We start from the raw sequence: 57,671 nt of genomic DNA, 5'->3' as shown, positions 1-57,671 counted from the left end.
ACGGTAACGCGCGCCAGGAACTGGCATATCAACGGTAAACACCAGCGTTGTTACGCCCGCAGCTTTTGCACGCTCAAGCACGTTCTTCATAAAGCCACGGTCTTTAAGCACGTAAAGCTGGAACCACATTGGACGTTCAATTGCAGGTGCGACTTCTTCAATCGGACAAACCGAAACAGTCGACATAGTAAACGGGATGCCTTTTTTCTCGGCTGCTTTTGCTGCTTGCACTTCGCCTCGGCGCGCGTACATACCAGTTAGACCAACAGGAGCTAGCGCGATTGGCATTGCCAGTTTCTCACCGAAGATCTCGGTTTCTAGGCTCAAATCTGTCATATCGCGTAGGACGCGTTGGCGAAGGGCGACATCACCTAAATCGTCAGTATTACGCTTCAGCGTGCGTTCGTCGTAAGAGCCGCCATCAATATAATGGAATAGAAACGGGGGAAGCTTGGCTTTCGCGGCAGCGCGGTAGTCAGTAGAAGCTGAGATAATCATAATGGTGTCCTAGCGGTTATTCTAAGCAAAGTTGTGGAGCAATTTGCTCTTTCGTTGAGCCTTCATCGCAAAGCAGTGAAGGCATCAAAATGAGTATAGTTATCTATGGTTCACTTACTTTTGAACTGCTGATGTTGGTAACTCATTTACATAATTGATTGAAAAATTTTGTTAAATCACTCAATCAGTTATACAAATTGGAAGGATGACACAGCTGCCGGGGGGATTGATGTAGCAAGCTAAATCAACATGTCGGGGTAGTAGTGCTGACAGCTGTATCAAATTTGGCAGGGCTACAAACCCTGCGTTTCGCGTTACTTCATCAAGACATCCGTCATTTGGAGGCCGTAAATCAACACCAAACCAATAATGCCCGTCATTACAATGTAGTAGAACGTAGGGATAATCGTCTTACGCAATGTTGCGCCTTCACGACCAAGTAAACCTACGGTGGCTGATGCGGCAACAACGTTGTGAATCGCAATCATGTTACCTGCGGCAGCGCCAACGGCTTGAAGCGACACAACAATCACACTCGAAATAGACAGTGTTTGTGCCACTTCGAATTGGAACTGGCTGAACATCATGTTTGAAACCGTATTTGAGCCAGCGATGAACGCACCCAGCGCACCAACGGTGGCACTCAGTGCTGGGAACGCAGAACCGACAAGGTCAGAGGCAAAGTTAGCTGTTGTAACCGGCATACTTGCTAGGTCAGCGCCGTTAATACCAGAGTTGATGAAGATACGAACCATCGGGATGGTAAATACCAAGACAAACCCCGCGCCAATCAGTGTTTTGCTTGACTCGCCAAACGCTTCACGCAATGGTTTTACGCTGCCACTTTGTAACATTGCGGCAAGCAGTGCGACAAACACCAGAATGCCGCCTGGCAGGTACAACGGCTGAATAGCGGCACTCACACCAGTCTCACCAAGAATATTGCTGAATGACAAACTTACGCTTTGTACAAAGCCTTTCAGTTCCGGACTTACGCGGCTTGCGACGAGAATTACCGCCAGCATTACATATGGTACCCAAGCTTTTACGATGCTCATTGGCTTGCCTGGATTGTCGTTTAGATCGACTTTTAGCGAGCCCAGCCATTCAGCAGGCCATTTGTCTTCGCTTTCGAAATCCCACTTAGTCTTTGGTACTAAGAAGCCTTTTTTCGCTGCGGTAACAACAATAGAAAGACCAACCAAACCACCGATTAGTGAAGGGAATTCTGCACCCAAGAACACACCAGTTAATGCGTATGGCACAGTGAAAGAGACACCTGCGAATAAAGCAAATGGTAGAATATCCAGACCTTCACTCCAGCTTCTGTTCTTGCCGAAGAAACGTGTTAACATCATCGCCATTAATACAGGGATCATCGTACCTACAACAGCGTGAATCACAGCAACGTGCGCGGTGATATCTTGCAGGTACATTTCCCATGTTGCGCCTTGTGCAGCCAAAGACTCACTGATGTTATGGGTGTCTAAACCTTTGTTTACACCCACGATGATTGGCGTACCCACCGCACCGAATGAAACTGGCGTTGACTGAATCATCATGCCCATTAGGACAGCGGCTAGCGCAGGGAAGCCGATTGCAACCAGTAATGGCGCAGCAATTGCTGCCGGGGTACCGAACCCTGATGCGCCTTCAATGAATGAGCCAAAACACCAAGCAATGATGATGGCTTGCACACGGCGGTCAGCTGAAATATCGGTAAATCCATTACGGATAGTGGTGATCGCTCCAGTGTGTTTTAAAGTGTTGAGCAAGAAGATGGCACCAAACACGATCCATAGAACAGAGACAGTAATGCCTAGCCCTTGGAATACAGAAGCCAGTACGCGATTGGCTGACATATCCCAAAACATTAGGGCAATAGCGACGGTTAAACCGAACGCAACAGGCATGGCTTTTTTAGCAGGCCAGTTGAGACCAACCAATAAGATGGCGGCAACAACAATTGGCGAAAATGCCACTAGGGCAAGTAGGGTTTCACTCATTTGTACATCCTTCGTACGCTGACTTCTCGAACGGTGTCAATCCGCTGTAGAGGTGACTTTTTGTTGTAATGGTTTTGTTAATTTGGCGTGAATTTACTCCTTTATTTTTTGTTGATATAGGGAAATAATGAAAATAATTAATTCCAAAAGTGACATAATCGTATGAGAGCAGACGACTTAATCCTATTTTCTCAAGTAATCGAACTGGGCAGTTTTAGTAAGGTTGCAGAAGCAAATAACCTTACAAATTCGGTAGTTAGCAAAAGAATGGCAAGGTTGGAGGAAGAGATAGGGGCGCAGCTATTATATCGAACAACGCGTAAATTGACCTTAACCGAAGCAGGTAAGGTGTTACTCCACAGTGCTAAAAATGTGAAGCAGGCCACTCAGGAGGCTATGGACGCTGTTGCAGGCTTTGGAGAGAATGTGAGCGGTCACATAAAAATGTCCGTGCCTTGTATCTCTGGAGATTTGATACTTGCTGATGCCGTTGCGGAATTTTGTAACCTTCATCCGGGTCTGACCGTGGACATGTCATTGGATAACCGCTTTGTCGATTTGGTGGCTGATGGTTACGATTTAGTCATTCGAACTGGCTACCTAGCCGATTCCAGTTTGATCGCACGACATATTCTCGATTCCCAATGGGTGGTATGCGCGTCCCCTTCATATATCGCTAAAAATGGGAAGCCGATCGAGCCGATTGATCTCACCACGCACAATTGTCTGCAATACGCTTACCAAACCACAGGTGCAACAGACTGGGAGTTTAAAGGCGAAGATGGTAATTACATCGTCAAAGTATCGGGCTGCTTTTCTACTGATAACGCGACCGCATTACGTAAAGCCGCTCTGGGCGGCCATGGTATAGCTTACGTCCCGCGATGCTTGGTGTATCACGATATTCGCAATGGTCAACTGGTGGATATTTTTCCTGAACTAGTGGGTAAAAAGTTGGGTATCTATGCGGTGTACCCGTTTACTCGTCAACCACCGAATAAAGTGAAACTGCTTATTGAGCACATTCGTGATCGTTACTTAACGATATCTCATTATTTCTAGTTCCTTCATAGATTTAAAACAATGTCGTTGAAATCAATATTGGGTGCTCTAAGGTAATCACCGCAATAAAACGATATGAAAATAAACAACTTAATAAAAACAACGGAGTAACACGGACGTTATGCATTACCCAAAAACACGTAAAGATTCTGTCGTGGACACTTACTTTGGTCACGACATTGCCGACCCTTATCGCTGGTTAGAAAATGATCGCAGCGAAGAAACCGCACAATGGGTTTCGGGTCAAAACTCAGTGACCTTCGATTTTCTTGGTCAGGTCCCGTACCGCCAACAAATCCGTGACTTGGTCGCGAACAGCCAAAACTACGAAAAATATTCCCAGCCATTTGTACGTGGTGACTACACCTATTTCTACAAAAACGACGGTTTGCAAAACCAAAGCGTATTGTATCGCCGTAAAGGCGAGGGAGAAGCCGAAGTCTTCCTTGACCCAAATACGTTCTCTGAAGAGGGCACGACCTCTCTTGGCGAAGTCAGCTTCTCGAAAGATTATCGTTTGGTCGCGTATTCCATCTCGGAAGGGGGCAGTGACTGGCGCAAGATCTTTGTTATTGATGCGGAAACCAAAGAACAGTTAGAGCCTGAGATTGTGGATGCGAAGTTTACGTCGATTTCTTGGCTGGGCAGCAAAGGCTTCTATTACTCAAGCTATGATAAGCCGCAAGGCAGTGAGTTATCTGCGCGAACTGAACATCACAAGCTTTATTATCATGAACTTGGTACACCTCAGTCTGAAGATAAAGTGATTTTCGGTGAGTTGGATACGCAGGTTCACCGTTATGTGTCTGGTACCACGACGACGGACGATCGCTTCCTCATTATTTCTGGCGCAGAATCCACATCGGGTAATCGTCTGTTTTATATCGATTTACAGTCTGAGTCCCAAGCGATTGTGACCCTTCGTGATACAACGCAAGGCGACACCTACTTGATTGATAGCCAAGACGAAACCTTGCTGCTTTACACCAACCTAGATGCGCCGAATGGCAAAGTTGTCAGCTACAACACCCGAACAGCGCAATGGATGGATGTGATTGCTGAACAAGAACAGCCGTTAGAAATCAGCAAAGGTGGCGGTTATCTGTTTGCGACTTATATGGTGGATGTACTTTCTAAAGTGCAGCAGTTTAACTACCAAGGTGAATGGATTCGAGATGTTGAACTGCCGGGAGAGGGTACGGCTTATGGTCTAGCGGGTAAAAAAGAAGAAACCACGCTGTATTACACCTTTACTAACTACGTGACGCCACCGACGATCTTCTCATTTGATGTTGAGTCTGGTGAATCGACGCTGTTTCAAGAAGCAAAAGCGCCATTCGATCGCAGTGAGTATGAATCAAAACAGGTGTTCTACACCTCAAAAGATGGCACGCAAGTTCCGATGATCATCTCATACAAGAAGGGCATCGCGCTTGATGGCAGTGCGCCAACCATGCTGTATGGTTACGGCGGTTTTAACATCAGCCTCACTCCGATGTTTTCTGGCAATGTGGCCAACTGGCTGGAATTGGGTGGTATTTACGCTGTAGCCAACATGCGAGGCGGCGGTGAGTACGGTAAAGCTTGGCACAACGCAGGCACTCAGCAGCAAAAGCAAAACGTATTTGATGACTTTATTGCGGCGGCGGAATACCTGATTGAAAACGACTACACTAGCTCCGAGCGCCTAGCGATTCGTGGTGGTTCAAATGGCGGCTTGTTGGTTGGTGCGTGTATGACGCAACGTCCTGAGTTATTTAAGGTGGCGCTGCCAGCCGTAGGTGTGCTTGATATGCTCCGTTACCACACGTTTACGTCTGGAGAAGGCTGGAAGTATGACTATGGCACGTCTGAGCAAAGCGAAGCGATGTTCCAATACTTGCTTGGCTACTCTCCTGTTCACAATGTAAAAGAAGGCGTGCAGTATCCTGCGACATTGGTGACAACCGCCGATCAAGACGACCGAGTTGTGCCAGCACATTCGTACAAGTTTATTGCGGAGCTGCAAGACAAGCAGCAAGGTGCTAATCCAGTATTGATACGCATTGATGTCAATGCTGGTCATGGTGCAGGGATGCCGCTGAGTAAGCAAATTGACCTCACCACAGACGTGTATGCATTTACGTTACATAATATGGGTATTGAGTCGATTTAATGCTTTAGTTGCTCGAAGCTTCTGAGAATAAAAAATGCCGCGACACTGTCGCGGCATTTTTCATGGTTGGGGGAACTCAATTCATACTGTTTGCTTGTATGTGAGCCAGGTTGACTAAGTCTGACTCTTGAACCAACCAGTCTCGGCGGCCAAACCGAAAGGCAGCTACGCCATTCTTAAGACAAGATGAAATCATCACCTTTTCTTAATCCTAGTTTATGAATATGAAACTGTGATGAACCTAAGCCGCATTGTGCTGATTTTCACTGTTTTCAAGATCAAATGAGGCATCTATCAGTTTTTTCGTGTAGTCATTTTTAGGGTTTTGGAAAATATTTTCGGCCGTACCTTGTTCCATGACCTCGCCCTTTTGCATGACTAGAACACGGTCAGAGAGTGCTTTAACTACTGATAGATCGTGGCTAATAAACAAGTAGCCAATATTATGCTTTTTCTGCAAATCTTTCAGAAGGTCAATCACAGTCAGTTGAACTGAGCGGTCCAATGCAGAGGTCGGCTCATCAAGCAAAATAAACGAAGGTTCAAGGATCAGTGCTCGCGCGATAGCAACACGCTGACGCTGGCCTCCTGAAAACTCGTGCGGATAACGGTTGATGGACGCGGGATCTAAGCGAACCTCTCGAAGCACGTCGCGTGCTTTCTGCATACGTTCTTTTTTACTCAACGTTGGCTGGTGGGCAGTTAATCCTTCAGTGATGATCTCGCCGATAGTCATACGAGGAGAAAGCGAACCATAAGGGTCTTGGAACACCATCTGAACGTCTTTTTTCAGCTCAAAACGTTCTTTGTTTGTTAGCAAAGCCATATCTTGGCCTTTGTATTCGATTTTACCTGTGGATGGCAAGAGGCCTATCAATGCGCGGCCGAGGGTAGACTTGCCTGAACCGGATTCCCCAACAATCCCGAGTGTTTCCCCTTGTTTAAGCTCAAGAGAAATGCCTTTTACCGCTTCGAAGTACTCATTTTTACTGGCAATAAAATGCGACTTTATCAAGAATTCGACTCGTATATCGTCAGCTTTTAATAGTTGTGTAGCACTCTCGCTAATAGGGTCCTTACTGCCTTTTGGAATAGAGTTGATCAGCATACGTGTGTATTCGTGCTTTGGGTCTTCGAAGAGTGTTTGCGTTTCGCCTTCTTCGACGACTTCCCCTTTACACATCACAATGACACGGTCGGCAAAGTGTTTTACAACGCCTAAATCATGAGTAATAAAAAGTATCGCCATGCCCATCTGAGCCTGAATTTCTTTAATCAGGTGCAGCACTTCTGCTTGAACCGTGACATCCAACGCCGTTGTTGGTTCGTCGGCGATCAAAATATCGGGCTCGTTAATCAGTGCCATCGCAATCATGATGCGTTGCAACTGACCGCCAGAAAACTCGTGCGGATATTTGCTGTACGCTTTCTCTGGCTCTGGCATGTGAACCAGTTCAAACAGCTCTAACACTCTCGCTTTGGCTTTCCATCTATCCACTGGACGGTGGCACATGATGGCCTCAGCGACTTGGATTCCCACCCGCATGTATGGATTCAATGAGGTCATCGGCTCCTGAAAAATCATACCGATACGATCACCGCGAACGCTTTGCATTTCACGCTCCGTTTTATCCAAGATGGAGCTACCCTCAAACATGATGGATGAGTTCGTATGCAAAATAGCGTTGTCTGGCAATAGTTTCATCAGTGCATTGGTTGATACTGACTTGCCAGACCCAGACTCGCCAACGATGGAAAGCGTCTCGCCTGCTTTTAAATCGAAGCTAACATTCTTTACTGCATCGACGATCCCATCGTTTGTCGTAAAGCTGACCGATAGGTTATTCACCGAAAGAATGGTTTTAGAAGACATCACAGATCCTTGTGGTTGATAAAGCAAATGATACTCAAGCAATGGACAGCACAAACCTAGCTGGCCTCAATGCTTGGGCTTTAGATTAATTATAAAGGTGAGAAGGCGAAGACTTTGCCGAACTCATCGCTTGTAAATGCAAAAACTGCTCATGTGCTCGCGTCACATGGTCTAGCTCAATCATCCATTGAGCATTGCGTTGAGCAGAGCAAAATGCCGCCATATGAGCTAACAAGTCTTCACTTTGTTGACCAAGTAAATGACCCACACGCTCAATAAGTTCATGATTCTCTAATTGCAAGAATTGAAATAGTGCGTACGTTTGATTGAGTGTTGAAAAAGCATCGCGCTGTAATCCGAGTTTGTTGAGAATCTCCGATTGTGCAACGCACGCATCTCTCAGCCCGGTGATGAGACAGACAAACTGACAAGGTTTGGTGTGAGCATTTTCGAGCGCCGAATGAATGTGGTTGGGTAGATTGCTGAGTACATCGTCGTATAAACGATGTGCCTCGGGCCAATGGCCTTGTTCCATCAATTGCTCTGCTTTCAAGTAGCGCATCCAGCATTGCTCAATATTCATGTCCATCTCCACAAGAGTTGATTTGTTTTGATATTAAATGAAATTGATTATCAATTGCAAGTGCGTGTTGATATCACTTTTGTGCTCATAAAATGTCCAATCAAACTAGGGTGGAAGGTAAATCACTTAAAATTAAGCAAATAATCTCTACACTCAAATGACGAAAATAAGAAAAAAGGAAGTGGATATGGCAATACTAAGATTGGAAGCTAAGCAGCTATATTCTGTAGCAGATCTAGAGAATATGCCATGTAAGTCGACCAAGGAGTTACCTCCAATTGATGAGATTGTGGGCCAAGAGCGCGCGCAAAAAGCGGTCGAGTTTGCGATGTCTATCAAAGAGAAAGGGTATAACATCTACGCCATTGGTCAGAATGGGCTAGGTAAACGCACCATGATCCTGCGCTATCTGAATCGTCACCAGCACGATGCAGCAGCCTTGTTTGATTGGTGTTACGTTGCGAACTTTGAAGATACCCGCACACCCAAGGTATTGAAGCTGCCTTGTGGTATCGGGAATAAGTTACGTGTTGATATTGAGGCCTTAATGGGCAAACTACTGAATGCTTTACCCCTAGCGTTCGACAATGAAATGTACTTTAGCCGCGCTGAGCGATTAAAAAACCAATTAGCGGCGAAGCAACAAAACGAACTGGACCGCATTAGCCGAGAGGCAAAAGAGAAAGGCATTAGCTTGACGCTTACCACACAAGGCGATTATCAGTTTGTCGCCATGAATGGTGACGAGCTTCATACGGAAGAGTCTTTTGATGTACTAAGCAAAAAAGAACAAGAGCAATTCAGCGATGCTATTGATGAACTCGAAGTGCGATTGCGCTCGATGGTTCGTGAGCTTACGGAGTGGGAAGAGACATACAGCGATAAAATCAAAAAGCTCAATGATGAAGTGACGCTTGATGTGATTACTCACTTCATCAAAAAACTCAAAGTGGATTACGCGCAATATTCCGAAATCAAAACCTACTTAACTGAGCTGCAAAAAGATATTGTTGAAAACGCAGATATCTTCCTTGACCAAAGTGGTGAGCAAGGCGAAATTGCAACGGCGTCGTTGGATAAAAAATTGCCACGTCGTTATAAAGTGAACGTCTTGGTAAGTCGCAACAGCAGTGACTTTCCTATCGTTGTTGAAGAAAACCCCAATTACCATTCGCTCTTCGGTTCGATTGAGACAGCCACTTTCAAGGGAACCGTGTTTACCGACTTTTCGCTGATTCGTGCGGGGAGTTTGCATAAGGCGAATGGCGGCGTTCTGTTAATGGATGCACAGAAAGTGCTTGAACAGCCTTACGTTTGGGATGGTTTGAAGCGCGCACTGCGTGCTCGTCAATTGAGCTTTACCTCCCTAGAAAAAGAAGTGACATTGACAGGGGCGGTATCACTCGATCCCGAGCCTATCCCGCTCGATATTAAAATCATTCTGTTTGGTGACTACCGAACTTATCAATTGCTGCAGCATTACGATCCAGAGTTCAGTGAATTGTTCAGAGTGACAGCGGATTTTGAAGATGAGATGAAGCGAACGCCAGAGTCGGAACTGCACTATGCGCGCTTTATTTCTAGCGTCGTGAACGATAACAACATGCTGCACTGTGATAGAAAGTCCATGGGACGGATTATCGAATACAGTTCACGCTTGTCTGGTGATCAAACCAAGCTATCACTCCACTCTGCCAATATTGCGAATTTATTACGTGAGTCAAACTACGTTGCTCGTCAAGCCAACTCCAACATGATCCGTATCGGTCATGTGGAAGAGGCGCTCAAGAACCAAGAAATGCGAGTGAGCCGATTACGCGACAACGTGATGGAAACGTTTGTTAACGGTACAACCTTGATTCGCACTGAAGGGAAGGCTATCGGTCAAGTGAATGCCCTCTCGGTATTAAGTACCAGCGACTACATGTTTGGCGCGCCGAATCGCATCACCGCGACGACGTGTTATGGCGATGGGGATGTTATCGATATCGAACGCAGTGTGGATTTGGGCGGCAGTATTCACTCTAAAGGCGTGATGATTCTATCGGCCTACTTGTCTTCCGTGTTTGGTAAAACGGCGCGAGTACCATTAACCACAACGATTACGTTTGAGCAATCTTATGGTGGTGTCGACGGTGATAGTGCCAGCATGGCTGAGCTATGTGCTGTAGTGTCTGCTTTTTCAAAGCAACCAAACCGACAAGACATTGCGATTACAGGCTCGATGAATCAGTTTGGTGAAGCTCAGCCGATTGGTGGTGTGAACGAAAAAATTGAAGGCTTTTACGATGTGTGTGTGATTAAAGGTCGTCATGAAGGGCAGGGGGTCATTATCCCGCAATCTAATGTTCATAACTTGATGCTCCGTTCCGACATCGTGAAAGCAGTAGAAAAAGGTGAGTTTAATATTTGGGCGATTGATCATGTCACTGAAGCCATCGAGCTGTTCACGGGGAAAGTCGCCGGTGAGCCAACCGATGAAGGTTCTTATCCAATAGATACGATTTTTGGCCTTGCTCAAGCTAAGCTCAATTCGTTGAGAAAATAGCCTAAAACCGTCCTAAATGTGAATGTATCTCATCATAAGTGATCACAATTTATCATAACGACAATATCCCGACACTACTGTCGGGATATTGTCAATAACAGATTGAAAATGGGGACTTTTTGTACTAGACAAAAGTGTGATCGACCTCTAATATTCGCCACTTGTTTATTCGTCTGGGAACTTTCCCGTCGCAAGGAAGCATAGATATTCAAATAACCGAAATGCAGCTTCAGTATTGAGAGTTGCTTGAGTTCGTTTGGATATAGGCATCACGCATACAACTGAGGTCCAGTCATGCAGTTATCACTGAAAAATTTGTCAGTACGAACGCAAATTTTGGTTCCGGTATTATTTACCGCGATTGTTTTGTTTATTGCTTTGTGGATTACTAAAAACAATCTTCAAGCTGAGCAAGATGTTATTGCTTCCAACCAAGAGTCTTTGGTTTTCCATAAAGACACTTTGGCGCGTATTGACGATGAAATTTATCCACTTCGTATTACAGCGGTTTACGCTATCTACGACGCTTCCCGTCGTGAAAATTTTCTTAATGAATTGAAAGAAGGCTTAAAGCAGGTTGAAGCTGATTTAAGTGCGATTGAAGCTCGTAATCTGTTTCGTGAAGATGCGATTAAAGTTCGCCAAGCGATCGAAGCCTATGTTCGATATTCAGAGCGCTCAGTGGCTTTCTTTAACCAGTACGATCAAGGCTTGAAATCGGACAGTGAGTACCGTGCATTCATTAAAGAGTACCGTAATGTTGGCCGAGAAATGGTTCAACAAATCAATACTCTGTCGAAGCATGTGAATGATCAAGCAGAGCAGTCAACCATAAGAAGCCATCAACAGAATGAGCGTGTACAAAACAACGCTATGCTGACAGTTCTTGCGGTATTTGCGTTCTCATTGGTGGGAGCGTGGATCTTATCAGGCATGATTGTTACGCCTATTCAAAAACTTCAAGAAGTGATGCGTCAGTTGGCAATGGGCAACTTATCAGTTCGCGCAGATGTAGATGGTGATAACGAAATTGCGAAGCTGAGCAAAGATGTTAACCAAACAGCAGAACAGCTTTATAACACGGTCGACCAGCTTACTCGCATCAGTGAAGAGGTTGCATCGGCATCGACTGAGCTTGCCGCAGTAATGACGCAAGCAGAAGCGAATGCTCAGCTAGAGCTCGCTGAGATCGAACAAGTTGCATCGGCTGTTAATGAACTTGCTAGCACGGCAAACAACGTGAGCGATAACGCAACGTCTGCGGATTCGACAGCTCGCGAAGCTGATGGTCTTGCGCAATCAGGTCTGGCTATCTTCCAAGAGAGCGCAGAAGCAAGCGCACAGATGTCTCAGGCATTGAACGATGCAGCGCAAGTCGTACTGCGTTTAAAAGAGCAGTCGGTTCAGATCAACGACGTTATTGAAGTGATTCGCGGTGTCTCTGAGCAGACCAACTTACTCGCATTGAACGCTGCGATTGAAGCAGCGCGTGCTGGTGAGTCTGGTCGTGGTTTTGCGGTTGTTGCGGATGAAGTACGTATGCTCGCGGCACGCACGCAAGACTCGACTCAAGAGATCCAAACGATTATTGAAGAACTTCAAGCGCAGTCTGGGCTTGCGAATGACAGCATGCAAGTCAGCCTAGACATGCTGAGTCGTAACAACGAACTGACGCAGCAAGCGAATGAGGCATTGGTTGGTATTACCGAGTCGGTAGCAAACATTAACGATTCAAACACGCAAGTGGCAACCGCAGCCGAAGAGCAGTCTCAAGTCACTCAAGACATTAACCGCAACGTGGTTAACATGTCTGAACTGGTTAACCAGAATGTGGCGGGTATTAGTCAAAGCGCAAGCGCGAGTACTGAGCTTTCATTACTTGCAGAGAAGCAGAAAGAGCAATTGAGCTTCTTTAAGCTTTAATTCGCTATTCGCCTAACAAAATGTATAAATCCCTGAGCTATTGCTTAGGGATTTTTTTGTTTGTGAGAAACTGATTTAAAATCAGGAAGTCTATCCAAAACAGTCATTTAGTGAAAATATTTTGCGAGCAAAATCACATATAATGAGATTGTTTTTATATTTTTTGCGTCAAATTTTTTTTGACGCGAACGATTTTTTTACCTCAACCGATAACTTGATGGTTGAGAGGTATTCATATCGTCATTTTACTTGGTGTTTTCTTCTATAAGTGCTGTTTATTCAACGCGTTGCGTGAAAAATAACAGCTGCTACTATGCCGCCAGTTTTCTCGTTGGTACAGAAAAGTCCTGTTTTTCTGGTGAGAAAATACATATAAAACAATGATATGGAAAATAACAATGAAATTAAAAACTTTAGCTGTAGCAGTGGCGCTAATGGCATCAGGATCTCAAGTTGTCGCTTCAGAACTATACAACCAAGATGGCACTTCTCTTGAGATGGGCGGCCGCGCTGAAGCGCGTCTTTCTATGATGGATGGTAAGGCAAAAGACCGTACTCGCATCCGTCTTAACTTCCTAGGCAAACAGGAAATCAATGAAAACCTATACGGTGTTGGTTTTTGGGAAGGTGAGTTCGAAACAAAAGAAGAAGGTGCCGTAGATAACAACAGTGATCTTGAAACTCGTTACGCTTACGCAGGCCTAGGCGGTAAATACGGTGAAGTAACTTACGGTAAAAACGACGGTGCATTATTCGTTCTTACTGACTTTACCGATATTATGGCTTACCACGGTAACACTGCCGCACTTAAGCTGCCTGTATCTGACCGTACAGACAACATGCTTTCTTACAAAGGCCAATTCGAGCAACTAGCTGTACGTGCTAGCTACCGCTTTGCTGACCGTACAACAGACGTGAATGGTTTTGCAGATAACAACGAAGATGGCTTCTCTCTATCTGGTATCTACGCATTTGCTAATACTGGTATTGAACTAGGTGCTGGTTATGCAGACCAAAACGATAGTGATGAGTTCATGCTTGCTGCTGCATACTCTGTAGGTGATTTCTACTTCGCTGGTAACTACACAGGCGCAGACGTGGATGTTGCAGGTGAGTCTGCGGATTACAAAGGCTACGAACTAGCTGCATCATACACTATGGGTCAAACTGTATTCACTTCTACGTTCAACAAAGGTGAACTAGAAGACGCAGATACTGTAGAAAACCTAGCTGTTGATGTTACTTACTACTTCAAGCCTAACTTCCGTGGCTACGCATCATACAACTTCGATCTAATGGATAACGAAGGCGCTGATGAAAAAGATGAGCTAGCGCTAGGTCTACGTTACGACTTCTAAGTCGAAACTGTTATCTAAGATTCTGCCTTATTCTTAGTAAACAAAACCCCTTACTTTACAGTAAGGGGTTTCTTGTTTTCCGGGTATCAAAACTGGCCGATGCTTAGTGCTCGTTATCAAAGCTACCTTTTTAGTGTGAGTTTAGTCCCATCAAATTTTAGGTGACTCAGGAGGCTTTTAGCGTTGGTTTTACCAACCTCATCAAACTCCATTCCATAGCGAGCATGGTGTGTCGATTTTTGTAAGTTACAAATACGACCTCGCAATGGCGCGAGCATGTGGCTTTCACCGGGCATGGTTAGGTCCAATGAAACGCGATCACCAACCTGAAGTGGTCGGCTCATTGGTGATGTCACAAAGCGGCACCCACTGCGAGATAAATCTCTTATTTCGCATTCAGTTCGATAGGCTTCTAAACAAACGCGCGCCCTCAAATTCACTTCGTAACGTACTTCTTTACGAAGCTGAAAGACCTGCATGGTGTTGGGTAGACTTAGCACCAAAATTGGATACGGGTCGCCGAGTCGGTGCTGCAATTGCGCCCGAAATGGAATGACAGCACCTTCCCCTCGATGAGAGTACGCTTTTACATTGATCCAAAAGCCTTCTTGAAAATAGAATTTCAAGTCTTCATCGGAGATGTTCGGAACCTCTATCAATGCAGTATTATTTGAGTGACAGCCAACAAATGTGCTGGTTGTAATAAACTTTGTACCAACGGGGGTGGTGACGTTTAAGCTCACTTCACTGCCGTGTTCGACCATTGCCATTGCATCGGTGCTATTTAATGTACTTGCCTGACGTTCTGGTGCCTTCTTGCTTTGCAGAGGTAGCTTGCCGTCTCTGGCAATTGGGCTCATATTTCTCATTATAATTGTCGTACCTGATGTAAGAAGGTAATCGCGTGAGGCGAAGCAGCACTCTCGCATGGTATCGATTTTATTCAGTGATATAGTTTGATTCAATCAATCTGTAACAAAAATTAGAGAGCAAGATATGCATAAAGTAACTTATGAAGTTGAAAACAACACATTTTGGGTTGATTTAGAACAAGGTTATAAAGCCAAGGTGGTTTATCAGCTTGAGAATAATGTCATGCACATCACATCAACGGTTGTTCCTGAAGCACTGCGAGGTAAGGGGTACGGAAAAGTGATGATGGAAGCGGTGTTGCCAGAAATTGAGTCACTCGGTTATCAAATCAAACCAGTTTGCCCATATGTTATTCACTATATGGAGAAGAACCAAACGTGGTCACATCTGCTCGCATGATGATGAACGACAACCACCAACGTTACCAAAGCATTGGCCAGGAGCTAAAGCTTGGGAATTATCAATCGTTAGAAGTCATACAATCGCTATGGGGAGGCTATGGTGAGTTAGTCCGAGTTAATTATTCAACTTGTTCGGTGATCATTAAGCATGTAAAACTCCCTAAGCCTTCAGAGCACCCAAGAGGTTGGAATACGGACCGCTCTCACCAAAGAAAGCTGCACTCTTATCAGGTGGAAGTGAATTGGTATACGCATTTTTCCAGAGAGGTGAGCACTCGCTGCCGAGTACCACAAGGTCTAAAAACGTTCCAATCGGAGAATGAATGGCTCATCGTGATGGAAGATCTCGCCGAGGCAGGCTTTCCAAAAGTCATCACCGATGCAAAGCTAGAACATCTACGAGCCTGCCTTGCTTGGTTGGCGAACTTTCATGCGCGCTACATCGGTGTTCGCTCGGATAAGCTGTGGCATAGCGGCACGTATTGGCACTTGGCAACCAGACCCGATGAGCTTGAGGTGCTGCAAGACACCGATCTAAAAGATGCCGCTCAATTGATTGATCAAACGCTTTCGCAAGCCAAGTTCAAGACGCTTGTACACGGTGATGCCAAATTGGCGAACTTCTGTTTTGATCGAGAAGAATCAAGCGTTGCTGCGGTCGACTTTCAATACGTCGGACATGGCTGTGCGATGAAAGACGTAGCACTGTTCATGAGCAGCGCCGTCAAGCCAGAACGTTGTGCAGAGATGGAAGTTTGGGTCTTGGATACGTATTTTGCTCAGTTGCAACAGGCGTTAATGGTTTATCAGCCGAATCTTGCCCCCAATGAAGTCGAGCGCGAATGGCGTCCTTTGTTTGCGGTTGCGTGGGCTGACTTTCAACGATTTGTGAAAGGTTGGAGCCCCGATCACTGGAAGATCAATCCTTACACAGAAGCATTGACTAGCAGAGCGCTGACTCACTTACGAAAGTGAGTAGAAGTTTAAGAAGAAAAGCCTCCAATTAGGAGGCTTTGATTTATTTTTTACTTGGCCTGATACGTGCCATGTAATAGGTATTGATGAACTCGCCATCACGGAAGGAACCGTCAATCGCTTCACCCTCAATTTTAAATCCATGCTTTTTATAAAGCCCAATGGCGGCGTCGTTATCGGCATTGACCTCTATTTGAATTCTTCTCACGTTTAGCCAGTTATCCGCCAGTTCAGTGACTGTTTCTATCAGTTTGCTACCAATACCGAGTCCGTGGAAACTATCATGTACTCCGATGCCAAATGATGCCGTGTGCATTGTTCTCGGACGCTGCGAGTGGTGAAAGCCAATGTTACCCACTACTTTACCATCGATTTCAGCGACGTAGCTGTAAACACCATCAGGTATGTTTGACAATCTTTCCACCCACATCGCGAGCGAAGGCTTTGGGAGTTGCAGGGTTTCACGTTGTGCTTTTGGTTGTGAATAGATTTCTACGAGTGCCGCTGCGTCTTCTACGGTCGTTGGACGTACGATAATTTCCATGCCTCTCTCCTTCGCTTTTTAGTATTAATTTTCAATCTAACCACAGTTCCTTATTTTGGATAGTATTTTTTTAAGTTTGAGAGATAAACACCTTTTAAATTAGGTTGTTATAGCGATGTTTTTCTAAATTTTAGTAGTCATTTATCTTTGAATTTAGCGAATAGATTGCAAAGGCGTTGAATTATTGTACTGAAAATGGCGTGCACGGCAGAGTATCGTGGTGAATTTCATGTTGGAGGAAATAAATGGAATGATTCAAACTGTGACGACGGCACTGTACATCAGTTGACTTGAATCAATTGAGGGTGGAGTTACCTCTTATGAGGTATGGGGAAGAGGTACGTTTAGCGCTATTTATGCTTAACTTGATAAAGGAGTTTCGTTGAGGAAATAGCATGAAATCCTCTCAGTCTAAAACATCGCAAAGTCGGCGTCGATTTTTGCGTGATACTGTCCGAACTGCGGCAGGCGTTGGCGCAGCGGCGTGTGTGTTGGGCTTACAATCGCTGCAAAGCCAAGCTCGAGAAACTAAAGGTGTGCCTATTCGCCCACCCGGTGCTTTGCCAGAAGGCGATTTCGAATCAGCCTGTATTCGATGTGGCTTGTGTGTTCAAGCATGCCCTTACGACACATTGAAACTCGCGACATTACTTTCTCCTGTAGCCACTGGTTCACCTTACTTTACTGCGCGCGATATTCCCTGCGAAATGTGTGAAGACATCCCTTGTGTGGTCGCTTGTCCGAGTGGGGCGCTGGATCCTAAGCTAACCGATATTGATGACGCTCGCATGGGGACAGCGGTTCTTATTGACCATGAAACTTGCCTTAACTGGCAAGGGCTACGATGCGACGTTTGTTATCGCGTTTGTCCGCTGATTGATGAAGCCATCACATTAGAGATGGTTCACAACGATCGAACTGGCTATCACGCCAAACTTATCCCTACAGTGAATTCCGAAGTGTGTACCGGATGTGGCAAGTGCGAACAAGCGTGTGTGTTGGATGTCGCTGCTATTAAAGTCGTCCCGACGGATTTGGCGAAAGGCAAAGTGGGTAGTCACTACAATTTTGGTTGGAAAGAGATCGACAAACCACTCGAAAATATCCTCCCTAGTGAGACGCCTGTACCGGAAGGTGCGCTTGAATCGCTAAAAGGAGGTAAGTAATGGCAAAGAACTTAGCTCAAAATGCTGGCAAAGAAGCGGTTGAAAAGCTTGGCTGGTGGCGCGCGCATCGGTTTTTGATTTTACGCAGACTATGCCAGCTCACCATCATTGCGCTGTTTATGGCTGGGCCGACACTGGGAATTCTAACCGGTAACCTGTCATCAAGTATGTTGCTCGATGCAGTGCCGTTAAGTGACCCGTTAATTTTACTTCAAGCTTTGGCGACAGGGCATGTTCCGGAGTTTAATGCGCTGTTAGGCGTAGTGATTGTCGTGGTGTTTTACGCGATTTTAGCGCCGCGCGCATTTTGTGCGTGGGTGTGCCCGTTAAATATCGTGACAGATTTGGCGGCTTGGCTGCGCAGAAAGCTCAACATTAAAGCGAGCTATCGTTGGTCTCCTACTATTCGTTATTGGCTGATCCCTGTTTTGATGTTGGGTAGTGCGCTATCTGGCGCGATTCTTTGGACATGGTTAGATCCAGTGGCGGCACTGCATCGCGGATTGGTGTTTGGTATGGGCGCAGGTTGGGTGTTGATCGCACTGGTGTTCGTACTGGATTTACTCTTAGTTGAGCATGGGTGGTGTGGGCACTTATGTCCACTGGGTGCTACCTATGGCGTGATAGGCCGAAAAAGCCTGTTGCGCGTTACTGCTGTTCGCCGCGAAGATTGCACCAAATGCATGGATTGCTTTTACGTCTGTCCAGAACCTGAGGTGCTTCGACAACCATTGAAAGAGGGGGATCGTCGAGTTATGGATCAAAACTGCATCAGCTGTGGCCGCTGTTTGGATGTGTGTCCAGAACATGTGTTTGAATTTAAGAATCGTCTAACAGTAAAGAATATCGATTAAGTTACTGAGCCTCATCACTGGCGTTTCTACCTATTTCTCTCGATATTTCAACATCGCGCTTAGCCAAGGAATTGAGTGCGATGTTTATCTTCATAACAATATCCCTATGCCATATCTGCTTGGTTTGGGCTGAAAATAATAATGATATTGCGAATTTGTTACATTTGAAGCTATGATGATGCCTTCATATTTAAAGGAAACATCATGACTACCTCATCGCAAGGCTGGAGAACGCCGCAAAATTTCCTCCTGTTAATTTCCATTATCGTGCCCATTGCTTTTTCTACCTGGATGGCGTTGTTGAACAACTTTGTTATCGAGAAAGCGAACTTTGATGGCGCTGATATCGGTTTACTTCAAAGTGTTAGGGAAGTACCTGGCTTTCTCGCTTTCACCGCGGTATTCGTTTTACTTTTTATCCGTGAACAACGCTTTATGCTCGTCTCTTTGGCGATGCTTACGCTTGGTACGGCATTAACAGGTTATTTTCCCACTTTGTACGGTCTACTTTTTACCACCTTGTTAATGTCCACCGGTTTCCACTACTTTGAAACACTAAAGCAGTCTTTGTCTTTACAATGGCTATCGAAAGAAGAAGCCCCGGAAATGCTGGGTAAATTTATTTCTGTTGGGGCTTTGGCTTCTCTGTTTACCTACGGTGCGATTTGGGTTTCGCTCGAACAGCTCAAACTTGATTTTAAAACGGTCTACTTAATGGCTGGTGGCCTAGGTTTTGTGCTTATTTTGGTGATGGCATTTGCTTTCCCTCAATTTAAAACAAAAGTGCCTCAAAACAAGAAACTCATTCTGCGTAAACGTTACTGGTTGTACTATGCGCTCACGTTTATGAGTGGTGCTCGCCGTCAGATTTTCACTGTTTTCGCTGGCTTCTTGATGGTAGAGAAGTTTGGCTACTCTGCCGCAGACATTACCTTGCTGTTTTTGATCAACTATGTCTTTAACTTCTTGTTTGCGAAGCGAATCGGCCGCTTCATCGGCGTTGTTGGTGAGCGCAAAGCGTTGATGTTTGAGTACGTCGGTTTGATCTTCGTGTTCGTCGGGTACGGTTTGGTGCAAACGGCAGAGTGGGCGGCAGCATTGTATGTTGTCGATCATTTATTTTTCGCGTTAGCGCTTGCGATTAAAACCTACTTCCAGAAAATTGCCGATCCTGCCGATATGGCGTCGACCGCTGGGGTTGCGTTTACTATTAACCATATTGCGGCGGTTGTGATACCCGTTACGTTTGGTGTGATTTGGCTGGTTTCTCCTGCTAGCGTATTTTACATCGGTGCAGGTATGGCGGCTGTGAGCTTACTGCTGTCACTTAATATTCCAGCGAAGCCAGAAGAGGGCAATGAGACCCGCTTATTAAAGTGGAGCTAAGTTGGTACTTACTATCTAGTAATAGAAGTTAATTATTGTTAATAGCTTCATTGACTTGGGTGCTTATGCACCCTTTTCTTTATCCTCATGCTGTGTCTTCTATGGTTGTACATATCTATTGGGTCCGTTAGGGTTTTATACCTAAGTATGTTGAAATTACTCGGGTACAACATGAGTCGAAACACTAAGGAGGGTTTTACAGTGCAGGTACATGGCAGGGAGTTGGATTTAGATCTAGGAAACCGTCACGTCGTTATTCAACGTCGCTATGAGGCGTTAGGTGCTGCCAACGATCTGCTCATAGCTATTTGGTTTTTAATTGGTAGCTTTTTCTTTTTGAATGATTCGTTGATTGAAAGCGGGACTTGGCTGTTCATCGTAGGCAGCGCACAGTTGATCATTAAGCCCCTGATAAAACTGATGAGTTTAGTTCATGTTGGTAGCTTAAATAAGCAACTTTCTGGCACATCAACGAGCCGCTGAGATTACACGCCTATTTTGAGCACCTGCAAGCAAAAGGCTAATGAGCGGGTTATCGAGGGGAAAGAGGGAAACATAACGTGGTCACAACACTAACCACGTTATGTTCAGCTTGAAGCTTTAGAATTTAAAACGGATACCAGAACAGTTGTGTGTCCATAATACGCTTGCTGATCGCAGCAATCACTATCACTGCAATCCCCGCCATGCAGATCATATCGGCTTTGGTAAGTGGTTTTAGGCTGTACCAAGTGCGAGATGAGTGACGGCCAAAACCACGTAGTGTCATCGCGTTTGAGATTTGGTCTGCTCTGTCCAAACTAGAGAAAATCAGAGGGCCAAGAATCTTCGCCACGTTCTTCATACGAGTGAACAACGGAGCCTTCTTACTCAGTTCTACTCCACGTGCTTGTTGCGCGTGCATGATGTTAACAAAGTCCTTTTTCACTTCCGGCAAGTAGCGCAGCGTTAAGCTCACGGCATAGGCGATTTTGTAAGGCACACCCAAGCGGTTCAAGCTGGCTGAAAACTCCGTCGGGTGAGTGGTAAATACAAACACCAACGCGATTGGGAACATGCTGAAGTATTTCAACGTCACTGTTACCAGATAAAACAACGTCTCTTGAGTGAGCGAGTAATTACCGGGTAACGGGAGTAAAACCGTTGATGAGCCCATGAACTCAGTACCTTGTTGCGGTGCTAACGCGAACATAAACAGGGCATTGATCAGCAATACCGTGCCTGTACCGAGTAAAAGTGGTTTATAGACATGAAATGGCACTTTGGTCATTTTCAATAAGCCCAAACCAAGCACAATCAACAGTGCAATGATTCGCAAGTCAAACGTGGTCAACACCACCGTTACCCAAGCAATGAAAAGCAAGAACTTAGTAATGCCATTCAACTTATGAAGTGGCGATTGGGTATCGATGTAGTTGATACCAAACTTCATCTTATTGTCTTTCATGCCACCGCTTTCTCTGGTTGGTTTACTTCGCTGCTTTTTTGTTGGCGGTGCGCTTTCTCTACATTGATAAAATGCTGCATAAAGCCATTGGTGTCTTCGATGCCAACTTTCGTAGCCAACTCAAACAGACTTGTTGTGGTGAGGTTCGCTTGGTCTAGTAGCTCTGGACTGCTGAATACCTGCGTCATTGGTGCATCCGCGACTAATTTACTGTCTGCAATCACGATAGAGCGCGTGGTGTATTCCAGCACTAAATGCATGTCGTGGGAGATGATCATCACGGTTACGCCCAACTCGCGATTGAGCTTTTCGATGAAACTCAGCATAGACGTGTAGTTCCGGTAGTCCTGACCTGCCGTCGGTTCATCAAGGATCAGAAGCTCTGGTTCCAAGACCAGAATTGACGCAATGGTCACGCGCTTTTTCTGGCCATAACTCAATGCTTCGATTGGCCAGTGACGGTATTTGCTCAAACCGCACAGCTCAAGGACTTCAAGTACTTTAGCTTCGATTTGTTTCTCTTCAATGCCACGATTACGGAGGCCGAAGGCCACTTCGTCGAAAATCATGTGATGGGAAATCATGTGATTCGGGTTTTGCATCACCACGCCCACTTTCTGGCTGCGCTCGAAGATGGTCAGTTCGTTAAGATCTTGACCATTCATGCTCATTGAGCCGCTATCCGCTTCAATAACGCCCATAATCAGTTTGGTGATGGTCGATTTACCCGAGCCATTTTTGCCAAGTACAGAGACAAACTCGCCACGCTTGATGTCAAAACTCACGTCTTCTAACGCGTTTTTCTCACCGTCGTAAGAATAGGTGAGGCCACGGACTTCAAGTAAAGTCTCGGCTGGTGTTTTAGGTCGTTGTGCTGTTGAACCATCAAACCATGCTTGTACTGCTGGTTTATATTGCTCTAACGGTAATGTGGTTAAGCTAGAAGGTTTTGCATCGCCCTCAATCGCGCAGCCTGCTTCTTTCAGAGCCGAAATATAAAGCGGTTCGCGGATGCCGTAATCTTCTAGCAGAGGCGACGCTAAAATTTCATCTGGCGTTGTATCGGCAATGATTTCGCCGCTTTCCATCAAGATAATACGGTCAACGGAGCGATGCAGAACGTCCTCAAGACGATGCTCAATGATTACGATGGTTTTGCCTGTTTCGCGGTGTAGCTCATCGATGATCTCGATGGTTTTTTTACCCGTTTTAGGGTCAAGCGCAGCTAATGGTTCATCAAACAAAAGGATATCGACGTCATCGACGAGAATGCCCGCCAAAGAAACACGCTGTTTCTGCCCGCCAGATAAATCGTGGGGAGAGCGATCTAACATCTGTTCCAAGTCGACCATTTTGGCCGTGGCTTTGACCAATGGGTACATGTCGATGTTAGAAGTTAGCTGGTTTTCCAGCGCAAATGCGATGTCTTCGCCAATGCTCAAGCCGACAAATTGGCTGTCCGTATCTTGCAGTACGGTGCCAACTTGCTCAGTGTATTGGTGCATGTCGAAAGGGGCGGTGTCTTGACCATTGATGGTCAGTGTTCCACTGGTTTCCCCTTTGATTGCGTGTGGGATCAGTCCGTTAAGACATTGCCCAAGGGTAGATTTACCACTACCACTTGGACCGATAATGACGATTTTCTCTCCTTTCTCTGTCCTTAGATTGATATTTTTTAGCGTCGGTTTGTCCAGCGACTCATATCTAAAAGAGAAGTTAGAAAATTCGATTGTCATTCGACATTAAGCCTCTGTTAAGTTACGGCTTTGCTTGTTACGTTTAGCGACAGACTTAAGAATGAAGAAGCCAACAATAGCAATAAGAATGGTGTTACCGATCGCGATAATAGAAAGCTGGGTAAACACTTTAGTGAACGGTTCTGCGTATAAAATCGTGTCGAGGAATGCAGAGCAACCGTAACCAAATACGTTGCCTAATAGCGCAAGTACTACGAATAACGCGAAGTCTTTCATATTGAAATCGCCTTTCTCTAAACGGTAGCGCGTTAGAGAAGGGAATAGACCGATAATCAAACCAACAATACCTGAACCAAGTACCCAAGTGAGCCATACGCCCCAACCTGCGAATAGGTCAGTGACCCAGTGGCCAATAAAACCAACCAAAAAGCCAACAAGTGGGCCAAATAGTACTGAGAACAATGCTAATACTGCCATGGCTGGTTTTAGCGTTGTGTTTGCAAACACAGGGATGCCAAACATAGGTAAGCCACCGATGCCGTAAAGAGCAGCACCGATTGCAATAACCACAACGGTTTTAGCAGAAAGATTCATAGATAACCTCAGTTCAATGGTCGATTTTAAAGAACGTTCATTTATATTGTTGGAAAGCATTGGTTATTTGATTGTGTAACATATATACAAAACAACCAAGTTGCTTATTGTTTGCTCTATTTTTCTTCAGGAAATGTGTGATTTGATTCACGTATCCCTTTGACTGGCTTTGTTTTTTAGCAAGCATTAAAAATAAGGCGCGCATTATACAGAATATTGATAAAAGTGGGAATGCTATCTGTCTGGATGGCTAGAATGAAATCGGAGGCTGATTGTCAGCCCCCGATTACACTTTCTGATACTATTTTCATCGATAAATGAATGAGCTAGCTGTTCATTAATGGTCTAGGTACAAATAATTCTGCCAGCTCTTCATGCGAATCAGCACTTTGCGCATCACTGACACGTGAGTAAAGCTGTCTGAGTAAACGGCGACTTCAACCGCGGTACCCATTGGTAGGTGGTATTCGCTCAAATCGTCCGTGATTTTCAGCTTCGCAAATACACGTCCGCTTGTGCGCAGGGCATCGGTACCAAGCAGAGCACCTCTGGCTTGAATTTGGCTTTCACCAATAGCTGGAATCACGTCGATGACTTCGCCACGGAATACCTTGCCCGGTATCGCACGGAACATAAACTCCGCTTCAAAGCCTGCCTTCAAACGTTGTAGCGAGTTTTGTCTGAACGCTGCGGTGTACGTAATGTCTTCGGTATGAACGAAGGTCATTGCAGGGGCAAGCGGCAACGGCACAGCCATCACACCAGGGCGCAAAGCCAATTGCGTAACGTAACCATCGGTTGGCGCACGAACGACGGTTTGCTCAAGGTTGAACTCTGCTTTACGTAGCTCAGCGAGTAGTTGCGCGACTTGGGTATTCTCACCGCCGATTTCCGACTCTAATGCGATCTGTGCTTGCTCTTGCTGCAAAATGGCAACGTCTAGCATGGCTTCTGCCGCTTTGTACGCTTGGCGTCGAGTATCTAGATCTTGTTCTGTAAACGCGCCGCGATCAAAGCCCCTTTGATATCGGCTAAATTCTCTTTGCGCTTTATCTCTATCGGCTTGTGCTTTCAAAACTGCCGCTTCTGCCTCTCTCAAGTCAGACTCTAAACTCAACGCGCCTTGGCTTGCTTCTTTAACTTTCGCTTCAAGGCGTGCGACTTCCGCTTCAAAAGGCACAGGGTCGATTTTGAACAGAATATCGCCGGTTTTGAGCGGTTGGTTCGCTTGAACGGGCACTTCCACAACGCGGCCACGTACACCAGAGACGATAGGCGTAGTTGGGAACACTTGGTTACCTAACTGAGTAAATGGGTGGTTGTAGTTCATAAGAAGGACGAGTGTGCCCACCAACACTACGCCGCCAAGTACGGCTGTAGGTACGGTCCATTTGTTCAAAGGAATATTAAAGACTTTAAAAATGGCGATACAAAGGGCTGTATAAGTCAGAATCAGCAATAAATCCATTATTCGTCCTCTTTACTTTGTTCAGTCAAAGGCCTTTGCTGAATCTTTTGTTGTTTCAACATCGATACTTCGTTTTTGAGTTCGTTGACTTCGTCGATGAGCTCTTCAAGACGGTGATGAATGTCGTGAGTTTCTTGCTCAAGTTGTTTGAAGCCCCAGCCTCGCTCCTTGCGCCACAATGTTGCCCATATCCATAAAAATGGCCACAGTGCATGTAAAGTGAAAAGGCTAACCCAGCCTGCGTAATGAATTGCGTCTTGATGAGGGTGTTCGCGTTCTTTAGCAATTTCATACGGAATATCGTGAATAACGATAATCCCGTAGAAGATCACCAAAGCAACGAAGATGAGTAACCCAAGTGCAAAATAGTCTAGAAACATCTTACCTGCCTGTGCTTGTTACCTAATGGAAAATCTTACGTAAATGAACAGTTTAAGTATTTGTCTTAACTATCGTTCAATCAAGTTATTTTGTACTTGAATTATGTTTATGCGATATCCGTATCGATTGCGATTCGGGGACAATAAGAAGTGAAGGCGACTATATTCAAACTAAGTAGTAATAAAGGAAGGAATAGAGAATAAAAGCCACGGTTATGCCCCAAGTGAAGGTTGGGGCACGGTTTAAAGTTCGGTACAGACTTGGTTTCGGCCATTGGCTTTGGCGCGATACAAGGCTTTGTCGGCGCGGTAGAAGGTTCGTTGGGTATTCTCTCCTTCTCGATGTAAGGTAATCCCGATCGATACGGTCAACCCCCGCTCGCCAAGAATATCGTCCCAACCATATTGATAAATGCGTTCGCGGTAATTCTCGGCATGCATTTCTGCCCGTTCTAGATTGCTATTCTCTAGAATGACAAGAAACTCTTCACCGCCAAAGCGAACGCAAGAAGCGCCTTTAAACTTGAAGTATCCTGCTAATTCTTGAGACACACGTTTAATCGCTTTGTCTCCAACAAGGTGACTGAGCTCGTCATTGATGGACTTAAAGTGGTCAATATCGATGACCATCAACGCAAATTCAGTATCGTGCAAAAGCAGGTCTTTGAGTTTGACTTCTAACCAACGTCGGTTGTGCAAAGAGGTTAGCGGGTCAGTAAAGACATCTTGCTGTAGTTGGGCGACCGTATTCTTATGTTGTTTGGTGGTTTCCTTGAGCTCTTTGTTTTCAAGTTCTGACAAAATGAGTTTGAGCTGTAGCTCAAAACGAGAAAGTCGACGTAATTGAGTAGAACCCAATTCACCAATTGGAATGTGTTTGACAAGGTCAGATTCAATGCGAAACGCTTTTTTTTCACAGTTTAATGCTTTCTGAAATAACCCTTGAGAAGCGTAAACTTGACTCATTGCGTTGTAAAAATGCTGAGCGACAAGAGGAGACGAGTGCTTCTGAATTCGTTTACCGATAGAGTCCAGCACTAAGTTGGCTAAAGAGATGTGTCCGACACCGTTTAGACAATATGCGGTCTCGATTTTGACCATTGTGGACAACCAGTACGTGGTAGCACTGCCCGTCGTATACTGAACATTCGAGATAGCAAGCAATGCGTTAGGGTAATCCTCTTGCAAACGATGCAGTTTGGCTCGGTAGAGATGAATTTGCGCAGCAAGGTTTTTATCACTGACGAGGATACTTAGCTCTTCACACTCACTCAATAATTCTTGTGCGTCTGCGGTACGGTTCAAACTGATGTAACAAGCAAGCATGTAAAGCTTGTAGCGCAGACGTAGGGAGCGACTGCTAATGGCGTGATCGATCGCATCGATTTTTTGGTAATAACGCAAAGCACGATGGTGATCCCCATAGGCATCGCACAAATTGCCCATTCCAATAATAGCCAGTACGTACTCATCAATATAGCCATATTCGACGGCGATATTCGTTGCAGCAACATACTCGGTTAATGCTGCGTTGTAGTCACCTACTTCTACTAAACGATCACTCAAGCTTGCTTTTACAGACAGAATATCTTCTACATCGTCGGGTAAAACGAGCAACTCAAGGGCTTGTCGTAGTTCTTCGATGCTGTCGTTGAGCTGTTTAATTTCTCGTCGATACTCGGCACTAATGATATAGCAATGTGCTTTTTCTCGGTTCGTGGATGCAATATGTAACCCGATGTGCTCCCACAGCGTAATCGCTTCTTCACCAGAGACGGAAGAAGGATCGATGCCTGCGTCAGTAACCTTGCTAAGCAGTTGTTCCATGCTTCATTACCTCAATATAGCTTTCTTCGAGTTGCTCTAAAGTGAATGGGAAGGTCAGGATATCTTGCAAATACAGTATCGGTTTGGGACCTTTCAGCCCGCGACGTTTCCATGGATAGATGTCTAACATTGCCTGAACCGTGCGATAGACATCTTCTGCTGCTTGACCTTTCTCTGCAATTAACATAGCTAGTCTGTCACTGGAAATTCGTGAGATGAGATCACTTGAGGTCGTCAATGCATGAACTAGCTCAGTACAAACATCGAGAAATTCGGGGTTTGCATGCTGAATCATAATGATCGCGTGGTTGGAGCGTTTGAGCTCTGTTTTAAACAGAACTAACTGTTCCCACCAGTAGGTCTCGGACACAACATTAGAAAACTGTTTTTCAGGGTCATATTCATGTTGAGAACGGATACGATTAATCAGCTTACGCGCTCGTTGCTCTAGCTGGCGTTTGGAGCCGCGTGCTTTATCCATACTGACTCGATGAGTCTGTTCTTTGAGCATTTTAAGTGCATGTTTACGGTATTTTTTAAACGCGTTAAACGCTGATTCAAAATCACCTTGCTCTTCAGCGACTCGAGATTGCTGAAAGCAGATCTGACTTAGTAGCTCGCCGTTGTCAAAACTAAGCGCGGACTCTTCTGCTGCGAGTAATAACTTTGCTGCACTATCCGTATTTTTGCGCAAGAGTTCGAGCCTTGCGCGGCTAATAAACGAATGTGCCTTCATCCAAATTAGATCATGTTCAATAGCGAGTTTATGTGCCTTTTGTGTGGCTTCTTCTGCGGCATCAAGGCGTTCTAGCCCAAGTAGCGCTAGGCCTTTAAAGTCCCAGATCTCGGCTTGCCATGTGCTGTCATCATGATCTTTTAGTACTTCGGTTGCACCATCCAGCACAGTGAGCATTTCGACAAACTTATTCAGTAAGTAATAGTCCCAAGCCAACAGGATACGAGCTTTGCCTTCCAACCAAGCAATACGGACGTTGTTTGCCACTTTAACGGCCAACTCATGAGTGGAAGCGGCAAGTTGATGCTCATTTGTGATGCGCCATACGTTGCCAAGCCCAATTAGAGATTCGATTTGAATTTCAATATCATCAACGAGGGCGGATTGTTCGAGTGCATTAATCCAATATTGTTGGGCTGAGTAATACTTTGCTTGTCCCCAATATTGGAGAGCAAATAAATGAAGAATTTCGGGCAGGTGGTCGTCGGTTTCAAGTTGGGTTTGCTTGCTGTAGGCGTCTTTGACTAGCTTTAAGCCTTGTCGGTAATCCATTAGGCACCAACAGCACTGCGCCATTATCAGCAATGCTCTGATTTCACCATCCACAAATAAAATTTGCTCCGCGCGGATACGGTATTGCTGCGCAATACTGAAGGTGTGTTCAGGGGCCGTTTTTATTTGGCCTTTAAGCTTTTTGAGCTCATCTTCTAGCTGAATTTGGTTTTTATCCAACGTTCACATCCATGACTATCGAACTGGAATTCACACCTAATATTAAGTGGTTAGATGCATGTTTTATTACCAAAACGATGCGGATAACGCTTTGGTAAACGATTAGGTGCCGTAATGTATACTGTCACAGCCCCTAATTACTACATCTAAATGCCAATAGTTACGATAGGAGCTGTTTGATGGTCAAAGGAGCATCAGTGACTTCTAGCCTTTGTGCGGCGGTAAGACCCTGCTTATCCTGATAGCACAAATTATGCCAAGCTCTGAATATATCTAAAAGAGGTAAAATTCCAGCAGGTCGTAATTTGCGACGTGGCTCGTTAATGAAGCTTTCGAAAAGGATCTGGAAGCGATTTTGATAGAACTGCACATGGCGAGTTGTTGCAACGTTAAACCATTTCTCGGGCTCATTTCTATCACCAGCAAGGTAGCAAATGCCTTTGTGGCTTTCGTCTTGAGTGGAGATCGCCCAGCGATCTCGCCACCAGCTCATATAGGCGATATCGACCTTGCCAAAAGGTGTGCTCATGTCCCAATTTGCATCTTCTTCTACGTACATCAAGTCGACATTTTTCTCTTTAATTCGAGACAAACAAACGCTCAGTGCTGCCGAACGTAGCAGGGGATCTTGAGGCATATATAGAGATACACGTTTGTTGGGGCAACACATATCAAGTACATGCAAGTAATGAGCGTATGATGTGTAAGGCGGACGAACTAATGCACCTTTAGATGGGTAATGGAATACGGAAAGATTACCAAGAGGATCTTCCACGTTACCGCGAGCCAAAATGGTTTGGTATTTTTGGTCAATACGCTCACGCAGGAGGTTCGAAGGTTCCGCTGGCGGTTCACTTGCTTCCGCTGTGTACTCTTGGGAAACAAAACGAGAGACCTCGTCGTACGGGTTATGGTCTAGCGTGGCGATTGGCTCTTCATCAGCAGAATAGTTCACATGTTGACAAAGAATATAGCCTGAGTGGGCTTCACCAGAAACAATCCAGTAGACACCATTATTGCTGTTTGGCTGCAATGCAACATAGTTTGAGGCCAATTCATAGTGCGTTGCGTGGTTTACCCAACGAGCATCAATAGTGGCTAATTTACGGCGACAGCGACTCGCAATATGATCAACATGGTCGTAAAAGGTTTTCGGGTTGATACTGAGTTTTCGGCAGATCTCGCGCACAGAGTAACCAGTAAACAATAAGCCCATTAAATTCTCTTGGAATTGTAGCTTCTTGTTCGCGCCTGACCATTTATCAACAAAGGTACTTTGACACGCTTTACAACGGTAACGTTGACGATCACCACTGTAACCGAAAGCGTGGTAGAGGTGTTTATGTGTGTGGACGGATAGTCCAAAGTTCTCGCAATCATCATTGCGGCACGCAGGCAACCCGTCACTGTGGACGTGTCGCAGGCGATGAAGTTCGTTCACGACATCGCGATTGTTAAGTAAGGGGGGGAAAGCTCCGCATTCACGGCATACCATCGCCGGACGTTTAGGGTTAGCATGTTGCAGAACGTAACGCTTTGCATCACTCAATCCAAAGTTGTCACACGCCAATGTTTTACAAAAGTTGAGTTGTAACCCATCTGCGTCTTTTGGCAGTTCGCCGTTAGACACAATCGCCCCCTCGGGATAATTCGGGCAGCCAGCAATAACTCTGGCTGCAAATTATTACTTACTACTTGTTCTTAGATGTTGATTGCGGTTTCTAGAGCAACTTTCATCATGTCGTTGAACGACTTTTGACGCTCTTCTGAGCTTAGTTTTTCGCCACGGATGATGTGGTCAGAAACCGTTAGGATAGTTAACGCCTTCGCACCTAGGTCTGCAGCAACACCGTAGATACCAGCCGCTTCCATGTCTACACCTAGGATGCCTAGTTTTTCCATCTTCTCGAAGATGTCAGCTTCTGGTGTGTAGAACAGGTCTGCAGAGAATACGTTACCAACTTTCACTGGTACTTGTTGAGCACGCGCTTGGTTTACCGCTTCTTCTAGAAGGCCGTAGTCAGCGATTGCAGCGAAGTCGTGGTTGTTGAAACGGATACGGTTTACTTTAGAGTCTGTAGAAGCACCCATACCGATAACAACGTCCATTAGGTTAACGTCGTCACGTACCGCACCACAGCTACCTACACGGATTACGTTTTTCACGCCGTATTCTGCGATTAGCTCGTGTACGTAGATACAGCAAGAAGGAATACCCATGCCGTGACCCATAACAGACACTTTTTTGCCTTTGTAAGTGCCAGTAAAGCCGAACATGTTACGAACGTCACAAACTTGCTTCACATCTTCAAGAAACGTTTCTGCGATGTATTTAGCACGTAAAGGGTCGCCTGGCATTAGAACCGTTTCAGCGAAATCACCTGGTTGTGCATTGATGTGTGGGGTTGCCATAAGTGCTCTCCAAAGTTTTGTTTTGATAAAACGCCTCTAGTATAGAACGCTATTACCAATTCTGTTGAACTTGTTCGTTTTCGTTGAAGCAATAATATCGGGACGTACAGTAGCCCCTTGAGAGCTTAGTCACAAAAACCACGCTTTTAGAAACCATGAACACCATTGATAACTAAATCTGTTGAAAGCAAAAGAGCAATCGATTCGCTTTTGAGCGATTTGTCGATTGCGCGCACAAAATAGACACTGAGAACATCAAAAACTTTTGAGAAAGCGCTGATCGAAATGCTCTTGAGAAAAGTAAAACGATTAAATTGTACAGTTTATTTTCTTGTACAATATGAAAAGCCTTGCTATAAGTTATACAACAAAACATTTTGTATAGGGATGCGTCATCATGGAATCTTCAATCAAAGTAGGTATCAGTTCTTGTGTTTTGGGTGAACGAGTTCGTTTTGACTCTGGTCATAAAGTAAGTAACTTTGTGACTAAAGAGCTCAGCCCATATTTTGACTTTGTTTCGGTATGTCCCGAAGTGGGCGTAGGAATGCCAGTGCCGCGACCAACAATTCGTTTGATTTCCGAAGAAGAGCGTGTGGCGCTGGTAGAAACTAAAAACCCAGAAAATGACCATACCGATAATATGCTTGCTTACTCTGCTAACAAAGTGGAGGAGCTACAAAGCGAGCAACTTTGTGGTTACATCGTCTGTGCCAAGTCTCCAACTTGCGGTATGGAGCGCGTCAAGGTTTATAGCAAAAATAACGCAGCGAAAGAAGGCGTCGGCTTGTACACACAAACGCTGATGAAAAAAATGCCTTGGTTGCCCGTCGAAGAGGATGGCCGACTCAACGATCCTGTATTAAAAGAAAACTTTATTACCCGAGTATTTTGCCTAAACGACTTTTATGACTCGATGGACGGAGAGCCAACTCGAGGCAAAATTATCGATTTTCATTCGCGCTATAAGTTGACCTTGATGGCGCATCACCCTGAGTCATACCGCTCTCTTGGTCGTTTAGTTGCCGATGTCGCTAGCTATGAAATCGAAGAATTCTATCAAGAGTATCGCTTGGGTCTTATGAAGGCACTTGCGAATCGTGCTAGCCGAAAAAACAACACTAACGTGCTAATGCATTTACAAGGGTATTTTAAGCGCGCTTTAACTAAAGACGAAAAAGAAGAATTAGCAACAGTAATTCATGACTACCGCACTGGTACATTGCCATTATTAGCACCGTTGACATTGATTAAGCACTACTTAAACACTTATCCAGATGAGTATTTAGCAAAACAGAAGTTTTTAGAACCGTATCCGCAGGAGATGAGATTACGCTATGGTTTGTAGTTCAGAAGAAAAACTATACGCGATCCGAGATGTCGCAGAAATCACGGGTGTGAAGCCAGTTACGCTAAGAGCTTGGCAGAGAAGATACAATTTGATCCAGCCTCAGCGAACAGAAAAAGGGCACAGACTTTATCGACAGCAAGATCTCGATACGATTCGTGAAGTCCAGAGTTGGCTCGCGAAGGGGATTGCAATCGGTAAAGTAAAGGGACTTTTGGGAAAAAGTGCGGACGTAGAAGTCAACAATGAAGTTCGTACTCTCGAAGAAGTAGAGACCATGTTATCAGCACTGTCGAAACTGAATCGAGGCAAAGCGGAGAGCTTGCTTGCATCTGTTCTCAAAGAGTATCCATTGAACTTGGTTATTGAACAATTTATTGACCCTGTATTTGACGCGCTGGAGATGGTCAAAGGATCGCTGAGATCGTTGCAGATGGGGTTATTTCAAACTTGTTTGATTACTCGTCTTGCCCTTGTTATCGACTCTGAAAACAAAGCCGCTTCCAAAGGGAAGTGCTTGCTTATCAGCTTTGAACAACATAGGGAAGCAGAGAGCTGGATTCAAGCGGCGAAGTTGTGTGAGCAAGGGTATCACACGACGTTGATCGACAAAGTTGATGATGTCTCTGGTTTACTGGAGCACGAAGTTGTTGATAGCTACTCCCTCATTTACCTGTTTTCCAATAAAGCGCTGGCAGCTAAGCAAGTGGAGTCCATCAAAATGCTTCAAACACGTTTTGGCGAACGTATTGGATGTTCTGAAGTGATTGAGAAACTGCACCTAACAGAGTAGACGAAACGAAGGAGACACCATGATCTTAGTATGGTTTCGACGTGATTTACGAACGTTAGACCACACCGCACTTAAAGCGGCGTTAGATTCAGGTCAGCCTGTTGTCGCTTGTTTTATCGCGACGCCAGAGCAGTGGCGAGAACACCACATGGCGCCGATGCAGGCGGATCTCATTGCTCGTCGTTTAGAGTATCTCAACGACGAGTTGGAAAGCCTGAATGTTCCCTTTTTATATAAAGAGGTGCCGTCGTTTTCTGATTGTACCGAAGTGATTAGTGAATGGGCGAAAACACTTGAAGCAACGTCTGTTATGGCGAATATTCACTATGAAGTGAATGAACGAGAGCTCGATGCACAAGTGAGTGAGGCGCTAGCTTCCCATGATATCGACTTTGAACTGTTCCACGACAAATGTGTGCACCCACCAACGACGGTTCTCAATAAGCAAGGTGAGTATTTTAAGGTATTTACACCATTCAAACGTGCTTGGTTGACGCAGTTTCAAATGCCAGCGGTAACAAAGCCTCAAGAACAAGCGCCGCTAAGCAGCAAACTATTGGAACAATTAGAGCCGATTCGATTTAGTTCAGACTTCACGTTTAGCTATCCTCGAGAGTCCAGCGAGGATTGGTTTGCTTCGACCAATGATGTTTTAAAGCAGCTTAGGGAATTTGCTCGTGAGCGCAGTGATGCTTACAAGGAAGATCGAGATTTTCCGGCTATTGATGGCACCAGTCAACTGTCTCCCTATTTTGCGATTGGTGCATTGTCACCAAGGCAATGTATTGCTCGTTTGTATGCTGAAAATCAACAAAATGACCTAACAGAAGGGAAAGCAACTTGGTTGAGTGAGATCATTTGGCGTGAGTTTTATCAGCATCTGTTGGTTTTCGAACCAAAGCTCGTTAAAGGCAAAGGCTTTATCGACTGGGAAGATAAAATTCAATGGTCTTATGATGAGCAGGCTTTTGAGCGATGGAAGACAGGAGCGACAGGGTACCCGATCGTCGATGCAGCAATGCGTCAGCTCAACCAAACAGGCTGGATGCATAACAGGCTTCGCATGGTTGTCGCGAGCTTTCTCACCAAGGACTTACACATTGACTGGCGTTGGGGCGAAGCGTACTTCATGAGTAAGCTGGTGGACGGCGATTTCGCAGCAAACAATGGTGGTTGGCAGTGGTCTGCATCGACGGGGTGTGATGGGCAGCCGTACTTCCGTATTTTCAACCCGATAAGCCAAGGTGAGAAGTTTGACTCTGATGGTCAATTCGTGCGCCACTGGGTGCCTGAAATCAAAAGTGTGCCAAACAAATACATCCATAAACCTTGGACTTGGGAGGGATTTTCTTTACTGGAATATCACAAGCCGATGGTTGATCACAAGACAGAAAGAGAGATAACCTTACGGCTCTTTAAAAGTGCCAAGGAATAAAGTGAAATGCTTAGCAAAAAGCGATCAATGAGTTTCGCAAAACGTACGCTGTTATCTGTATCGTTATCTTTAGCGAGTGGTTTGTCATTCGCTAAAATGTACGAGCTACCAGAGGATGGCAGTCGTTTAATTGGTCGCCTTGAAAACCACGTCGTGCAAGAAGGCGAAACCATGGCAAATATTGCCAAGCACTACGATGTCGGGATGCTAGGTTTAATGGCGGCAAATAAAGGCGTTGATCCCTTCTTGCCAGAAGAGGGACACGTTCTTACTATTCCAACACAACTGATCCTCCCAGATGTACCCCACAAAGGCATTGTCATTAATTTAGCGGAATTGCGCTTATACTACTTCCCGAAAGGAGAAGATATTGTGCATGTATTCCCCGTGGGAATCGGGCGAATTGGGCGAGACACCCCGGTGATGACAACGCGTATTAGTCAAAAGCGTCCAAACCCTACGTGGACGCCGCCAGCCTCGATTCGTGCTGAGTACAAAGCGAAGGGCATTGACTTGCCAACCGTTGTACCTGCCGGTCCAGACAACCCGCTTGGCATGTTTGCATTGCGTTTAGCCTACGGAAATGGTGAATACCTTATTCACGGTACCAACAAAGATTTCGGCATCGGCATGCGCGTGAGTGCAGGGTGCATTCGTATGGACCCAAGCGACATTGAATGGTTGTTTGAAAAAGTTCGTAACGGTGAAGAAGTGAATATCATTAACCAACCAGTGAAAGTATCACTAGAGCCGGACAGAAGTGTATTTTTAGAGGCACATGAGCCATTGACTCGCAGCAATGGTGAGAAAGATCACCTACAGGTACCAAAAGAGTTAAAGTGGTGGCTGGATGAGTTCGGACTGAAAAATGTGAAGGCTAAAGCAGCGATTGCCGCACAGAATGGAGTTCCTGTCGAAATAACCGCGCCTTAACAGGCGTTAAGACGCGGTATCAAATCTTACTTAGTGTAAGACTGAGCGATGTTATCGATACGCTCGTTAGCACGCTCAGCTTCTTCTTGAGCAGCCATTGCTGCTGCACCTGATTTTTGAACGTCAGATTGAAGAGCTTGTACGTCTTGGCTTAGTTGGCTAACTTGGTTGCTTAGTTCGTCTAGTTTTGCTGCATTTGCTGTTGCTGCGTCATCAGAAGAAGCACAACCTGCTAGTAGAAGTACTGAAGTTGCTGCAGCTGCGATCAACGTTTTGTTCATATAAGAACTCCTTGCTTATAGTGAAAGTCTCGCTACCAACTATTATTTTATACAGCAGCGAGGTTAAATGTGGATACATTTTATCAGTACATGATGTAGCAAAAGTCAAAAAAACCCAAGAATTTCATGGAGTACCTGACGTCAACTTTTACCTGAGCTTAACAAAGGTGAGTGAATTATCATCTCCCTTATTCCCACAACAGTTCTCATAGCAGGTGTTTTTGCCACGTTCCTGATATCAATAATTTAGACGATATTGACACAAATGAAAGTTTCTCGGCGCAAATAACTGCCATTTACGCAGTTTTATTGGAGAACGAGAGGCGCACCTTGAGCTCGCTTTTCTCTAAATCTTAAGCCAAGCAGCTGACCAATAAAGCGAGGGTTTGTTCTTAATTGAGCCGCAAAGGATGTTTTGTTTTCATCCGTGGGAATTAGTTTGTGTGATCTCTATCTATACTCCTATGATTTGCGGTATTATACCGAGCTTTATTTTTTTGCTGCGTTAGAGCGGAAACGACATTACAGAGCGCTCAGACGCTGACTGATTTATTGGAGAATACTTTGCAATTTAAAGATCTAGGCCTAGACAACCGATTGTTGAAGAACCTAAAACACTACGATTTTAAAAAACCAACTGACATTCAAAAGCAGGCTATTCCTGTTGCGATTGCAGGCAAGGATTTATTGGCATCTTCGAAAACGGGTTCGGGCAAGACTTTGGCGTTTGTATTACCAATGCTTCACAAGTCTTTAAAGACAAAATCGTTTTCTGCCAAAGACCCTCGCGCAGTTATTCTTGCTCCCACTCGTGAGCTAGCGAAACAAGTGTATGGTGAGCTTCGCTCTATGCTTGCTGGCCTATCTTATGAAGCTGCATTGATTTTGGGTGGTGAGAACTTTAATGATCAAGTGAAAGCACTGCGCCGTTACCCGAAATTCATCGTGGCGACACCAGGACGTCTGGCTGACCACTTAGAGCACCGCTCGCTTTACCTTGAAGGTTTGGAAACGCTGATCCTTGATGAAGCAGACCGTATGCTGGATTTGGGCTTTGCACCAGAGCTTCGTCGTATCCATAAGGCAGCTAAGCATCGTCGCCGTCAAACATTAATGTTCTCTGCGACGTTGGATCACGCAGACGTAAATGACATTGCGGCTGAAATGCTTAATGCTCCGAAACGTATTGCTATCGGTGTTTCTAACGAAGAACACAAAGATATCACGCAAAAATTCTACTTGTGTGATCATCTTGATCATAAAGAGGCGATTCTAGATCGCGTACTTTCAGAAGCAGAATATCGCCAAGTTATCATCTTTACGGCGACGCGCGATGATACTGAGCGCCTAACAGCGAAGCTAAACGAGAAGAAACTGAAGGCCGTTGCATTGAGTGGTAACTTGAACCAGACTCAACGCAATACGATCATGAGCCAGTTTGAGCGAGCGGTATTCAAGATCCTAGTGACAACAGATGTTGCTTCTCGTGGCTTGGATATTGCGACAGTGACACACGTCATTAACTTCGATATGCCAAAGCATACTGAAGAATATGTACACCGTGTTGGCCGTACGGGCCGTGCTGGTAACAAGGGTGATGCGATTTCTCTTGTTGGTCCAAAAGACTGGGATAGCTTTAAACGTGTAGAAGCTTACCTACAACAAGATCTTGAGTTTTCAGTATTCGAAGATCTGAAAGGTAAGTTCAAAGGCCTGAAGCCACCTAAGCCAGATTTCCGTAACAAGAAAGCAACAGCGAAGAAATCACGCCCTCAAGCGAAGAAGTCGGCTAAGAAACCTGTTAAACGTGACAAGAGTTTCTACAAAAACGTATCAGTGGGTGATGATGTGTTCATCCCGAAGAAAAAGCCAGCGGCACCAAACTCTGAAGAGTAAAAGTCGCTCCAGTTTTCAACTGATTTTAGTTTTTCAAAACCCGAGTGTTCGCACTCGGGTTTTTTTATGCTTATCTCCAGGCGAAATGATGTCTTTCTGTACTAACGTGTTTGCTAGGCTTTTATATTTGTCTGGTTTTATATAAACAGCATAGATCGCTAATTTAGAGAGATATTAAGTTTTATCACCTCGGTCCAAGCAAACGTTTTTCCTCACATACTAGATAAAAATTTCACATGATTATGAAAATGATAATTGATCTCATTTTTATTTAAGGGCAAAATACGCGCCATTGTATTAATCCTATAAATGAATTTGCTCTCTATATGAAATTTACTCATGTTTTTTTAGGGCTCATAATTACCTCTAGTTCTTGCTTTGCCGTTAATGATTTTAATTGGTTGCGAGATGACGCTCGTAAAGATGAGCGAGTTCTTACCTACCTAACAGAGCAGAACCGTAAGACTGAACAGTATCAAAAAAAATATCAGACGTTGACGCAAGATCTGCTCGCGCAGTGGGAAGCCATGGTGGCAGATAAAGGTGATAAACCATGGTCGATCGTAAATGGACGCGAATGGACGTTAACGCGTCGTGACGGTGGTTATGTGTTGCTATCACGTTTGAACCAGTATGCACAAGAGAACACAGTATTTGATTTCTCTGAACGTCAATCTGCATATCCGTATTATCAAGTAGGGCAGTGGCAAGTAAGCGGAGACACGTTGCTTTTTACTGAAGATATTGATGGCAGCGAGCAATATCGCGCCGTGGTTGTTGATTTACTCTCTGGCCAATCTACGGAGCTGGCAACGCACGTCGATAGCGGTGTATTGCTTTCACCTGATGGTAAGATGGCTTACCTCGTTTCGAAGGAAATGCGTACACAGCGACCTCATCAGATCCTACGCATCTCCACTGAATCTTTGGCTAAAACAGTTGTATGGCACGAATACAAATCAGATTGGTTACTTTCTTTCTACCGTGCGGCAGATAGCCGTTACGTGGTGCTGCAAAGCAACAACGAGTCAACCACAGAGCAGAAGCTTGTTGATCTAGAAACGGGCACCGTAAGCGATTCACTGAGAGTGCCGGAAGCGGGCGTGGAATATTACGCGGATGTGGCGAAAGGGCGCGTTTACGTCAACAGCAATCTTGAAGGTACATTTGCACTTTATCAAACCGATCTAGCACCTCTTAGCGCAACATGGCAACGCTTTACTACCCTTCGTGAACCGCTTGACCAGTTCTACCTTTATGATGCAGGAGTTGTGGCACTCAGTAAGCCGAACAACGTAGCGACATTGACGGTGTATTCATACCAAGGTCAGGAAAAAGTGATACTGCCATTGGAACAGGATGGCAATGTCGCTTGGTTGAGCACGTTGGGCGATTTTGAATCAAACAAGATTCGTATACGAAGCATGTCGATGACTACGCCTCCTCAGTGGGAAGAGTTCGATGTAAAAACGCTGACTAAAACCTTGTATTCTCAAGATGCTTACCAAGATTTTGATAGTCAACGTTATGTCTCCCAACGCATTTTTATCAAGTACGATGGTGTTTCTGTCCCGGTCTCTTTAGCGTATCGCAAAGACAAATTACACGCGCAATCACCTGTGATGATTTACGGCTATGGCGCATATGGTTTTACGATGAAACCGTACTTTATGCCTCAAGTCATAAGCTTGCTCGACCAAGGCGTGATTTACGCTATCGCCCATGTTCGCGGCGGTGGGTACTTTGGCGATGAGTGGCACGAGCAGGGCCGTGGTGTGCGCAAAGCCAATTCTATTGGTGATTTTGTCGCGGCCACTAAGGCGATGCAAACGTTTGAACGCGGCAATAGAGAGATTTTTGCCATCGGTTCAAGTGCTGGTGGCACGTTGGTCGCGGGAGCGGTTAATCAAGACCCTAAATTGTTTTCAGGTGTCGTGCTTAAAGTACCTTTTGTTGATGTGGTAGCAAGTATGTCGGACACCTCACTTCCGCTGACCACACAGCAGTATGGCGAATGGGGTAACCCAACCAAATCTGAGCAACTGGCGCTAATGAAAGCGTACGATCCAATTCTCAACATTCATAAAGACGCTTACCCACCCATGCTGGTTCAAGTCGGTTTGATCGATCAGCGCGTGCCTTACTGGGAAGGTGCCAAGTATCTCGCCAAGGTTTCCGCGCTAAGTGAGCGCGACGGGCCGTACTTGTTGCAGACCGATTTTAATTCGGGCCACCAAATGGACCCACGACAAGCGCAAGAACAACAAGCAAAAGAATACGCCTTTCTTTTATCACTAATTAAAACATCTAAAGCGGAGCAGTAAATGAAGCTTACCCCAGTGTCAGCGGCAGTACTTTCGGTACTAGCTGCCAGCCAAGTGCACGCCAAATCTGACGTTTTCTCTATGGAAGAGGTCGTGGTGACGGCGAATCGGATTGAACAACCAATGTCTGAACTAGCAGGCAGCGTCGCAGTTGTCACCAGCGAAGAGATTGAACAAAAGGGCGAAACAGAGCTTTATGATGCGCTGCGTCACGAACCTGGGGTAAGTGTGTCGGGTGGCGCTGGTCGTCCACAAAACATCACGATTCGAGGCATGACGGGTAACCGCATTATGATCATTCGTGACGGTATTCGCTCAGCAGACGGTTTTGGTGCGAATGACAGCAATGACAAAGTGGGCCGCGATACGTTTGATCTTTCTAATTTGGAATCATTAGAAGTAGTGAAAGGGGCGAGCTCCTCAGTCTTAGGTTCTGGTGCTATCGGTGGCGCTGTGATTCTAAAATCCAAACAGCCGGGCGAGTTTTTAAAAGATCGTGACTTTTATGTTGATGCCACGGGCACGTACACGGGGATCAGCAATAAATACAAAGGTGCGAGCAATCTGGCATTTCGTTCTGGCGACACGGAAAGCTTAGTCAACGCGGCGTATTGGCAAGGTGAAGAGACGCGTAACTTCAGCCAAGATTTGTACAACCGCGATTTGGATGGTTACAGCGCGTCATACGCCATCAATCATTTTTTCAATGATGAAGTGATGGTCAAAGCGCGTGCCGAACTTTATCGGCAAGACCAACAACGCCTGGAAGGTTCGCCATCTATACAGAAGGATGGCAAATGGCATATCGAAGACTTCGCAGAAGATGAATCGACAAAAGAGTACAGCGCTTATATTGGTGCAGAGGTTACACCGATTAATCCAACTTGGTTCGAAGAGTTAGATACAAAGGTCTACTGGCGCCACACCGAAGTGGTGGAAGACACGAATCGTTTAATGAGACAAGTTGACCACAATGGTTTGACTGTTAGACGTCGCGAGCTAGAACACAAAACCTTCATTGACGAAACAATTGGCTTCCGTGGTGATTTCACCAATACGATTTATGCTGCAAATGCTGAGCACCAATTGGCTTACGGTATCGAGCTTTCTACTGACTATTATGAACGCACAGATAGCGATTCCAAGATTGATTGGAACGGGGTAACGCCTTCGACCAAACAACCTTTCGCTCCTGCTCGTGCTTATAACATTGGTCTGTACGTTCGAGACATGGTGGAGCTGGATAAATGGACCATTACAGGCGGCCTGCGCTTTGATGCGCATCGTCTAACACCGGACGGTGAGGGTGAAGTGGGCGGTTTCCCATTAAAAGACATGGATAGCTCAGAGGTATCTCCAAGCCTATCGATTTCTCGTGAAGTGTTTGCCAATAACATCGCTTATGCATCTTATAACCACGGTTATCGTGCTCCGGAATACGACAAAGCGTATGGCTTCGTAAACCATGACTTTGTGCCGCTAACGCCGTTTGTCATTGCACCGAACATGGACCTAGAGGCTGAAACTTCGGACTCCTTTGAAATCGGTAACAAATTCGATAATGGCCGCGCGCAACTTTACGTTTCTGCATTTTACAACAAGTTCCAAAACTTCATTGATGTTGTTACCACAGGGCAAGATAACTTCGGTAACTACATCAAGCAATACCAAAACTTACACGGCGTTGAAACCTACGGCGCCGAGCTTTCTGCCGCGTACGCTTTCACTTCGTCTTGGAAGCTAAGTACCAAGCTTGGTTATGTGGACGGAAAGGACGCCGAAGGCGAGTACGTTCGTAGCATCACACCTTTCGAGGGCAATGTTGGGCTGAACTATCAGCAACAAGACTTTAATGCGTTCGCGACGTGGAATTGGGCTGGTTCGATGGATCGTGTGCCGAGTTGCCAAACGTCGCTCGGACAAAAGACAGAATGCGCACAAACAGAGGCATGGAACACGCTCGATCTGGGGGCAAGTTACCAAATCACCAAAGATTTTCGTTTGAGTGCGACGATCATCAACCTGTTCGACAAAGAATACATTCGCTACCAAGACGTTGCTGGCATAGCAGATGAGAGCAAACGCTACTCAACGGAACCAGGTCGTTACTTTACGGTTAACGCGAAGTACATCTTTTAGTAGGAGCCCTGCATGAAACTCAAACTTTTAGCGCTTTCTCTTGCATTGGCAGGCGTTCAAGTGACGAACGCTGCCGAGTGGGATTACCCTAGCGCGGCTATTACGGTCACGAACCAAGCCGAAGCGCTGCGCTACTTACAAGCCAATTACGCTAGCGCTGGCGAACTTAAGTTTCGCTATCAAACTCGTTCTCAGCTCGGAGATCATTACAACTTTGATGTGTGGGTCGATGGGCAGTATCAACCGCAACGCACCATTGTGCTGTCGACTAACCAAGACAGTCAAGTTGAGCGTATTTTCAAAAGCCTTGAAGATACGGTGATTCGTAATGGTGAGGCGATGCCAGCCGCAGAACTGGAATTGCCTGTTCGATTGGAAGTGACCGAGCCGCCAGCGTTGAACTCTGGTGAGTTAGTGACGGTTCCCGTCTCACTCTTTGATCCTGATTTACGTACGATGCAGCAACAAGCTGCGCCTGATTCCGCTTGGAATTCGTTAGAGGATTATCCGCAGCCACTTCAATATGTTGAGAAGCAGATTCAAGTTTTGCAGTCTGGCGGCAAGTTCTACCTAGCCAACGAGCGCGTTAAACAGGTGGATGCACTTGCATTCCTGCCTACACCTGCGGTAGGTGCGGAGCCCGTACGCGATACAAGCAGTATTTTGCCGCCTGAAGGTGTTCAATCTTTTGCTGATGTAAAAGCGATGCAAAGCGCTCAGCTTGGCGACAATGCCTTTTGGCAGTTGATGACGTTTTACCACCTTGACAACTCACTGCAGTACTTATCGAGCTTGAGCTATGACTTATTTGAAGAGCCGCTTCGTTTTGATGGACGTGGTGTAGCGCTAGAAAGCTCTTCTTACTACACAGGTTCGCGTGCGCTGATGTTGGGCGTTGGCGGAGTATCTCCGGATGCTGCGGATGCAGATGTGATTTTGCACGAGCTAGGACACGGGATTCACTATCAAATCGTTCCCGATTGGGCGTATGGCCACACTGGCGCGATTGGAGAAGGTGTTGGTGATTACTGGGCGGGCAGCGCGAGCTACCGAACACAGTATTTAGACGCAGCTCGCCGTGGCCAAGAATTCGAGTTAGATACGGTGTTCAACTGGGACGGTATGTTCGGAACACGCAAAACAACTCGTAGCTTATGGAACCAAAGAGCGCGTTACTTCGAGAGCTCAGAGTATCCAGCGCACGTTAGTGTGGGCGGTGAACTCGGCGATGAGCTGTGGTCAACGCCACTGTTCCAAGCGCTTAAAGCATCGGTTGAACGATACGGTGATGACACCGATAGCGTGTTCCGCGAGTTTGACGCCATTGTTCTTGAAGGCATGTATGGCATTGGTCGTGGCGTGAAAATGCATGATCTGGCGGAATCGACCGTGTTTGCCGCAAGCACGTTGTTCCCAAATAAAGACTATGCCCAGTTCCTGACGGACAGCTTCAACAAACACAACTTGCTTAAAGCGCCTTTTCGTGTTCGCTATGACGCTCGATACATCGCACAAGGTCAAGACGTGGGAGTGAGCCTGAGCCAAACTGGCCGCGAAGCGAGCATCAGAGGGCAATGGCAGCTAAATAACGCATCCGTTTTTGACTTTGATGAAACGCTTTCTGACTCGATCTCAATGAAGGTGGCGTTACCAAGCGGTCTGACATGTGGCACGCAATTCGATTCCTCTATTTCATTGGATTACCAATTTGCTGAAGGCTTAAAGACTCACCAGTGGAGTGAAAAGTTGATGCTGGTTAATGGTACGCCAGAGCTCGATATCCAGCCTCAACCAGTGAACTCCGCTTTGCCGGAGCAGGGTGACAGATTGTTCTCTCAGACACTATCGGACAAGTCACGCACGATTGATGATTCGTTTGCGGTTTACCTGAACATCGAACATGACTCACTGCAGGATCTGCAAGTGACGCTTGTGTCTCCACAAGGTAAATCGGTCGTGCTACTTAGCCATCAATCAAGCAATACCAATGTGTTTAAAGGTTACTTCACCGCTCAGTATGACGAGGAGTTACAAGCACTTGTCGGTCAACCGAGTTGGGGTACTTGGCGTCTCGAAGTATCTGATCGCGTGTCAGGGAACTCTGGGGTGTTGAAAGAGTGGGGTGTTAGTCACTTTGCTCAGTATCAGTGTAGTGCTGATACCACTAAAGAAAGCAGTGGTGGTGGTTCAGGTGGCAGTGGTTCGCCTTGGACCTTGGTAGGACTTTTCCTGCTTTCAATGGTGAGAGTGATTCGTTCTCGTTAATTAAAATCTAAAGAAGACAAAATTTATGAAGTTTCAATATTCTTTCGTTGCTATGTCACTAGCCCTAGCTGGTTGTGGCGGTGGTTCTGGTGGTGACACGTCAACACCGACCTATAATTTAGCTGGCACCATCGTTTCTGCAGGTACACTTCTTGATACGCCAGTATGTATCGATTTAAACCAGAACTACGTTTGTGATACTACTGAACCGAGTGCTAAAACGGATAATGCTGGTAAGTTCTCCCTGACGTCAAGCGACAAGAACATTTTGACTAGCACGATTCTTGCTCAAGTTGATCAAGGCTCAAACCAAACGTTGCGTCTTGCTGCTCCAGGCCAAAACTTAGCCACGGGTAACACAGTAAATGGTGTAACAACATTGCTCGCAGGTCTTGTGATTGACGGTAAAACCGTTGCTCAAGCTGAAGAGATTGTTAAAGCGCAACTGGCTAGTGTAGGCGTTTCGCTGAATGGTTCGGTGATGTCTAACGCAGAAGCCAGCGAGCTAGACAAGCTAGAGCAAAACACGGTTGCGCTATTAGCTGCGATGCAACCACAACAAATGACCAAAGGCGTAGCGCTGCTTGCTCAAAGTCTTAGCTTCCAAGGTAAATCGCTAGCCTCTGATCTTCTGTCTGAAGCGGAAGTGAGTGCATTTGCTGAAGAAATTGCAGCGGTTGTTGAACAAACGGTTGGTAGTAACGATACGGGTGCCATTCTTCACTTTGCTGATGGCGCTGCAGACGTTGCAGAGGTTCAAGCTTCTTACCCTGGTCAAGATGCGGAATACGGCTTCGACAAACAGGACAAGCAAACGTCGACAGGCGCGGGCTTTAAGTTCGTTAAGCTAGATTCACAAGGCGCTGCTTTAGCTGCAGATGCCACTGAGTGGGCTTGCACTATGGACGAACGTACTGGTCTTGTTTGGGAAAATAAGAGCGCGGATGCGAGCTCGGTTCAATTCAAAGATCGTACATTCGTGTATGAGTCAGCAACATTCAAACCGTATTACGAAGATCTTGAAGTCGTTGGTTGTGTGGATGCTGCTGATGGCATATGTTCAACAAGCCAATATGTTGAACATATAAACAAGCAATTACTATGTGGCATTAGTGACTGGCGCCTACCAACATACCAAGAGTTCTACGATGTTCTCGACTTAGGTGAGACAGAGAAAGATGCCGACGGCAATGTCTATGGTATGACGACAGCTTATTTCCCTCAACAGGGTAAAGGCAGCCCAGATGCTAAATCAGGTGCTATTTGGCTAAGTGATTTCACATTTAATAATTACTCTCCTGCTAACTACGAAGGTGCACTTCAATTTGCAGTGGTTGCAGCGAAGGGCGCTGACCGTGGCCACGTCAGCTTTGTTGAAATTTATTCTGACAAAGTAGAGCGTGACACAGGCACGTCATTCCAATTCCCAATCCGTCTAGTCGCAGTGAAGGGCCAATAAGATGAAGAAATTAATAACTGTACTATCTCTTGCTTTGGCTTCTCAAACTGTAATGGCTGCACAAGAGTGTTCTACTGACTTTGCTAAAACGGCACCTAACACGCGTTATACATATTCTGAGAGCGGTACCGTAACAGACCTAAAAACAGGTCTAACATGGATGCGTTGCCCTGTTGGTTCAACGTGGAATGCGGCAAACGAAGCTTGTGATGGCGCTGCGACTAAGATGTCATGGCAGTTAGCGCTATCAACCGCTGAGCAAATCCGCAATGAATCAGGTAATCATGTTTTATATGACTTCGCTGGCAAAAAGAATTGGCGCATACCAAACATTAAGGAGTTGGTCGCGTTGACAGAACGTGCTTGCCATAGCCCTGCGATGAACGGCAGTGCATTCGCAAGTGGCTACACGCTAGAGGTGGGTGACTATGCTGGTTACATCTGGAGTAACACACCAAACGGTGATGGCTCAAACGTTATGGTGTTTGATTCATTTAATGGTGAGGTTTACAACTGGAACCCACTAGAGTCAACGAACATTTCCTCTGTTCTGCTGGTTACTGACGAGGAGTAATCACCCCGTTGGATTTTCACGAATCCAGATGTTAACAAGCTCCGCCAGTGCGGAGCTTTTTCTTTTCTAACCTTTGGAACTTATCGTGTTGTTCAGAGATTTAAACTTGGAACTGCTTAAGCTGATGTTTTTGGTTTTCTGCTAAACCAGACAGTTCTTGAGCGGCAGCGGCGGATTGCGTAATGCCAGTTACGTTCTGGCTCACCAGCTCATAGATGTTCGTTAAGTTGTTGTTGATATCGGCCGTGACCTGTTTCTGCTCTTCTGATGCGGTCGCCACTTGCGTGTTGATTGAGTTCAGAGCGGCGATAGCATTACTGATATTAGCAAGTGATTGGCTAACTTCTTGTGCCAGAGCTTGGTTGTCTGACAACATGGCTAAGCTAGAGTGCATGCTTTCATTCGCGTGACCAGATTGCTGCTGAAGCTCTTCGATGATGGTTTGGATCTCTTTCGTCGATTCCTGAGTTCGCGCCGCTAACATACGTACTTCATCGGCGACTACCGCAAAGCCTCGGCCACTTTCGCCCGCTCGTGCAGCCTCGATCGCTGCATTCAGTGCAAGCAAATTGGTTTGCTCAGAAATGCCTTCAATCACTTCGATCACGCGACCAATGTGTTCTGATTGATCTTTCAGCGATGTCACGACGGCTGCGGCTTCGTTGAGTTGTTCTGCCATTTTTTCGCTTGCGCGAGTGCTTTCCTCAAACATGCTCAGACTTTGTGAGGTAAGCATGCGTGCTTGATTTGATGCGCTATCGGCTTCTTGTGCATTGGTCGACACTTCAGCTGCAGTCGATTCTAGTTGGTTGATTGCCGAAGCCACTTGCTCAACTTCTTGCTTTTCTTGATCTGAGTTAACGCTGCTTTGAGTCATAACAGTCGCTAACTCGGTCGATGCTGATGCCACATCTTCACTAATTCGAACTAATGCACTCACGGTTTCACGCAGTTTGTCGATGGTTTGGTTTACATCCTGAGCCAGTTGCGACACTTCGTTTTTTCCGATGGCTTCGGCTTTAACCAATAGATTTCCCTTCGCGACTTCTTGCATGGTTCCTTGAAGGTTACGAATCGGTGCAACGATATAGCTGGCTAGTATCCAACTAATAAGCGAAGCAGCACTCAAGATCACCGCAAGTGAAACCGCACTGTAAGTGAGCGTGGTTGAATGCTGTTCGCCATTCGCTTCCACTTCATCGGTGACGATTTGATTCAATTGTTTAGACAGGTTGTCGATGGCGTTGATCATTGCTTCGCCAGCCAATCGATATTCTGCCATCGCAGATTCGTACTTTTGATTGAAATCGGATGTGGTGTAGCCAGAAGAGTGTTTGGTGGTGAGCAGAGGTGTCATGGTGACGCGCGTGAAATCAACATAGTGATCCATGGCTTTGCGCATAGCATTCACTTCGGTTTGAACGCCTGGGAGGCTATCGATGGAATTCAGAAAATCGCGGTTTTTGTTTTGTCGTTCAGACAGTTCTTGGTTGAGAGATTGGACATCTTCGGCTCTAAATAGACTGTAAATGGCTTTGATGCGCATAGCGTAGGTGTTGTCTACGATGGCGCTGAGTTCCTCTTTATGAATGATCAGCTTGTTGGTGGAAGTGGAAACCTTATTGAATGCTTGGTCGAGCTTGCCGATTCCGACGCTCAATCCAATGATGAGTAATACAACGGTGAATAGAACAGGTAAAAAGACCTGAAGTTTAATAGAAAGCGTACTAAGAAATTGACGCATGATTGACCCTCTATCGGTTTGATTATTATCTTTTTTATAAATAAGCATTTCGATTTTAATTGCCATACTCGTCAAATCAATGACTTACTCATATCCAATTGTTATGAAATGTACCAAAATCGATGGAGTTATCATTTTGAGCGCGCGGCAATTTATAAAAGCGCTAAGCTAAAAACGGTAGAGGGATCAGTCGCGGAATTAATATACAGAAATGACAACGTGTCATAGAGGGTTCAACTAAGTGAAACACAACTGTCATATTCAAATTCTAAAGTGAGCACCGTTCAAGTGAAACACAACGGCAATAAAGCCACTTAAGGAAATTGTGATGAAAAAGACAGTAATCGGTGCAATCGCACTTCTAGGCGCAATGGCAGTGACTCCTGTTTCTGCTAAAGAAACTATCTCTGCAGTGGGTTCTAGCAGCGTAACTCCACTGATGGAAGTTTTCTCTGAAACGTACATGAAGAAGAACCCTAACGTATTTATCGAAGTTCAAGGCCCTGGTTCTTCAGCTGGTGTTAAAGCAGCAAAAAATGGTTCAGCAGACCTTGGTATGTCTTCTCGTAATCTAAAAGACTCTGAAAAAGAATCAACACTAATAGAAGAAGTGGTTGCTCGTGATGGTATCGCAGTGGTTGTTAACCCACAAAACAAACTGCCTGGCCTAACAGCAGAGCAAGTGACTGCAATCTACAAAGGCGAAGTATCAAACTGGAAAGAAGTCGGTGGTGCAGACAAGCCAATCGTAGCAATTACTCGTGACACGGCTTCAGGTACTCGTGGCGCATTTGAAGACATCATGTCTCTTAAAATGAAGATTTCTGGTAAGAAGGTATCAGCTATCTCTCAACGTGCTCAAGTTGCAAACGGTAACGGCGCACTCAAAACAATGGTTGCATCTAACCCATACGCAATCGGCTACATTTCACTAGGTACGGTAGACAACACAGTTAACGCTCTAGCAATCGACGGTGTTGATGCAACAGTGGCTAACGTGAAAAACGGTTCTTACAAAGTAGCTCGTCCATTCCTTGTTCTTTACAAAGAAGGCAAGCCATCAGCTGAAACGCAAAAATTCCTAGACTGGATGCTAACTGAAGATGCGCAAAAGCTAGTTGACCAAAACGGTTACATCTCAGTTCACTAATTTTATCGGGACTCTTAAGTTTGCTCAGCCCACCATTTAGGGCTGAGCCTTTTCTATCCATAGTGTTCACCGGCAAAACGCCCAGAACCGTGAGATTTTTTAAATGACCATCGCAACAAATAGTGAAAAGCTTATGAATACTGACGCTAAAGCTATCAGCAAGCCCGGCCTGCGCGAGAAACGTCGCGTAGACTGGAAAGAGCGTATCTTCCACGGCTTGTTCCTAACCAGTGCCGTTATCGGCATCGTCTCATTAGCCGTTATTGCTTACTTTATTGTTCGAGAAAGTATCCCGGCATTCCAAGAAGCTGGTGTATCGGGCATCGTTCTTGGACAAAACTGGCTGCCGCCTGCACTTTACGGTGTTGCGACAATGATTGTTGCATCTATTGTATCGACGGCAGGTGCGGTAATCGTCGGTGTGCCAATTGGTGTGCTGACGGCTATCTTTATTGCCGAAATTGCACCAAAGCGTCTTGCGGATATTATTCGTCCTGCAGTTGAGCTTTTGGCAGGTATCCCGTCTGTGGTTTATGGTTTCTTTGGTTTGGTCATCATCGTACCGCTGATTCAAAACATCTTTAATGTCCCTGCGGGTAACACGATTTTGGCAGGTATCATCGTGCTTGGTGTGATGATTCTACCGACCGTAATCACGGTATCTGAAACGTCTATTCGAGCTGTGCCTCGTGCATACAAAGAAGGCTCTTTGGCACTTGGCGCTTCGAAAATCTACACAATCTTCAAATTGCTCGTTCCAGCGGCTCGTTCAGGGATCATGACGGGTGTGATTTTGGGTATTGGCCGTGCTCTAGGTGAGACAATGGCGATCATCATGGTGATGGGTAATGCACCTGCTATGCCAGAAGGCATCCTAGATTCGGCACGTACGCTAACCGCAAACATCGCGATTGAAATGTCTTACGCAAGCGGTATTCACGCCAACGCTCTTTACGCCACCGGTGTTGTACTTCTGGTCTTCATCATGTCGTTGAACGCTGTACTTCTTTACCTAAACCGAGAAAAAGCGAAGTAATCGCTCGTTAAAGGTGACTATTATGGATCGCGCAAAACTAAAACAAGCTCGCCAGTTCAAAGATAACGTCTTTAACGCTTTGGTTTGGATTTCGGCTGCACTAACGGTAGGCTTTTTGTTCTGGATTATCTGGTACATCCTATCAAATGGTCTACAACACGTAGATTGGAACTTCATTACTGATAACTACACACGTACTGGTGAAGAGCACGGTATCTTCCCGATGATCGTCTCGACCATCTACATGGTTATCGCATCCATCGCGGTAGCGGCGCCACTGGGTATCATGACGGCAATCTACTTAACCGAATACGCGAAAGTCGGTAGCCGATTGGTAAAGATTATCCGATTCTGTACTGAGTCGTTGGCGGGTATCCCGTCGATCATCTTCGGTCTGTTCGGTATGACGTTCTTCGTGGCAATTCTTGGTCTGGGCTTCTCGATTCTGTCGGGTGCACTGACTCTAAGTATTCTTATTCTGCCAGTGATCATCCGTACTACGGAAGAAGCACTAATGGCAGTGCCTCAAACGTATCGTGAAGGCTCTTACGGCCTTGGCGCTTCAAAAATTTACACTATCTGGCGTTTGATTCTTCCGAGTGCAATGCCAGGTATCTTAACCTCGGTCATTCTAAGTATTGGTCGTGTCATTGGTGAGTCTGCTCCAGTATTCCTGACAGCAGGTATGGTTGCACGTATTCCGGATTCTTTATTGGATTCAGGTCGTACATTAACCGTTCACCTTTACAAACTGACTACCGAACTGTTTACCGTTGAAGAATGGAATCAGGCTTACGGTACCGCAACAGTGCTTATCGTGGTTGTTCTTCTGATCAACATGGTAACGAAACTGATTGCTAGACGTTTTAACACCGCAACTTACTAACAACACTAATTAAGAACGCACGTTAAAAGACACGAATTCAAGATTTAAGAGATTAAGAAAATGAACAAATTTGATATTGAAAACCTAGACTTATTCTACGGTGAAAACCAAGCACTGAAATCGATCAACCTACCAATTCCAGTTCGCCAAGTAACGGCACTTATCGGCCCGTCAGGTTGTGGTAAATCAACGCTTCTACGTTGTTTGAACCGCATGAACGACCTAATCGAAGGCGTGAAAATTACGGGTAAATTGGCGATGGACGGCGAAGACATTTACGGCAACATTGATGTCGCGGATCTTCGCATCAAGGTTGGCATGGTGTTCCAGAAGCCAAACCCATTCCCGATGAGCATCTACGAAAACGTGGCTTACGGCCTACGTGCTCAAGGTATCAAAGACAAGAAACACATTGACGAAGTGGTAGAGCGTTCACTACGCGGCGCAGCACTTTGGGACGAAGTGAAAGATCGTCTGAAGTCACACGCATTTGGTCTATCGGGTGGTCAGCAACAGCGTCTGTGTATCGCGCGTACTATCGCGATGGAGCCGGACGTAATCCTGATGGATGAACCAACGTCGGCACTTGACCCAATTGCGACACATAAAATCGAAGAACTGATGGAAGAGCTGAAGAAGAACTACACCATCGTTATCGTGACTCACTCAATGCAACAAGCGCGTCGTATCTCTGACCGCACTGCGTTTTTCCTAATGGGTGAGCTGGTTGAGCATAACGATACTCAAGTGATCTTCAGCAACCCTCAAGACGACCGAACTCAAGGCTACGTAAATGGTGATTTCGGTTAATTCGCCATATTTACAAGCATAACTAAATAACTATAAGCGATGGTAACTTTGCCCCTCTTTGTGAGGGGCCTTTTTCTTTTCAAGCTGCGGATTTATAACACCAACCTATACCAATAATTCTTGCAAGGAAGCACAAATATCCCTCCCTTTTTTATAGAACATGTAACTTATGTGAAATGCGGTTATAAAAGTGCTGAAGAGCTCTCGAATGTGAAACTAAGTCTGATAATTTTGCGAATGACTTAACAGCTCAAATTTGATTGTATTGATTGCATATGATGGCCTAAGTAGTTTTTTATCGAGAATAAAAAAGTAGATTAGGTTGGTAGGGTGAGTTTAAGAAGTTTTACAAGAAAAGTGTCTTCAACGAGGGATCATCGCTTATTAGCGGAGGCGATATTTGATCATCTAGAGAGTTTGTTCTCCCCTCAAGCCTTAGCCATTTTTGAAGATCCTTCAATCAATCCCCGTTATTCTGTGAGTTTCTCTCGCGGGGAGCTTTACCCAATCCAAAGCTATCCTGACAGCTTCTGGGAGTGGGCGAGTCAGTTTGACACTTCTGAAAGCATCATTCCTCTGGCGATCAATACTTGTAACTGGAACCACACCCAAGATTTAGGTGGAGATAGTTATATAATGATGCTCGATAACACGCCTATCAAACGCACCTACCTACTGATTCAATCTGTTCATGCTCGCACGGCACACAATATCTATGAAGAAAGCTATGATGCAATGCAGCTTGCAGCGGCGCGTTGGCAGTGCATTCGCGCCGAGAAAAATGCGTCGCAAGAGATGAGACACAGAGACATTCGTGAAGCGCAATATGTCGATGAAATTAACCAACGCGAGCGCTTTATCGAGAACATGAAGTTAGTTCAGCAAGTTGCACTCGAGATCTCCAACCCTGATTCCTTAAAAGATTTGTATTACAAAGCCGTCGAAGCGCTACGTCAACGGTTGGGGTTTGATCGCTCCACACTGATGCTGCTAGACATGAAAAAGCGCAGTTTCAGTGGAACATACGGCACGGATGAATCAGGCATCACCATTGATGAGTTCCATACGCAATACGATTTACACCAACTGAGCGAAGAATACATCGCTGCGCTGTCAAGCCTTGAGAGCAACCTAGTGATCGTGGAAGATGCGCCGATATACACAGCTGGTAAAGTGGTTGGGCAGGGGTGGAACGCGATGTTGATTCTACGTGATGGCAATGAGCCATTTGGTTGGTTCGCGCTTGATAACTTTATTCATCGCAAGCCGATAACAGCGTATCAAAAACAGATGTTGGACTCGTTTGGCTCCCTTTTCTCACAAATTTACATTCGAAAGCGCCAAGAGCAGAACGTGCGTATGTTGCATTCAAGCATGGTTGAGCTATCACGCTGTACAACCGTCAGTGATGTATGTAAATCGGCCGTCACTTTTGCCATCAAAAATCTTGGTATTGATCGGATGGCGGTGTTTTTGACCGATGAAAACTGCTCATACATGCAAGGTACTTGGGGGACTGACATTCAAGGCAATGTGGTGGATGAGTCTTATTTCTTTGGTGAGACACAAGACTTTTCGTTGATCAATTTAGCTCGCGCCGTACCTAGTGAAGTTGCATTTGAGGAATCCGTTCCTATTTATCATGACTGTAATATTGTCGGCTTTGGCTGGGCTGCGATGACGGTTTTGACTTCGAATAGCAGCGGGCCCATCGCCTTTATTGCCGTTGATAACTTATTGACGCGCGCGCCGCTGACTTCTCAGCTACGTGAAGTGATTCGTATGTTCGCTTCCAGTCTAGCGGAGGTTTTGCAGCGCACTCAAGCGCAAGAGGCGATTCGCGGATTAAACGAAAACCTGGAGTTAGAAGTACAGAACCGAACCAAAGAGTTGGAAGAAGCCAACCGACAGCTTGAGGTGCTTTCTAAACTTGACCCTCTGACACGTCTTGGCAATCGCCGTATGTTAGAACATGTGATGCAGAAATATTGCGCGCTAGAGTGTGAGGAAGCGATGTTCTTTGGTCTTATCCTGATTGATATTGATCACTTTGGCTTGTTTAACAATCACTATGGCCATCTCGAAGGGGATATCGCACTAATGCGCGTGGGTCATATCTTGGATCATCATACCAAAGGTGAAGACGAGGTTTTCTGTCGCATTGGTGGAGAAGAGTTTGTGTTACTAATGATCGGCTCTGATCAAGAGGCGGTAAAGCAGAGAGCGGAACGTATTCGTCAATGCATTGAAGATGAAGGCATCAAACACCAACACAACCCAGAAGGGGAGTTGCTCACTGTGTCAGTCGGTTATTCTTGCTACAAAACGAAAGGCAAAGACTTTAATTTCGACCATCTTTACCAGCTGTCGGATAAGGCACTCTATCAAGCGAAGAGTCATGGTCGAAATTGCGTAAGGCGATATGAGCAAAAAGATCAAATAGTGGCGTGACGTGAACAATAATTTGTCCACTATTGTTATTTTTATTTGTAAATTTATTGCTGGTATCTATCTTGTCCACTACTTTTATATTGCAGTGTGCAACTTGATTGGTATGGGTGTGATTATGAAAAAAGGTAGTGTGTTACTAGCAATGTTGGCGTTGAGTTTCACCGGAGTATCTCAAGGAAAGCAATATAATAGTGTAAGTGAATTTGAACCTTTTGGATATTTGGGGGTAGGCTATCAGTACGCCGACGCTGATATAAATCTTGGCTCTTTGGGATCGTACTCGTTGAATAACTCTCTTCTAGGCGCGATGTTTGGCTACAGGTTCCATCAAAACTTTGGTGTTGAAGTCCGAGGTTATGGAAGCGTATCTGATGATGAGTTATATGGCATTTCAGTTGAGGTGGAACGTAATTTTGCTTTGTTGGCAAAAGGTTTGGTTCCTTTGGGTGAAAATGTAGACCTGTATGGGTTACTAGGATACGGGAAAATAACAGTGTCAGCGGACGGAATCTCTGACAGTGATGAAGATTTGCAATATGGGGTTGGATTTGCATTTAATAAAGGAACACCATTAGAACTGCAAATTGAATGGATTAAGCTTTATGATGACAAAGGATTAGATTTAAGCGGTGTTAATTTAAATATTGTTTATCGTCTATAAACACATTTTGATTCTTTGAAAATAACAATGGCAGCGTTTAGAGCGCTGCCATTTTTCTTTATAGTTTTTCTAGCTGGTGGTCGGTTTTCGTTACGTTTGCTTTGCCAAGGTTTTGAATTTTTGCCAGTAGCGAGTCTGGACGCCAAGGTTGTTGATTGGCACTAAAACGCGCTTGGTTCATGGCGTCAAGCTCTTGTTTTACGGCTTGCGCATCACCAGGGCTTAACCTGTCTCGGTGAGTGTTTAGATACTCGTTTACTGAGCGTTCAATTTTAGCAGCGTCCCCTTCATTGATGACTTTTTTCAACGCATCAACGCAAAGAGGTTGCTCGGTATTCGAAACCGTTTTACTCGCCGTCATAGGACGCTTCTTCCATGCCCAAATCGCGATTCCTAACGTCGCCACCCAAAGTCCAGCGAAAACAAGGGTCAGGGTTTGCCAGAGGCTGCTCACTCCACCGTTTGGTTCGGGACTGATGGCTGACTCAGGTGGTGTTGGCAGAGGCGACTCCGGCAATGTGATAAGCCCGGTGTCACTTTGCTCTGTGTCTAATTGTAGCTCTGGTAACGTCGCTTTTTTCGCTTCATCATTTTGGCTGTCCCACCAGTTCAAATGGTATCCCGGCAAGGTATATGACCCAGCCTCAGTGGGGATAATGACTTGCTTCACTGTCATGATAACGGTGCCATCTCTCGCGCTGTCGAATTGAGGCTGTTCTGGGTAGACTCGCAGCGAACTTGGATAATCAATACTTACTCGTGGAAGGTATTCGGCTTGTGTTCCGCGAGCTTTAATTTGAATGGTTCGAGTGAGTGAAGAGCCCTGTTTGACAGTGTTGAGCGCATTAACCGACAGTGGATTACCTTGATCGTCTTGCCAGCTCTGCGTCATTTCTAACGCTGAAGCTGGAAGCCATTCCCCTTCAAATTCACTTGGAATTGGTTTTACCTCGATAGGCATTTGCTCAGCTTTGGTGTTGATTGGCATGATCTTGGTAGAGCCCGTCAAGCTGTCGCCATAAATGTAAGAGCCTGTCAGTCTAGGACCTATCAAGGTGTAAGTACCCGGCTGATTCGCCGTTAAGCGAAACGACTGTTCAATGACCGCTACTTCTAATCCATTTAAGATCTTTTGTCCCTGCTGTAAGCCACCAATAGCTTCAAGCTTCATGCCTTCAATCTGTGGAGGCACAATTTGTGGGTTATCAAGACGGCGGGTATCCGCTTTGATCAAAAGCTGCATACGTAATGTCGCAGATTGCTGAGGGTACAGCGTGCTGTTGTCGACACTGATATTAAAGCTAAATAGGTCATCGAGATTGGGTTCAGCTTGGCTTGCGGTGACACGAAGCTTTATTGGCTCCGTTCTCATACCATCTGCGGAAAAGCTCGGAATAGTCAGAACACCTTCTTTCATCGGCGCAATCGAGATACTCCACTCAGTACGTACAGATTTTCTTCCGTTAATGTTATTGCTAGAGCGCCCATAACGAGGTTGACCCAAGAAAAAGTCGTTCTCAAGTACATTAAAGTCAATTGCATCTGAGCTGAGCTCAGTATCTGCCATGATTCTGAGGTTGATCACTTCATTCTTAGCAACTTGTGTTTTATTGACGCTTGCTTGAAGCGTCTGTGCCATCACCGAGAAGCTGGATAATAGGCTGGCCACAAGAATAAAGATCAGTTGTACGCCTTTGTTCATCACGGGCTTACCACTCCTTTTGAGATTGTTGTGGAGGTTGTTTTTGTTGAGCTTGAAGCTGCATTTGTGCACGAATCAAAAAGCTTGGATCGCGAGCGCTTTCGACTGCTTCTAGACGACGGAATTCAGGATTATCCCGATGCGTGTTTTTTGGCTGCACTTGAGCCTGCTTTTCACCTCGTTTCGGTCGATGCTGCTCTGTTTTTTGCTTTTCTGTTTTATTTTCAGATTCTTGCTGATTTTGTGACTGTTGTCCTTGCTCTTCCTTCTCACCGTTTTGAGACTT

General features: G+C 45.5%; 45 protein-coding genes and 1 pseudogene (1 of these 46 running past the window's edge). 27 read left to right on the top strand and 19 right to left on the bottom strand.

What is annotated here, in order from left to right; translation table 11 throughout:
- A protein-coding gene (lldD, locus tag NDJ01_RS03440) for an FMN-dependent L-lactate dehydrogenase LldD (RefSeq protein WP_005383962.1) crosses the window boundary here: on the bottom strand, positions 1-498 show its beginning. It extends 642 nt beyond the left edge of the window; the window shows 498 of its 1,140 coding nt (coding positions 1-498); it begins with the start codon at positions 496-498; its stop codon lies beyond the left edge, outside the window.
- Positions 499-812: 314 nt separating this feature from the next.
- The gene (locus NDJ01_RS03435; protein ID WP_048625381.1) at positions 813-2,504 is read right to left on the bottom strand and encodes an L-lactate permease; all 1,692 of its coding nucleotides are present in this window, start codon (positions 2,502-2,504) and stop codon (positions 813-815) included.
- Positions 2,505-2,666: 162 nt separating this feature from the next.
- On the opposite strand from NDJ01_RS03435, the gene NDJ01_RS03430 reads away from it, so the two are divergent.
- Both NDJ01_RS03430 and NDJ01_RS03425 read left to right on the top strand, forming a co-directional pair.
- On the top strand, positions 2,667-3,566 hold the full coding sequence (locus tag NDJ01_RS03430; RefSeq protein ID WP_005375112.1) for a LysR family transcriptional regulator: 900 nt from the start codon (positions 2,667-2,669) through the stop codon (positions 3,564-3,566).
- 121 nt (positions 3,567-3,687) lie between these two features.
- Complete coding sequence (locus NDJ01_RS03425; protein ID WP_258586254.1) at positions 3,688-5,721, top strand: prolyl oligopeptidase family protein; 2,034 nt, start codon at positions 3,688-3,690, stop codon at positions 5,719-5,721.
- 241 nt (positions 5,722-5,962) lie between these two features.
- Here NDJ01_RS03425 and NDJ01_RS03420 read toward each other — a convergent pair whose 3' ends face one another.
- A complete protein-coding gene (locus tag NDJ01_RS03420; protein ID WP_258586253.1) occupies positions 5,963-7,594 on the bottom strand; it encodes an ABC transporter ATP-binding protein in 1,632 nt (543 codons plus the stop codon).
- 85 nt (positions 7,595-7,679) lie between these two features.
- On the bottom strand, positions 7,680-8,177 hold the full coding sequence (locus NDJ01_RS03415) for a hypothetical protein (protein ID WP_085342565.1): 498 nt from the start codon (positions 8,175-8,177) through the stop codon (positions 7,680-7,682).
- Positions 8,178-8,364: 187 nt separating this feature from the next.
- On the opposite strand from NDJ01_RS03415, the gene NDJ01_RS03410 reads away from it, so the two are divergent.
- The 3 genes from NDJ01_RS03410 to NDJ01_RS03400 all read left to right on the top strand — a co-directional run bounded on the left by NDJ01_RS03410 (position 8,365) and on the right by NDJ01_RS03400 (position 14,006).
- Entirely contained in the window at positions 8,365-10,725 is a 2,361-nt protein-coding gene (locus NDJ01_RS03410) for a Lon protease family protein (protein ID WP_145472187.1), read from the top strand.
- A gap of 294 nt (positions 10,726-11,019) precedes the next feature.
- The gene (locus NDJ01_RS03405; protein WP_005394881.1) at positions 11,020-12,648 is read left to right on the top strand and encodes a methyl-accepting chemotaxis protein; all 1,629 of its coding nucleotides are present in this window, start codon (positions 11,020-11,022) and stop codon (positions 12,646-12,648) included.
- 398 nt (positions 12,649-13,046) lie between these two features.
- The gene (locus NDJ01_RS03400) at positions 13,047-14,006 is read left to right on the top strand and encodes a porin (protein WP_048625378.1); all 960 of its coding nucleotides are present in this window, start codon (positions 13,047-13,049) and stop codon (positions 14,004-14,006) included.
- 122 nt (positions 14,007-14,128) lie between these two features.
- Here the strand turns inward: NDJ01_RS03400 and NDJ01_RS03395 are convergent, their stop codons facing one another.
- Positions 14,129-14,875: a flagellar brake protein gene (locus NDJ01_RS03395; protein ID WP_043884593.1), complete on the bottom strand. Its 747-nt coding sequence runs from the start codon at positions 14,873-14,875 to the stop codon at positions 14,129-14,131.
- A 127-nt stretch (positions 14,876-15,002) separates the two neighbouring features.
- On the opposite strand from NDJ01_RS03395, the gene NDJ01_RS03390 reads away from it, so the two are divergent.
- Together NDJ01_RS03390 and NDJ01_RS03385 are read left to right on the top strand one after the other, a co-directional pair.
- A complete protein-coding gene (locus tag NDJ01_RS03390) occupies positions 15,003-15,278 on the top strand; it encodes a GNAT family N-acetyltransferase (RefSeq protein ID WP_145472186.1) in 276 nt (91 codons plus the stop codon).
- 2 nt (positions 15,279-15,280) lie between these two features.
- Complete coding sequence (locus NDJ01_RS03385) at positions 15,281-16,255, top strand: phosphotransferase (RefSeq protein ID WP_405054847.1); 975 nt, start codon at positions 15,281-15,283, stop codon at positions 16,253-16,255.
- 43 nt (positions 16,256-16,298) lie between these two features.
- On the opposite strand, the gene NDJ01_RS03380 is transcribed toward NDJ01_RS03385, so the two are convergent.
- Positions 16,299-16,799, bottom strand: a complete 501-nt coding sequence (locus NDJ01_RS03380) for a GNAT family N-acetyltransferase (protein ID WP_257081857.1) — start codon at positions 16,797-16,799, stop codon at positions 16,299-16,301.
- 395 nt (positions 16,800-17,194) lie between these two features.
- Between NDJ01_RS03380 and napG the strand changes: the two genes are divergently transcribed.
- The 4 genes from napG (at position 17,195) to NDJ01_RS03360 (ending at position 20,688) form a co-directional block, all read left to right on the top strand.
- Positions 17,195-17,965 (top strand): ferredoxin-type protein NapG, encoded by a 771-nt coding sequence (napG, locus tag NDJ01_RS03375; protein WP_015313573.1) that lies wholly within the window; start codon positions 17,195-17,197, stop codon positions 17,963-17,965.
- Complete coding sequence (gene napH, locus NDJ01_RS03370; protein ID WP_047009578.1) at positions 17,965-18,819, top strand: quinol dehydrogenase ferredoxin subunit NapH; 855 nt, start codon at positions 17,965-17,967, stop codon at positions 18,817-18,819. The genes napG and napH overlap by 1 nt, the downstream gene beginning before the upstream one ends.
- Positions 18,820-19,023: 204 nt before the next feature.
- A complete protein-coding gene (locus NDJ01_RS03365; RefSeq protein ID WP_005394895.1) occupies positions 19,024-20,205 on the top strand; it encodes an MFS transporter in 1,182 nt (393 codons plus the stop codon).
- 201 nt (positions 20,206-20,406) lie between these two features.
- The gene (locus NDJ01_RS03360; protein WP_256899177.1) at positions 20,407-20,688 is read left to right on the top strand and encodes a YrhK family protein; all 282 of its coding nucleotides are present in this window, start codon (positions 20,407-20,409) and stop codon (positions 20,686-20,688) included.
- A gap of 124 nt (positions 20,689-20,812) precedes the next feature.
- On the opposite strand, the gene NDJ01_RS03355 is transcribed toward NDJ01_RS03360, so the two are convergent.
- The 9 genes from NDJ01_RS03355 to deoD form a co-directional block, all read right to left on the bottom strand.
- Positions 20,813-21,652: an energy-coupling factor transporter transmembrane protein EcfT gene (locus tag NDJ01_RS03355; protein ID WP_256899176.1), complete on the bottom strand. Its 840-nt coding sequence runs from the start codon at positions 21,650-21,652 to the stop codon at positions 20,813-20,815.
- Positions 21,649-23,388 (bottom strand): ABC transporter ATP-binding protein, encoded by a 1,740-nt coding sequence (locus NDJ01_RS03350; RefSeq protein WP_258586252.1) that lies wholly within the window; start codon positions 23,386-23,388, stop codon positions 21,649-21,651. Before NDJ01_RS03350 ends, NDJ01_RS03355 begins: the two co-directional genes overlap by 4 nt.
- A gap of 6 nt (positions 23,389-23,394) precedes the next feature.
- A complete protein-coding gene (locus NDJ01_RS03345; protein WP_005375133.1) occupies positions 23,395-23,943 on the bottom strand; it encodes an ECF-type riboflavin transporter substrate-binding protein in 549 nt (182 codons plus the stop codon).
- Between the two features lie 337 nt (positions 23,944-24,280).
- Positions 24,281-25,411 carry an HlyD family secretion protein gene (locus tag NDJ01_RS03340; RefSeq protein WP_047009576.1) on the bottom strand — a complete coding sequence of 377 codons (1,131 nt, stop codon included), beginning with the start codon at positions 25,409-25,411 and terminating at the stop codon, positions 24,281-24,283.
- The gene (locus NDJ01_RS03335) at positions 25,411-25,791 is read right to left on the bottom strand and encodes a DUF3302 domain-containing protein (RefSeq protein ID WP_006741936.1); all 381 of its coding nucleotides are present in this window, start codon (positions 25,789-25,791) and stop codon (positions 25,411-25,413) included. The genes NDJ01_RS03340 and NDJ01_RS03335 overlap by 1 nt, the downstream gene beginning before the upstream one ends.
- A gap of 243 nt (positions 25,792-26,034) precedes the next feature.
- Entirely contained in the window at positions 26,035-27,618 is a 1,584-nt protein-coding gene (locus NDJ01_RS03330) for a diguanylate cyclase (protein ID WP_006741935.1), read from the bottom strand.
- Positions 27,602-29,086, bottom strand: a complete 1,485-nt coding sequence (locus NDJ01_RS03325) for a lipopolysaccharide assembly protein LapB (RefSeq protein ID WP_047009573.1) — start codon at positions 29,084-29,086, stop codon at positions 27,602-27,604. Before NDJ01_RS03325 ends, NDJ01_RS03330 begins: the two co-directional genes overlap by 17 nt.
- Positions 29,087-29,246: 160 nt before the next feature.
- Positions 29,247-30,716, bottom strand: a complete 1,470-nt coding sequence (locus NDJ01_RS03320) for a hypothetical protein (RefSeq protein ID WP_005394913.1) — start codon at positions 30,714-30,716, stop codon at positions 29,247-29,249.
- Between the two features lie 71 nt (positions 30,717-30,787).
- The gene (gene deoD / locus NDJ01_RS03315; protein ID WP_005394915.1) at positions 30,788-31,498 is read right to left on the bottom strand and encodes a purine-nucleoside phosphorylase; all 711 of its coding nucleotides are present in this window, start codon (positions 31,496-31,498) and stop codon (positions 30,788-30,790) included.
- A gap of 397 nt (positions 31,499-31,895) precedes the next feature.
- On the opposite strand from deoD, the gene NDJ01_RS03310 reads away from it, so the two are divergent.
- The 4 genes from NDJ01_RS03310 to NDJ01_RS03295 are packed head-to-tail and all read left to right on the top strand — an operon-like array spanning position 31,896 to position 36,007.
- Positions 31,896-32,846 carry a DUF523 and DUF1722 domain-containing protein gene (locus NDJ01_RS03310; protein WP_046875782.1) on the top strand — a complete coding sequence of 317 codons (951 nt, stop codon included), beginning with the start codon at positions 31,896-31,898 and terminating at the stop codon, positions 32,844-32,846.
- The gene (locus tag NDJ01_RS03305; protein WP_047009571.1) at positions 32,836-33,639 is read left to right on the top strand and encodes a MerR family transcriptional regulator; all 804 of its coding nucleotides are present in this window, start codon (positions 32,836-32,838) and stop codon (positions 33,637-33,639) included. The genes NDJ01_RS03310 and NDJ01_RS03305 overlap by 11 nt, the downstream gene beginning before the upstream one ends.
- A 19-nt stretch (positions 33,640-33,658) precedes the next feature.
- Entirely contained in the window at positions 33,659-35,074 is a 1,416-nt protein-coding gene (gene phrB, locus NDJ01_RS03300; protein ID WP_258586251.1) for a deoxyribodipyrimidine photo-lyase, read from the top strand.
- A 6-nt stretch (positions 35,075-35,080) separates the two neighbouring features.
- The gene (locus NDJ01_RS03295; RefSeq protein ID WP_005394922.1) at positions 35,081-36,007 is read left to right on the top strand and encodes a L,D-transpeptidase family protein; all 927 of its coding nucleotides are present in this window, start codon (positions 35,081-35,083) and stop codon (positions 36,005-36,007) included.
- 26 nt (positions 36,008-36,033) lie between these two features.
- On the opposite strand, the gene NDJ01_RS03290 is transcribed toward NDJ01_RS03295, so the two are convergent.
- Positions 36,034-36,288: an Lpp/OprI family alanine-zipper lipoprotein gene (locus NDJ01_RS03290; protein WP_005375145.1), complete on the bottom strand. Its 255-nt coding sequence runs from the start codon at positions 36,286-36,288 to the stop codon at positions 36,034-36,036.
- A 552-nt stretch (positions 36,289-36,840) separates the two neighbouring features.
- Here NDJ01_RS03290 and NDJ01_RS03285 point away from each other — a divergent pair.
- The 6 genes from NDJ01_RS03285 (at position 36,841) to NDJ01_RS03260 (ending at position 46,945) form a co-directional block, all read left to right on the top strand.
- On the top strand, positions 36,841-38,184 hold the full coding sequence (locus tag NDJ01_RS03285; protein ID WP_047009779.1) for a DEAD/DEAH box helicase: 1,344 nt from the start codon (positions 36,841-36,843) through the stop codon (positions 38,182-38,184).
- 326 nt (positions 38,185-38,510) lie between these two features.
- A complete protein-coding gene (locus NDJ01_RS03280; RefSeq protein ID WP_258586250.1) occupies positions 38,511-40,508 on the top strand; it encodes a prolyl oligopeptidase family serine peptidase in 1,998 nt (665 codons plus the stop codon).
- A complete protein-coding gene (locus tag NDJ01_RS03275) occupies positions 40,509-42,647 on the top strand; it encodes a TonB-dependent hemoglobin/transferrin/lactoferrin family receptor (protein ID WP_258586249.1) in 2,139 nt (712 codons plus the stop codon). It abuts the gene before it with no gap.
- A 12-nt stretch (positions 42,648-42,659) separates the two neighbouring features.
- On the top strand, positions 42,660-44,912 hold the full coding sequence (locus tag NDJ01_RS03270) for a proprotein convertase P-domain-containing protein (RefSeq protein WP_258586248.1): 2,253 nt from the start codon (positions 42,660-42,662) through the stop codon (positions 44,910-44,912).
- A 25-nt stretch (positions 44,913-44,937) separates the two neighbouring features.
- Entirely contained in the window at positions 44,938-46,371 is a 1,434-nt protein-coding gene (locus NDJ01_RS03265) for a DUF1566 domain-containing protein (protein WP_258586247.1), read from the top strand.
- A 1-nt stretch (position 46,372) separates the two neighbouring features.
- Positions 46,373-46,945: a DUF1566 domain-containing protein gene (locus NDJ01_RS03260; protein ID WP_104972889.1), complete on the top strand. Its 573-nt coding sequence runs from the start codon at positions 46,373-46,375 to the stop codon at positions 46,943-46,945.
- A gap of 100 nt (positions 46,946-47,045) precedes the next feature.
- On the opposite strand, the gene NDJ01_RS03255 is transcribed toward NDJ01_RS03260, so the two are convergent.
- The gene (locus tag NDJ01_RS03255) at positions 47,046-48,689 is read right to left on the bottom strand and encodes a methyl-accepting chemotaxis protein (protein WP_258586246.1); all 1,644 of its coding nucleotides are present in this window, start codon (positions 48,687-48,689) and stop codon (positions 47,046-47,048) included.
- A 328-nt stretch (positions 48,690-49,017) separates the two neighbouring features.
- On the opposite strand from NDJ01_RS03255, the gene NDJ01_RS03250 reads away from it, so the two are divergent.
- The 6 genes from NDJ01_RS03250 to NDJ01_RS03225 all read left to right on the top strand — a co-directional run bounded on the left by NDJ01_RS03250 (position 49,018) and on the right by NDJ01_RS03225 (position 55,683).
- Positions 49,018-49,839: a phosphate ABC transporter substrate-binding protein gene (locus NDJ01_RS03250; RefSeq protein ID WP_005397879.1), complete on the top strand. Its 822-nt coding sequence runs from the start codon at positions 49,018-49,020 to the stop codon at positions 49,837-49,839.
- Positions 49,840-49,942: 103 nt separating this feature from the next.
- Complete coding sequence (pstC, locus tag NDJ01_RS03245; protein WP_006741921.1) at positions 49,943-50,875, top strand: phosphate ABC transporter permease subunit PstC; 933 nt, start codon at positions 49,943-49,945, stop codon at positions 50,873-50,875.
- Positions 50,876-50,897: 22 nt separating this feature from the next.
- Entirely contained in the window at positions 50,898-51,761 is an 864-nt protein-coding gene (pstA, locus tag NDJ01_RS03240) for a phosphate ABC transporter permease PstA (protein WP_005397882.1), read from the top strand.
- A gap of 60 nt (positions 51,762-51,821) precedes the next feature.
- Entirely contained in the window at positions 51,822-52,571 is a 750-nt protein-coding gene (pstB, locus tag NDJ01_RS03235; protein ID WP_005397884.1) for a phosphate ABC transporter ATP-binding protein PstB, read from the top strand.
- A gap of 330 nt (positions 52,572-52,901) precedes the next feature.
- A complete protein-coding gene (locus tag NDJ01_RS03230) occupies positions 52,902-55,022 on the top strand; it encodes a GGDEF domain-containing protein (RefSeq protein WP_258459227.1) in 2,121 nt (706 codons plus the stop codon).
- A gap of 1 nt (position 55,023) precedes the next feature.
- A complete protein-coding gene (locus NDJ01_RS03225) occupies positions 55,024-55,683 on the top strand; it encodes an outer membrane beta-barrel protein (protein ID WP_256899164.1) in 660 nt (219 codons plus the stop codon).
- A gap of 58 nt (positions 55,684-55,741) precedes the next feature.
- On the opposite strand, the gene NDJ01_RS03220 is transcribed toward NDJ01_RS03225, so the two are convergent.
- Together NDJ01_RS03220 and NDJ01_RS03215 are read right to left on the bottom strand one after the other, a co-directional pair.
- On the bottom strand, positions 55,742-57,388 hold the full coding sequence (locus NDJ01_RS03220) for a BatD family protein (protein WP_258586245.1): 1,647 nt from the start codon (positions 57,386-57,388) through the stop codon (positions 55,742-55,744).
- A 4-nt stretch (positions 57,389-57,392) separates the two neighbouring features.
- Positions 57,393-57,671: pseudogene (locus tag NDJ01_RS03215) on the bottom strand (hypothetical protein); the annotation flags it as partial.

It is taken from the genome of Vibrio sp. HS-50-1, from assembly GCF_024747315.1.
GTDB lineage: Bacteria > Pseudomonadota > Gammaproteobacteria > Enterobacterales > Vibrionaceae > Vibrio > Vibrio diabolicus.
This window is presented reverse-complemented; position numbering and strand designations above follow the sequence as displayed.

Bases quoted from the DNA above. Each gene is read 5' to 3' on its own strand.
- NDJ01_RS03435 (WP_048625381.1), bottom strand. From the start codon at position 2,504: ATGAGTGAAACCCTACTTGCCCTAGTGGCATTTTCGCCAATTGTTGTT.
- NDJ01_RS03430 (WP_005375112.1), top strand. From the start codon at position 2,667: ATGAGAGCAGACGACTTAATCCTATTTTCTCAAGTAATCGAACTGGGC.
- NDJ01_RS03425 (WP_258586254.1), top strand. From the start codon at position 3,688: ATGCATTACCCAAAAACACGTAAAGATTCTGTCGTGGACACTTACTTT.
- NDJ01_RS03420 (WP_258586253.1), bottom strand. From the start codon at position 7,594: ATGTCTTCTAAAACCATTCTTTCGGTGAATAACCTATCGGTCAGCTTT.
- NDJ01_RS03415 (WP_085342565.1), bottom strand. From the start codon at position 8,177: ATGAATATTGAGCAATGCTGGATGCGCTACTTGAAAGCAGAGCAATTG.
- NDJ01_RS03410 (WP_145472187.1), top strand. From the start codon at position 8,365: ATGGCAATACTAAGATTGGAAGCTAAGCAGCTATATTCTGTAGCAGAT.
- NDJ01_RS03405 (WP_005394881.1), top strand. From the start codon at position 11,020: ATGCAGTTATCACTGAAAAATTTGTCAGTACGAACGCAAATTTTGGTT.
- NDJ01_RS03400 (WP_048625378.1), top strand. From the start codon at position 13,047: ATGAAATTAAAAACTTTAGCTGTAGCAGTGGCGCTAATGGCATCAGGA.
- NDJ01_RS03395 (WP_043884593.1), bottom strand. From the start codon at position 14,875: ATGAGAAATATGAGCCCAATTGCCAGAGACGGCAAGCTACCTCTGCAA.
- NDJ01_RS03390 (WP_145472186.1), top strand. From the start codon at position 15,003: ATGCATAAAGTAACTTATGAAGTTGAAAACAACACATTTTGGGTTGAT.
- NDJ01_RS03385 (WP_405054847.1), top strand. From the start codon at position 15,281: ATGAACGACAACCACCAACGTTACCAAAGCATTGGCCAGGAGCTAAAG.
- NDJ01_RS03380 (WP_257081857.1), bottom strand. From the start codon at position 16,799: ATGGAAATTATCGTACGTCCAACGACCGTAGAAGACGCAGCGGCACTC.
- napG (WP_015313573.1), top strand. From the start codon at position 17,195: ATGAAATCCTCTCAGTCTAAAACATCGCAAAGTCGGCGTCGATTTTTG.
- napH (WP_047009578.1), top strand. From the start codon at position 17,965: ATGGCAAAGAACTTAGCTCAAAATGCTGGCAAAGAAGCGGTTGAAAAG.
- NDJ01_RS03365 (WP_005394895.1), top strand. From the start codon at position 19,024: ATGACTACCTCATCGCAAGGCTGGAGAACGCCGCAAAATTTCCTCCTG.
- NDJ01_RS03355 (WP_256899176.1), bottom strand. From the start codon at position 21,652: ATGAAAGACAATAAGATGAAGTTTGGTATCAACTACATCGATACCCAA.
- NDJ01_RS03350 (WP_258586252.1), bottom strand. From the start codon at position 23,388: ATGACAATCGAATTTTCTAACTTCTCTTTTAGATATGAGTCGCTGGAC.
- NDJ01_RS03345 (WP_005375133.1), bottom strand. From the start codon at position 23,943: ATGAATCTTTCTGCTAAAACCGTTGTGGTTATTGCAATCGGTGCTGCT.
- NDJ01_RS03340 (WP_047009576.1), bottom strand. From the start codon at position 25,411: ATGGATTTATTGCTGATTCTGACTTATACAGCCCTTTGTATCGCCATT.
- NDJ01_RS03335 (WP_006741936.1), bottom strand. From the start codon at position 25,791: ATGTTTCTAGACTATTTTGCACTTGGGTTACTCATCTTCGTTGCTTTG.
- NDJ01_RS03330 (WP_006741935.1), bottom strand. From the start codon at position 27,618: ATGGAACAACTGCTTAGCAAGGTTACTGACGCAGGCATCGATCCTTCT.
- deoD (WP_005394915.1), bottom strand. From the start codon at position 31,498: ATGGCAACCCCACACATCAATGCACAACCAGGTGATTTCGCTGAAACG.
- NDJ01_RS03310 (WP_046875782.1), top strand. From the start codon at position 31,896: ATGGAATCTTCAATCAAAGTAGGTATCAGTTCTTGTGTTTTGGGTGAA.
- NDJ01_RS03305 (WP_047009571.1), top strand. From the start codon at position 32,836: ATGGTTTGTAGTTCAGAAGAAAAACTATACGCGATCCGAGATGTCGCA.
- phrB (WP_258586251.1), top strand. From the start codon at position 33,659: ATGATCTTAGTATGGTTTCGACGTGATTTACGAACGTTAGACCACACC.
- NDJ01_RS03295 (WP_005394922.1), top strand. From the start codon at position 35,081: ATGCTTAGCAAAAAGCGATCAATGAGTTTCGCAAAACGTACGCTGTTA.
- NDJ01_RS03290 (WP_005375145.1), bottom strand. From the start codon at position 36,288: ATGAACAAAACGTTGATCGCAGCTGCAGCAACTTCAGTACTTCTACTA.
- NDJ01_RS03280 (WP_258586250.1), top strand. From the start codon at position 38,511: ATGAAATTTACTCATGTTTTTTTAGGGCTCATAATTACCTCTAGTTCT.
- NDJ01_RS03275 (WP_258586249.1), top strand. From the start codon at position 40,509: ATGAAGCTTACCCCAGTGTCAGCGGCAGTACTTTCGGTACTAGCTGCC.
- NDJ01_RS03270 (WP_258586248.1), top strand. From the start codon at position 42,660: ATGAAACTCAAACTTTTAGCGCTTTCTCTTGCATTGGCAGGCGTTCAA.
- NDJ01_RS03265 (WP_258586247.1), top strand. From the start codon at position 44,938: ATGAAGTTTCAATATTCTTTCGTTGCTATGTCACTAGCCCTAGCTGGT.
- NDJ01_RS03260 (WP_104972889.1), top strand. From the start codon at position 46,373: ATGAAGAAATTAATAACTGTACTATCTCTTGCTTTGGCTTCTCAAACT.
- NDJ01_RS03255 (WP_258586246.1), bottom strand. From the start codon at position 48,689: ATGCGTCAATTTCTTAGTACGCTTTCTATTAAACTTCAGGTCTTTTTA.
- NDJ01_RS03250 (WP_005397879.1), top strand. From the start codon at position 49,018: ATGAAAAAGACAGTAATCGGTGCAATCGCACTTCTAGGCGCAATGGCA.
- pstC (WP_006741921.1), top strand. From the start codon at position 49,943: ATGACCATCGCAACAAATAGTGAAAAGCTTATGAATACTGACGCTAAA.
- pstA (WP_005397882.1), top strand. From the start codon at position 50,898: ATGGATCGCGCAAAACTAAAACAAGCTCGCCAGTTCAAAGATAACGTC.
- pstB (WP_005397884.1), top strand. From the start codon at position 51,822: ATGAACAAATTTGATATTGAAAACCTAGACTTATTCTACGGTGAAAAC.